34 protein-coding genes (1 of these 34 only partly in view) are annotated in these 45,803 nt (G+C 72.2%); 9 read left to right on the forward strand and 25 right to left on the reverse strand.

From position 1 onward, the window contains the following. The 8 genes from EUA98_RS05920 to EUA98_RS05955 form a co-directional block, all read right to left on the reverse strand. Nucleotides 1-631: the 5' portion of a GH1 family beta-glucosidase gene (locus tag EUA98_RS05920; protein ID WP_130101755.1), read on the reverse strand. 833 nt of this gene lie to the left of the window's left edge; 631 of the gene's 1,464 nt are visible here — the first part of the coding sequence; its start codon is at nucleotides 629-631; its stop codon lies beyond the left edge, outside the window. 49 nt (nucleotides 632-680) lie between these two features. Then, complete coding sequence (locus EUA98_RS19680; RefSeq protein WP_165372730.1) at nucleotides 681-3,227, reverse strand: glycoside hydrolase family 2 protein; 2,547 nt, start codon at nucleotides 3,225-3,227, stop codon at nucleotides 681-683. Nucleotides 3,228-3,269: 42 nt separating this feature from the next. After that, a complete protein-coding gene (locus EUA98_RS05930; RefSeq protein WP_130101756.1) occupies nucleotides 3,270-3,887 on the reverse strand; it encodes a GDSL-type esterase/lipase family protein in 618 nt (205 codons plus the stop codon). Beyond that, entirely contained in the window at nucleotides 3,884-4,720 is an 837-nt protein-coding gene (locus EUA98_RS05935) for an ABC transporter ATP-binding protein (protein WP_130101757.1), read from the reverse strand. Before EUA98_RS05935 ends, EUA98_RS05930 begins: the two co-directional genes overlap by 4 nt. Beyond that, complete coding sequence (locus EUA98_RS05940) at nucleotides 4,717-5,664, reverse strand: ABC transporter ATP-binding protein (protein ID WP_130101758.1); 948 nt, start codon at nucleotides 5,662-5,664, stop codon at nucleotides 4,717-4,719. Before EUA98_RS05940 ends, EUA98_RS05935 begins: the two co-directional genes overlap by 4 nt. Further along, a complete protein-coding gene (locus EUA98_RS05945) occupies nucleotides 5,661-6,620 on the reverse strand; it encodes an ABC transporter permease (protein WP_130101759.1) in 960 nt (319 codons plus the stop codon). Before EUA98_RS05945 ends, EUA98_RS05940 begins: the two co-directional genes overlap by 4 nt. Nucleotides 6,621-6,628: 8 nt before the next feature. Further along, a complete protein-coding gene (locus tag EUA98_RS05950; RefSeq protein ID WP_130101760.1) occupies nucleotides 6,629-7,621 on the reverse strand; it encodes an ABC transporter permease in 993 nt (330 codons plus the stop codon). A 100-nt stretch (nucleotides 7,622-7,721) separates the two neighbouring features. Further along, the gene (locus EUA98_RS05955; protein WP_130101761.1) at nucleotides 7,722-9,431 is read right to left on the reverse strand and encodes an ABC transporter substrate-binding protein; all 1,710 of its coding nucleotides are present in this window, start codon (nucleotides 9,429-9,431) and stop codon (nucleotides 7,722-7,724) included. A 209-nt stretch (nucleotides 9,432-9,640) separates the two neighbouring features. Between EUA98_RS05955 and EUA98_RS05960 the strand changes: the two genes are divergently transcribed. Further along, nucleotides 9,641-10,915 (forward strand): ROK family transcriptional regulator, encoded by a 1,275-nt coding sequence (locus EUA98_RS05960; RefSeq protein WP_165372731.1) that lies wholly within the window; start codon nucleotides 9,641-9,643, stop codon nucleotides 10,913-10,915. Here the strand turns inward: EUA98_RS05960 and EUA98_RS05965 are convergent. After that, entirely contained in the window at nucleotides 10,891-12,078 is a 1,188-nt protein-coding gene (locus EUA98_RS05965; RefSeq protein WP_207218986.1) for an MFS transporter, read from the reverse strand. The two genes, EUA98_RS05960 and EUA98_RS05965, sit on opposite strands and share 25 nt — an antisense overlap. Before the next feature lie 34 nt (nucleotides 12,079-12,112). Further along, nucleotides 12,113-13,015 carry a sensor domain-containing diguanylate cyclase gene (locus tag EUA98_RS05970; RefSeq protein WP_165372732.1) on the reverse strand — a complete coding sequence of 301 codons (903 nt, stop codon included), beginning with the start codon at nucleotides 13,013-13,015 and terminating at the stop codon, nucleotides 12,113-12,115. Nucleotides 13,016-13,207: 192 nt separating this feature from the next. On the opposite strand from EUA98_RS05970, the gene EUA98_RS05975 reads away from it, so the two are divergent. The 4 genes from EUA98_RS05975 (at nucleotide 13,208) to EUA98_RS05990 (ending at nucleotide 21,072) form a co-directional block, all read left to right on the forward strand. Beyond that, nucleotides 13,208-16,504 carry an FtsX-like permease family protein gene (locus EUA98_RS05975; protein WP_130101764.1) on the forward strand — a complete coding sequence of 1,099 codons (3,297 nt, stop codon included), beginning with the start codon at nucleotides 13,208-13,210 and terminating at the stop codon, nucleotides 16,502-16,504. Next, nucleotides 16,501-19,254, forward strand: a complete 2,754-nt coding sequence (locus EUA98_RS05980) for an FtsX-like permease family protein (RefSeq protein ID WP_130101765.1) — start codon at nucleotides 16,501-16,503, stop codon at nucleotides 19,252-19,254. The genes EUA98_RS05975 and EUA98_RS05980 overlap by 4 nt, the downstream gene beginning before the upstream one ends. A 70-nt stretch (nucleotides 19,255-19,324) precedes the next feature. After that, nucleotides 19,325-20,344, forward strand: coding sequence for an ABC transporter ATP-binding protein (locus EUA98_RS05985; protein ID WP_130101766.1), 1,020 nt, complete (start codon nucleotides 19,325-19,327; stop codon nucleotides 20,342-20,344). After that, nucleotides 20,341-21,072 carry an ABC transporter ATP-binding protein gene (locus tag EUA98_RS05990; RefSeq protein ID WP_242511303.1) on the forward strand — a complete coding sequence of 244 codons (732 nt, stop codon included), beginning with the start codon at nucleotides 20,341-20,343 and terminating at the stop codon, nucleotides 21,070-21,072. The genes EUA98_RS05985 and EUA98_RS05990 overlap by 4 nt, the downstream gene beginning before the upstream one ends. Nucleotides 21,073-21,091: 19 nt before the next feature. Here the strand turns inward: EUA98_RS05990 and EUA98_RS05995 are convergent, their stop codons facing one another. The 8 genes from EUA98_RS05995 to EUA98_RS06030 all read right to left on the reverse strand — a co-directional run bounded on the left by EUA98_RS05995 (nucleotide 21,092) and on the right by EUA98_RS06030 (nucleotide 31,189). Next, entirely contained in the window at nucleotides 21,092-22,930 is a 1,839-nt protein-coding gene (locus tag EUA98_RS05995) for a glycoside hydrolase family 3 protein (RefSeq protein ID WP_130101767.1), read from the reverse strand. A gap of 84 nt (nucleotides 22,931-23,014) precedes the next feature. After that, entirely contained in the window at nucleotides 23,015-25,036 is a 2,022-nt protein-coding gene (locus EUA98_RS06000) for a beta-galactosidase (protein WP_130101768.1), read from the reverse strand. 75 nt (nucleotides 25,037-25,111) lie between these two features. Continuing rightward, on the reverse strand, nucleotides 25,112-26,263 hold the full coding sequence (locus tag EUA98_RS06005) for an ROK family transcriptional regulator (protein WP_130101769.1): 1,152 nt from the start codon (nucleotides 26,261-26,263) through the stop codon (nucleotides 25,112-25,114). Nucleotides 26,264-26,318: 55 nt separating this feature from the next. Then, entirely contained in the window at nucleotides 26,319-27,185 is an 867-nt protein-coding gene (locus EUA98_RS06010) for a carbohydrate ABC transporter permease (RefSeq protein ID WP_130101770.1), read from the reverse strand. Then, nucleotides 27,182-28,084: a carbohydrate ABC transporter permease gene (locus tag EUA98_RS06015; RefSeq protein WP_130101771.1), complete on the reverse strand. Its 903-nt coding sequence runs from the start codon at nucleotides 28,082-28,084 to the stop codon at nucleotides 27,182-27,184. The genes EUA98_RS06010 and EUA98_RS06015 overlap by 4 nt, the downstream gene beginning before the upstream one ends. 78 nt (nucleotides 28,085-28,162) lie before the next feature. Continuing rightward, nucleotides 28,163-29,464, reverse strand: a complete 1,302-nt coding sequence (locus tag EUA98_RS06020) for an ABC transporter substrate-binding protein (RefSeq protein ID WP_165372733.1) — start codon at nucleotides 29,462-29,464, stop codon at nucleotides 28,163-28,165. 225 nt (nucleotides 29,465-29,689) lie between these two features. Beyond that, nucleotides 29,690-30,682 (reverse strand): pirin family protein, encoded by a 993-nt coding sequence (locus EUA98_RS06025; protein WP_130101773.1) that lies wholly within the window; start codon nucleotides 30,680-30,682, stop codon nucleotides 29,690-29,692. A 78-nt stretch (nucleotides 30,683-30,760) separates the two neighbouring features. Further along, nucleotides 30,761-31,189, reverse strand: coding sequence for a PLD nuclease N-terminal domain-containing protein (locus EUA98_RS06030; protein ID WP_130101774.1), 429 nt, complete (start codon nucleotides 31,187-31,189; stop codon nucleotides 30,761-30,763). Between the two features lie 311 nt (nucleotides 31,190-31,500). On the opposite strand from EUA98_RS06030, the gene nrdD reads away from it, so the two are divergent. After that, entirely contained in the window at nucleotides 31,501-33,714 is a 2,214-nt protein-coding gene (gene nrdD, locus EUA98_RS06035) for an anaerobic ribonucleoside-triphosphate reductase (RefSeq protein ID WP_242511304.1), read from the forward strand. A 5-nt stretch (nucleotides 33,715-33,719) separates the two neighbouring features. Continuing rightward, nucleotides 33,720-34,322, forward strand: a complete 603-nt coding sequence (gene nrdG / locus EUA98_RS06040) for an anaerobic ribonucleoside-triphosphate reductase activating protein (RefSeq protein WP_130101775.1) — start codon at nucleotides 33,720-33,722, stop codon at nucleotides 34,320-34,322. Nucleotides 34,323-34,447: 125 nt separating this feature from the next. On the opposite strand, the gene EUA98_RS06045 is transcribed toward nrdG, so the two are convergent. The 7 genes from EUA98_RS06045 to EUA98_RS20045 form a co-directional block, all read right to left on the reverse strand. Beyond that, entirely contained in the window at nucleotides 34,448-36,826 is a 2,379-nt protein-coding gene (locus EUA98_RS06045) for an ATP-binding cassette domain-containing protein (RefSeq protein WP_130101776.1), read from the reverse strand. A 127-nt stretch (nucleotides 36,827-36,953) separates the two neighbouring features. Beyond that, entirely contained in the window at nucleotides 36,954-38,573 is a 1,620-nt protein-coding gene (locus tag EUA98_RS06050) for a methyl-accepting chemotaxis protein (protein ID WP_242511305.1), read from the reverse strand. Nucleotides 38,574-38,661: 88 nt separating this feature from the next. Further along, entirely contained in the window at nucleotides 38,662-39,144 is a 483-nt protein-coding gene (locus tag EUA98_RS06055) for a DUF1269 domain-containing protein (protein ID WP_130101777.1), read from the reverse strand. A gap of 747 nt (nucleotides 39,145-39,891) precedes the next feature. Then, nucleotides 39,892-40,464, reverse strand: coding sequence for a DinB family protein (locus tag EUA98_RS06060; RefSeq protein WP_242511306.1), 573 nt, complete (start codon nucleotides 40,462-40,464; stop codon nucleotides 39,892-39,894). A 53-nt stretch (nucleotides 40,465-40,517) separates the two neighbouring features. Then, complete coding sequence (locus EUA98_RS06065) at nucleotides 40,518-40,955, reverse strand: DUF779 domain-containing protein (RefSeq protein ID WP_130101789.1); 438 nt, start codon at nucleotides 40,953-40,955, stop codon at nucleotides 40,518-40,520. 165 nt (nucleotides 40,956-41,120) lie between these two features. Continuing rightward, the gene (gene exaC / locus EUA98_RS06070; protein WP_130101778.1) at nucleotides 41,121-42,644 is read right to left on the reverse strand and encodes an acetaldehyde dehydrogenase ExaC; all 1,524 of its coding nucleotides are present in this window, start codon (nucleotides 42,642-42,644) and stop codon (nucleotides 41,121-41,123) included. Nucleotides 42,645-42,802: 158 nt separating this feature from the next. Continuing rightward, a complete protein-coding gene (locus EUA98_RS20045; RefSeq protein ID WP_242511307.1) occupies nucleotides 42,803-44,392 on the reverse strand; it encodes a GAF domain-containing protein in 1,590 nt (529 codons plus the stop codon). 143 nt (nucleotides 44,393-44,535) lie between these two features. Between EUA98_RS20045 and EUA98_RS06085 the strand changes: the two genes are divergently transcribed. Continuing rightward, on the forward strand, nucleotides 44,536-45,144 hold the full coding sequence (locus EUA98_RS06085) for a TetR/AcrR family transcriptional regulator (RefSeq protein ID WP_130101779.1): 609 nt from the start codon (nucleotides 44,536-44,538) through the stop codon (nucleotides 45,142-45,144). A 100-nt stretch (nucleotides 45,145-45,244) separates the two neighbouring features. Continuing rightward, the coding region (locus EUA98_RS06090; RefSeq protein ID WP_207218987.1) for a hypothetical protein at nucleotides 45,245-45,803 on the forward strand (559 nt) is incomplete at its 3' end.

Raw genomic sequence — 45,803 nt, forward strand, 5'->3', positions numbered from 1 at the left:
GGGCACCCAGCCCGTGTGCCAGGTTGAGGTGGTGCACCGACGCGAGGGCGCGCGCGGGGTCGGGGGTCCCGGGGGCGTGCTCACCGGACCCGTACCCGAGGTGGGCCGAGCACCACGGCTCGTTGAACGTCGTCCACAGGTGCACCCGGTCGCCCAGGGCCGCCGCGACGATGGCGGCATAGTCCGCAAACCGGTGCGCCGTGTCGCGCGCCGCCCAGCCGCCGGCGTCCTGCAGGGTCTGCGGCAGGTCCCAGTGGTACAGCGTGACGATCGGTTTGATGCCTGCGGTGAGCAGCCGGTCGACCAGGTCGGAGTAGAACGCCAGGCCGGCCGGGTTCGCCGGGCCGGAGCCGGTCGCCTGGATGCGCGGCCAGGCGACCGAGAACCGGTAGGCCTGCAGCCCGAGGTCGCCCATGAGAGCGACGTCCTGCGGCACCCGGTGGTAGTGGTCGGCGGCGACGTCGCCCGTGTCGCCGTTCGCGACCTTGCCCGCGGTACGGGAGAACGTGTCCCAGATGGACGGGCCGCGGCCGTCCTCCGCGACGGCGCCCTCGATCTGGTACGCGGCGGTCGCCGCACCCCACAGGAACTCGCGGGGAAAGCGGCGGCCGGGCGGACGGGTGTACGACATGGGGACTCCGGGAGAGGTCGGTACGGGAAGCGGCTCGGCGCGGGCGAGCTCAGATCTGGTCGGCGGACAGGAGCGCCACCGCCCGCAGGTCGTTCGCGGTCCGGAGCACGGGCGCGGCCGTCAGCACCGCCGGGTCGATCGTCGCGGCCGTCGTCACCAGGAACGACACCGACGCCCCCGCCGGCAGGTCGACCAGGGCGTCGTCCACCCGGGCGTCGGCCGCTGCGCGGTCCACCAGCAAGGTGACGTCCCGAGCCAGGGACCGGGCGGTGACCTCGACCCGGTACCCGCCGGGCACGGCGACCGCGGTGGCGTCCACGGGAGCCGGGTCGAGGCGCAGGTCGACGTCCTCGGCGAACAGGTGCACGGCCCGCACCTCGCCGCACGTCGCCACGAGCACCTCGTCGGACGGCTCGCCCGGGGTGACCAACGCGGCGTCCAGCGCCACCACCTGGACCGACCGGGCGGGCACGGCGACGTCGGCCGACGCCTCCGCCAGCCGCACGCCGGCGAGGGTCTCGCGGCGCAGTGCCACGGCGCCCAGCCAGGGCTCGTCGGTGTCGTTGACGGCCGCGAGCGCCGGGGCCCCGTCGCGCTCGACCACCGTGAGCAGCCGCGGGGCGTAGGCGTGCCGCAGGCCGAACCACAGCGGCTTCGGCCGCTCCTGGGAGTCGATCGCCGCCCAGGACGTCACCGGCCAGCAGTCGTTGAGCTGCCAGACGATGGACCCCGCGGTGCGCGGCCACCACGAGCGATAGTGCTCGACGGCGTGCTGCACGGCACGGGCCTGGTTGAGCTGGGCGGCCCAGTGCCAGTGCGCGAAGTCGCTCGGCACACCGAGGTGCGGGGCCATCCCCCGGTTGAGCTTGCCGTTGCCGTCGTCGGCCTTCTGATGGATCCCGAACACCGGGTCGGCCAGGGGCGCGGCGGCGTCGGCCAGCGCGCCGCCGTCGTCGGCGTGCACGAAGTCCGCGAGCGTGCGCCAGGCCGGCGGGCCCTGGAAACCGAACTCCGAGCAGAACCGCGGGATCTCGGTGCGGTACACGGCGTAGTCGACCCGGTTCCACACCTCCCACTGGTGGTGCGAGCCGTGGTCCGGGTCGTTGGGGTGCACGACGGCGGGATCGCGGCGCGGCGAGTACGGGCTGTTGTCGCTGTACGGCCGGGTGGGGTCGAGCTCCGCGACCACCTGCGCGTACAGCTCGGTGGCGTACCGCCCGCCCCAAGTCGCGTCACCGAGCTGCGCTTTCCAGCCCCAGTCCTCGTGCCCCCAGAGGTTCTCGTTGCCGCCGTTCCACAACACGAGCGACGCGTGGGACATCAGCCGGACGACATTCTCGCGCGCCTCGGCCTCGACCTCCTCCCACAGCGGGGACTCCTCGGGGTAGGCCGCGCAGGCCATCAAGAAGTCCTGCCAGACCAGCAGGCCGCGCTCGTCGCACGCGGCGTAGAAGTCCTCGGACTCGAAGATGCCGCCGCCCCAGACCCGCACCAGGTTCAGGTGCGCGTCGAGCGCCTGGTCCAGCCGCCGGTCCAGCCGGTCGCGGGTGATCCGGGTGACGAAGTGGTCGTCCGGGATCCAGTTCGCGCCCTTGACGAAGACCGGCGTGCCGTTCACCGCGAGGGTGAAGCGGGTGCCGTGCTCGTCGTCCGTCGTGTCCAGCTCGACGGTGCGGAAGCCGATCCGGCGCGTCCAGGAGTCCAGAGTCGTCGTGTCCAGCGCCGTCGTGTCCAGCGCCGTCGTGTCCAGCGCCGTCGTCAGCGTCACGGTCAGGTCGGCCAGCGGCTGCGCGCCGTAGCCCACCGGCCACCACAGCGGGGCGTCCGGGACGCTGACGACGACCACCGCGGCGGTCTCGCGTGCGGCCACCGAAGCACGCACGCGGACGCCGCGCACCTCGACCTCCACGACCAGCTCGCCGGCCTCGACCAGCCCGGAGCGCTCGACCTCGAGCTGCACCTCGACCCGTCCTGCGCCATCGGCGCCGACCGTGACCAGCGGGCGCACCTGGGCCAGCCGCGCCACCGCCCACCGCTCCACGCGGACGTCCTTCCACAGCCCTGCCGTGCGCAGGTCCGGCCCCCAGTCCCAGCCGAACGAGCACGCCATCTTGCGGACGAAGTTGTACGGGATCGGGTGGTACGCCGCAGGCCGGTCGCCGAGCAGGTCCCGCTGCTCCTCCGCGTGCTCGGTGGCCGACCTCAGGTCGACGGTCAGGTCCCGGGGCGCGCCGTCGGCGAGCTCGCGCACGTCGAACCGGTAGGACCGGTGCATGTTGGCGGTGCTGCCCAGCGCGGTGCCGCCCAGCCGCACGGTCGAGACCGTGTCGATCCCGTCGAACACCAGGTCGACCCGCTCGCCCACCGCGGCCGGGGCGAGGGTGAGTGCGCGGCCGTAGCGCCAGTCGACGTCGTGCATCCAGCGCAGCGCCGACTCGTTGGCGTCCAGGTACGGGTCCCCGATCGCGCCGACGGCGAGCAGGTCGGTGTGCACGCAGCCCGGTACCTCGGCGGGCGCGGACGACGGCAGGTCGGCCGGCACCGGGCCGGCGGTGGCGGCGACGGTCCAGCCGTCTTGGAGGGTCGTGGTCTGCATGGGGTCTCCTGGGCGGTGCTGTGCTGGTGCGGGAACAGGGGGTCAGGCGGGGGTGGCGACGAACCGTGCGGTGTACGCCGCCCACCAGGCGTCGGCGATCAGCCGGTGGCCCGCGACGGTGGGGTGCACGCCGTCGGCGGCGACGAGCCGGGGCTGCGTCCGGGCGGCGAGCGCCGCCATCGGCGCGGCCAGCGGGACGAGCGCCGCGCCGAGGTCGACGGCGACCCGGCGCACGGCGTCCTGCTTCGGGCCGAGGTCGACGCCCCAGCCCTGCTGGGACGGCTCGACCGGGACCACGAACGGCTCGACGAGCACCAGGCGCGTGCCCCGCGCCACCCAGGGGGCGAGCAGCCGGCGCAGGACGGCCTCGAACTCCGCGGCCGGGGTCACCTCACCGTGGTCGAACCGCCGCCACGTGTCGTTCACGCCGACGTGCAGGCTGAGCACCTCGGCGTCGAGCGGCAGGATGTCCCGCGCCCAGCGGGCCTCGAGGTCATGCACCCGGTCGCCGCCGACGCCGGTGTTGGTCACCGTGGCCGCGGCGAGCGGACCGCGAGCCAGCAGCCCGACATAGCCGTCGCCCCAGCCGCTCGGGTCCTGGTGCCGGCCCCACTCGGTGATGCTGTCGCCGGCGAACAGGACCGAGGCCGGGGCGCTCACGCGGGCACCGCGTCATCGTCCCGCACTCCACCGTTGAGCTCGGCCAGCCGGCGCTCGGGGTCCGGCGCCGCCTCGGCCAGCAGCTTCGTGTACGGGTGCTGCGGGTTGAGGATCACGTCGTCGGCCGGTCCGCGCTCGACCACCGCGCCGCGGTAGAGCACCATGATCTCGTCCGAGAAGTGCCGGGCGGTGGCCAGGTCGTGCGTGATGTAGAGGACCCCGAGATCCTCCTCGCGCTGCAGGGTGGCGAGCAGGTTCAGCACCCCGAGCCGGATGGACACGTCCAGCATCGACACCGGCTCGTCGGCCACGAGGATGCCCGGCCCGGGCGCCAGCGCGCGGGCGATGGCGACCCGCTGGCGCTGGCCGCCGGACAGCTCGTGCGGCCGTCGGTCCACGTACTCCTGCGCCGGGTCGAGCCGCACCCGGGCGAGCAGCTCGAGCACGCGCGCGCGCACCTGGGTCCGGCTGTACTCGGGGTGGTGCAGGGTGATCGGCCGCGCCAGGTGGTGGCCGACGGTGTGGTACGGGTTGAGCGAGGCGAACGGATCCTGGAACACCATCTGCACCGCCTTGCGGTACTGCCGCAGGCCCGCGCCGCGGCGCTGCATCGGTCGGCCGTCCACCAGGATCTCCCCGGAGGTCGGGCGCTCGAGCTGCATGAGCAGCTTGGCGATCGTCGACTTGCCGCTGCCGGACTGTCCGACAAGCGCGACCGTCCGCCCGGGCGCGAGCGTGAAGCTCACGTGGTCGACGGCGCGCAGGGTCGAGGCCTTCAGCCCGTTGCGCAGCGTGTAGTCCTTGACGACGTCCTTGAACTCGAGCGTGGTCATCGCACGCCTTCCTGATCGGCGTCGAGGGTCTGGGGGGTCTCGTCCAGGTAGGCCGACGCATCGATGCCGGTGCGGATGAAGTCGCCGCGGGCGCCGGTCAGGCTGGGGAACGAGGACAGCAGGCGCCGGGTGTAGGGGTGCTGCGGCTGGGTGTAGAGCGTGCGGGCGTCCGCGAGCTCGACGATCTTGCCGGCCCGCATCACCGCGATGCGGTCGCTGATCTCCAGCAGCAGCGGCAGGTCGTGCGTGATGAAGATGACCGCGAAGCCGAGCTCGGCGCGCAGCCGGGTGATCTCGCGCAGGATCTCGCGCTGCACCACCACGTCGAGCGCGGTAGTCGGCTCGTCCATGATGAGGATCTGCGGTTCGAGGGTCAGCGCCATCGCGATCATCACGCGCTGGCGCATCCCGCCGGACAGCTCGTGCGGGTACGCCCGCAGCCGGCCCGGGTCGACCCCGACCCGCTCCAGCAGATCGACGCAGCGGGCCCGCCGCGCCGCCCGACCCATCTCGGGTCGGTGCGTCCGCAGCACGTCATCGAGCTGGGCCTGGATGCGCAGCACCGGGTTCAGCGAGTTCATCGCGCCCTGGAACACCATCGCGATCTTGTCCCACCGGAACGCACGCAGGTCGTCGCCGGCCAGCTTCGACAGATCCACCTCGAAGCCCTCGCGAGAGTGGAAGCTGGCCTTGCCGCTGGTGATCGCCGCCGGAGGCTTCAGCAGCCGGGTCAGCCCGTAGGCCAGCGTCGACTTGCCGCAGCCGGACTCCCCGGCCAGGCCGAGGATCTCGCCGCGGCGCAGCTCCAGGCTGACGTGACTGACCGCGTGCACCGGCGGGTCGACCAGGTAGTCGACGCTGAAGTCGTCGATCGTCAGCACCGGGTGCTGGCTGACCGAGGCGACCCCCGGGGGGGTCTCTGGGAATGTCGTGGTGACGCTCATACGGTGACCTCCGCCGCGTCCTTGAGCTGCGCGCGGGACATCGACCACTTCTTGCGGTCGGACCGCGTCTGGGCGCGCAGCTTCGGGTTGATGATCTCGTCGATCGAGAAGTTGATGAGGGACAGGGCCGCACCGAACAGGGCGAGCAGCAGGCCCGGCGGGATGAACCACCACCACGCGCCCAGCCTGAGCGCGAGCCCGTTCTGGGCGTAGAACAGCATCGTGCCCCAGGTGAACGAGCCGGAGGCGCCCAGCCCGAGGAAGGACAGCCCCGCCTCGCCGAGGATCGCGAAGATGATCGCGAAGACCACCTGCGAGGCCAGCAGCGGGATCAGGTTGGGCAGGATCTCGACCGACAGGATCCGCCAGGACCGCTCACCGCTGACCCGCGCGGCGAGCACGTAGTCGCGGTTGCGCAGGCTGAGGGTGAACCCGCGCAGCACGCGTGCCGACCCCGCCCAGCCGGTCAGGGCCAGCACCGCGGCGATCAGCCAGATGCTCTTCTCCGGGATGTAGCTGGAGATCACGATCACCAACGGCAGCCCCGGGATGACCAGCATGACGTTGCTGATCAGCGAGAACGTCTCGTCCAGCCACCCGCCGGCGAACGCGCCGACGATGCCGAAGAACGCCGACAGCACCAGGGTGAGCGCGCCGACCACCAGCCCGATGGTCAGCGAGCCCCGCGTGGCGTGGGCGAGCTGGGCGAAGACGTCCTGACCCGTCTGGGTCGTCCCGAGGATGAACTCGGACGTGGGGCCGGCAAGGCCGACGTCGCGCACGCTGGACGGGTTTCCCACGAGGTAGGGACCGACGACGCCGAACAGGACGACCGCACTCGCGATCGACACGCCCAGGACGAGCTTCGGGGCGCGGGGCAGCCGAAGCCGCCGCCTGCGAGGGGTGGCCGGCACGTGCGCCACGGCCGGCTGCGGGTCCTGGGTGATGATGGCCATGCGTCCTCCTAGGACCGTGCCCGCGTGCGCGGATCGATGAAGCCGTAGAGCAGGTCGACGAGCAGGTTGGCCCCGAGCACCGCGAGCGTGATGACCAGGAAGATCCCCTGCATCAGCGCGTAGTCGTTGCTGTTGACCGCCATGAGCAGTGCCGAGCCGATGCCCGGGTAGCTGAACACCGCCTCGGTGACGATGGAGCCGGCCACGACGAAGCCGAGCGAGATCGCGAAGCCGGAGATCGACGGCAGCACCGCGTTGCGCGCCGCGTAGGCGAACCGGATCCGCGCGGGCCGCAGGCCCTTGGCCTCCGCGGTGAGGATGTAGTCCTCGGACAGGGTCGAGACCATCATGTTGCGCATCCCCAACATCCAGCCGCCGATCGACGAGATGACGATCGTCAGGGCCGGGAGGGCACCGTGGTAGAGCACCGACTTCGTGAAGCCCCAGCTCGCCTCGACGCCGGGGAACGTGTACACGTCGTAGCCGCCGTTGAGCGGGAAGACCTGCCAGATGCTCCCGAAGCAGAACAGCAGCAGCAGGGCGAGCCAGAAGTAGGGGACCGACTGCAGCATCGTGGTGAACGGGATCAGGTTGTCGACCCAGGACCCCCGCTTCCACCCGGCGAACGTGCCCAGGCCGACGCCGATGAGGAACGAGATCACGGTCGACAGCCCGATGAGGCCGACCGTCCACGGCAGCGTCTGGTCGATGATCTGGCCCACGCTCGCCGGGAAGTACGCCACCGACGTCCCGAGGTTGCCGTGGACGATCGCGCTGACGTAGTCGCCGTACTGCTGCCACAACGACGCCTCGGTGTCCGTGCCGAGCATCGCCGCGATCGCGTCCCGGGTCGCCTCGGTGACCGGGCCCTTCGCCGCGAGCTTCGAGACCATGATGTCGACCGGGTTGCCGGGCATGAGGCGGGGGATGAAGAAGTTCAGGGTGAGCGCTGCCCAGAGGGCAACGGCGTAGAAGCCAAGCTTCTGCACGAAGTACCGCACGGCTGCCTCCGGGATCGTCAGGTGGCCTTCGACGCATGCGAAGGCCGGAGCCCGGGGGCCGGCACCAGCACGGTGCCGGCACCCGGGAGGTGCGGCAGGGTCAGTTGGCCGGCTTGATCGACTTCAGGATGATGCCGTTGTCCCACGCCTTCCACGAGGCGGGGATCGCGTACTTGTCGTCACCGGTCGGCCACCCCGTGACGCGGCTGGTGTTGAACTCGGTGAGCATCGAGTTCAGGTAGATCGGGATGTACGGCATCTGCTCCACGATGACGTCCTCGATCAGGGCGTACTGCTCCGCCTGGACCGCCTCGTCGTCGGTCGAGCGGGCCACGGCGATCGCGGCGTCGACAGCGGCGTCGGAGAACCGGCTCGTGTTGCCCGCGATCGCGTTCTCGCCGACCGGGGCCGTGTTGGCCGAGTTGAACCACTTGTCATAGGTGAAGTACGGGTTCGACGAGGCGCCGAGCCCGATCGAGTCCAGCGAGAGCTGGAACTTGCCGGACTGCTCGGCGTCGTTCCACTCGTTCCAGGACACCTGGCTCGCCTTGAGCTCGATCCCGACCTCGGCCAGCTGCTGGGTCATCGCGTCGTTGAGGGAGATGTAATCGCTCCAGCCGGTGACGGTCTGGATCGTCATGGAGAGCCGCTCGCCGTCCTTGGCGCGGATCCCGTCACTGCCCAGGGTCCAGCCGGCCGCGTCCAGCAGGTCGCCGGCCGCGTCCGTGTCCGGCGCCGACGGGACCTCGAGGTCGGCGTCGTCGGCGATCCACTTCTTGTCCCGCTCGGGGAGCAGGATCGTCGGGGACGCCGCGGCGGCGAACCCGCCGCCGGCGAGCTTGTTGAGCTGGTCGCGGTTCAGGGCGGCGTAGATCGCCTGGCGGACCGCCGGGTCGGTCTGCGGTCCGACGCAGCCCGCGTCCGCGTTGGCGCAGGTGAAGATCGCGGTGGTCATCGACGGGGTGTTGACGTAGCTGAGGTCCGGGTTGCCCGAGATGATGTCGTCCAGGCCCGGCAGGTAGGCGCTCATCCAGTCGACGTCGCCCGCGACGAGCGCCGCGCTGGCCGCGTCGGCCGAGTCGAGCGCGATGTAGCGGACGTCGCCGACCGCCGGCTCGCCGCCCCAGTAGGACGGGTTGGCTTCGAGCATGTAGCTCTGCGCGGAGAAGGACTTCACCGTGAACGCGCCGGTCCCGACCGGGTCCGAGTTGATCTCGGTCACCGGGTCGGCCACGTCCTTCCAGATGTGCTCCGGCACGATCGCCCGGTTGCCGAGCACGTTCGGCTCCTGCATGAACGACGGCTCGGTGAAGGTGAGCACGACCGTGTTGTCGTCGGTCGCCTCGGCCGTGGCCGCGATGCCGGTGGTGTTCAGGGCGGGGGTGCTGGCGACCAGGTTGAACGTGAACGCCACATCGTTCGCGCTGAAGGCCTCACCGTCGCTCCACTTCACGCCCTCACGGGTGTGGATGGTCAGCGCGGTGCCGTCCGCGTTCCACTCGAAGCCCTCGGCGAGCAGGGGCGTCGGTTCGGCCTCGGAGGCCAGGTTGTACCAGTACAGCGATTCGAACAGCACGCCGAGCGTCGGCTGCAGCGCCGTGGTGCTGAACGGGTTGAAGTTCTCGGTGATCGTGCCGGTCGAGCCGTTGAAGATCGTGAGGGTCTCGGCCGACGAGCCACCCTCGGTCGAGGTTTCGGCGCTGCTGCTGGAGCATCCGGTGAGCAGCAGGGCTGAGACAGCGAGGCCGGCCGCTCCGACGATGAGCGACCTCCGACCCGGGGACGACCCCGTGCGTGAACTGAGGAGCATCTTTGGTCCTTCCGACCCCGTCAACCCCGGGCGAGGTGGACGTCGACGATGCCCGACCGCGGGAGCGGTGGAGCGATATGATTCTTACGCTGCTAAATTTAGTACGTCAAGTTACTCCGGGGCACGCGAACGGCGCGATGGACGAGCCCGGAATCTCGCCCGCCCGGCCCGAGCCGGCCACCGCCAGCCTGAAAGGACCCCCCGCACCGATGCTGACCAGCCCTCCTGCGCGTGCGTCGACGGGCGCACTCGTCCTGGACCTCATCCGCACGCACCCGTCGATCAGTCGGGTCGAGCTCGCCGACCGCACCGGACTCACCGCAGCGACGATCACGCACGTGGTGCGCGAGCTGATGACGGACGGACTGGTGCACGAGACCGGGCGGGTTCGCTCGAAAGGCGGATCACCACGCCGGCTGCTCGAGCTGGAGAGCGAGGTGCTGTACGCCGTCGGCGTCCAGATGGAGCGCTGCACGACGACGATCGTGATCACCGACTTCACCGGTCGGCAGATCGCGATGACGGGGCTGCGCGGCGTCGGTCAGGGAACCCCGCAGGAGACGCTGCGGACGCTCGCCGAGCACATCGAGGCGCTGCTCGCACACGCCCGTATCCCGCGGGACCGAGTGCTCGGTGTCGGCCTGGTCACCCACGGGCCGCAGGACCGCGCCCGCGGCATGATCCTCACCCCGCAACCCACCGCACCGTGGCGGGAGTTCCCGCTCACCACGACGCTGTCGGACCTGCTGCACCTGCCCGTCCTGCTGGAGAACGACGCCACCGCGGCCGCGATCGGCGAGCAGTGGGCCGGGTCGCTCGACGTGGACACCTTCGGGGTGATCTACATGGCCAGCGGGGTCGGCGGTGGCGTGATCACCGACTCCGAGGTGTACCGCGGGCGAGCGTCCAACACCGTCGAGATCGGCCACCTGCCCATCGACCCGGCCGGGCCGGAGTGCATCTGCGGGAGCCGGGGCTGCGTCGAGGCCGTGGCCGGCCCGGTCTCGGTCGTGCAGCGCGCGATGAGCTCCGACCTCGGCGATCGGCTCGAGCTGCGCGGCATCGAGGACGAGACCCTGGCCGACTTCGAGCGGATCGCCCGCGCGGCGAACCGCGGCGACGACGCGGCCCGGGCCCTGCTCGACGAGTCCGCCCGCCACCTGGGCACGGCTGCGGTCGCCCTGCTGAACCTGTTCGACCTGGACACGGTGGTGCTCGCGGGACCGGCGTTCGCCACCGCCGGTCCGCTGTACGCCGCCCGGATCGACCAGGCCCTGCAGCGCGGGGCGCTCGCCCGGCTGCTGCGCCCCGTCGGCGCGCGGCTGTCCAGCAACGTACGCGCGGCGGCCGCCGTCGGCGGGGCCCTCATCGTGCTGCGCTCACCGCTGGTGCGCGCACAACCCGGGACCGCGTCGCCGGCGGTGGCGCCGGCGCCGGCGACCACTGCGCGGCCGGTGGCCTATCGCGCGGTCGCGCTCGGCTGAGCCACCGCCGCCTGCCACAGGACCAGCTGCAGCACCCCGAGGACCACGACGAACGGCAGCAGCGTCCAGATCCCCACCCCCTGCGCGATCGCGCCGGCCAGCCAGGGCAGGCCCGCTCCCCCGACGACCGAGACGGCGTTCAGCACGCCGATCGCCGTCGGGACCAGGGGTGCCGGCGCGAGGTCGGGCATCAGGGCCATCGCCGTCGGGAACAGGGGGCCGAGGAAGAACCCGACGAGCGCGAACCCGGCACCGGCCAGCGAGCCGGGCACCGCCCAGGTGAGCGCCGTCGCGCCGACGACGCCCAGCAGGCAGCCCAGCATCATGCGCTGGGGGGTCAGGCCGAGGCGGACCGCCAGCGGGCTGATGACGAACCTGCCCACGGTCAGTCCCAGCCAGTACGCGCTCACGGCGTACCCGGCGGCCAGGGCCGCCCGGCCCTGGCCCTCGACGAGGTACGTGTACGCCCAGTTGCCCACGCTGACCTCGAGCCCCACGTACACCGCGAGGAACCCCGCGGCGAGCATCACGGCCGGGCTGCGCAGGACCTGCGCGAGCAGCCCGTCGCGCGGCGAGCGGCGCACCGCTGGGCGAGCCGCGGGCTCGTGGTTGGGGGGAAGCACGACGGCGAACCCGACCAGCAGCACGGCGGTGAGCGCCGCGAGCACGAGGAAGACGGACGTCCACGGCCAGGAGCGCAGCATCCTCGCGGCCAGCAGGGGGCCGAGGAGCGCACCGACGCCGAAGAAGGCGTGCAGCCGGTTGAGCAGCACGGTCGCCGAGGGCAGGCTCGCCAGGTACACGTTGAGCACCGACTCCAGCACCCCCATGCCGTACCCGACGAGCAGCTGCACGACCACCAGGACGACGAACGACGGGCGGGTCGCCGTGATCAGCGTCGCCACGAGGTAGCCGGCGCCCCCGACGAGCAGCGCCGAGCGCGTGCCGAGGCGGGCGAGGAGCGCCCCCACGCTCGCCCCCGCCAGGAAGAACCCGGCCGAGAAGGTGAAGAACGTGAGGCCGATCGTGACCATGTCGACGTCGTAGTCGCGGATCTGGGCCGGCAGCAGCACGCCGCCGACCCCGGCGCTGACCCCGACGAGGATGAACGCGCCGTAGGACAGGACGACCGGGAGCGACCAGGCACGATGCGACATCCACATGGCGGCGATGCTAGGTCTTCTCACGCCACGCGGGTCACTCGAGGCGAGCGCGGCCGGTGGACGAGCGACGGTGCCGACGCTTCGTCAGGTACATGGCGGCGTCCGCCGCGTCGATGAGCGTGCCGGCGTCGTGCTCCGGCAGGGCGAGGATCGAGCCGATGCTGACGCCGCACTCGAGCGTCGCGCCACCCAGCACGATCGGCGCGGTCATGACGTCGGCGAGCCGTGCGGATGGACGGCTCGTCTGTCCAACGGGGCACTCCTGCACCACCACGAACTCGTCGCCGCCGACGCGGGCGACGACGTCGGCACCCCGCACGGTGGCACGCAGGCGCTGACTCACCTCTTCGAGCAACGCGTCGCCCACGGCGTGGCCGTGGTCGTCGTTGATCGCCTTGAAACCGTCGAGGTCGAGGTAGGACACGAGCAGGTCGGTCCCGGACTGGCGCGTTCGGGCGAGCGCCGCCGTGAGGAGCTCGTCCAGCAGCCGCCGGTTGGCCAGCCCGGTCAGCCCGTCATGCAGGGCCAGCTCCCGGTATCGCTCTTCGCTGGCGCGCAGCCGGAGCTCGGCCCGACGGCGTTCCGACACGTCCCGTCCGACCGCGAGCACGTGCGGGCCGTCCGGGCCCGGCAGGTACCGATCCGTCCACTCGGTCCACCCGTCCGGCCCGACGAGCGTCAGGTGCCCGTGAAGGAGCGGGGTGTCCGGGCCGAGCCGGCTGAGCTGGCGGACCATGCCCTCCTTCTCGGACGGGGTGAGCATGGTGTCGAGCGGGCGGCCGATGAGAAGCTCCGGCTCGGAGCCGTTGGCCAGCGCCCACGCCCGGTTGCAGTACAGCACGACCAGGTCGTTCAACCGGTAGCGCACGATCCGCTCGGAGAGCAGATCGAGCACCTCGCTCAGCGGTGCGGCTCCGGCCCCATCGAAAGCGATCACAGCGTCCTCCGGACCAGGTTCGAGCGCGCGGCCGGCCGCGGACATTTGTCTGCTCATCGACACCTGGGACCGCGCGTTGAGGGATTCCGTGACGACCGGACCTGGGCAGATCGGCCTCAGCGCCGACCGGCCACTGTAGGGTCGAGCGAACCTCACGGTGGGGGACCAAGACGGTGTTGTCGGGGGGGTCTGGTGTCCTGGTCCGTGCGGATCATGTGGCGGCGCGCGGTCGCGCAGCGCACCATCATCGCGACCGTCCTGGCGGTCGCCATCCTCGGCAGCACGCTGCTCGGCACCTTCGCCCTGCTCCTGACGTCGAGCGAGCAGCGCGCCCTGACCGTGACCCTGACCCGCTCCCCGCCGTCGGCCACCGAGCTCGAGACCGGGCTCACGATCGGCCTCAACGAGCCGGACGCCGCGATCGCGACGGCGCACGCGGCCCTGGCAGAGGTCACCGGCGACCTGGCCACCACGAGCAGCCAGTGGGTCGCGTCACCGCCCTACGAGCTGCCCCGCGACGGCGGCGCCAGCGCGCCGCTCGGCTACCTCGCCGCGGTGCCGGACGTCGAGGCGCTCGCGACCCTGCGCTCGGGCACCTGGCCCGTGGCCGCGACCGACGCGGCCGGCCGGGTGCAGGTCACGGTGCCCAGCGCCGCTGCCGAGCACTTCGCCTGGTCCGTCGGGTCCGAGGTGCCGCTCGAGAGCACCGCGACCCAGGTGGCGGCGAGAGCCGTCGTCGTCGGCGTCTACGACGTCACGGGTGACCGGACGCGCTGGGCGCGGGACCTGTTGGACGGCATGGGCGTCGACCCGAGCTTCCCGGTCCCCGGCACGTTCGGCTTCATCCTGACCTCGGCGTACGGGCCGTTCGTCGCCACCCCCGAGGCGCTGCTCGGCGGGGGCGTCGAGGTGGCCAGCGCGACCATCGTCACCCAGCCCCAGATCGCCGACTCCTCCCCCGCCGCGCTCGCCAGCCTGCGAGCGCGCCTCGACACGGCCGGCCGCGAGATCGCCGCCGCCGTCGGACCCCAGGTGACGAGCTCGACGTTCCGGTCCCGGCTCGCCGGGACGATCGACTCCGCCCAGGGGCAGCTCGCCGTCACCCGGGTGAGCGTCGTCGTGGTCGGTCTCATGCTCGCGGTCCTCGCGATCACCGTGCTGCTGCTCGCCGCGCGCCTGCTCGCGGAACGACGGGCCACCGAGCAGTCGCTGATGGCCTCGCGCGGGGCCACCGGTCGTCAGGTCCTGGCGCTCGCCGGGCTCGAGGCGCTGCTGGTCGCCGCCCTGACCACGGCCGTCGCTCCGGTGCTCGCACGACTGCTCTACCGGCTCACGACCGCGCAGGGTGTGTTCCGGCGCGCCGGCCTCGACGTCGACCCGCACCTGCCGGGAGCGCTGTGGCTGACGTGCGCGGCGGCCTCGCTGGTCTTCGCCGCCGTGCTCCTCGGGCCGCTCCTGCGGCGCTCGACGAGCGTCGTGGACGCCGAGCAGCAGCAGGTGCGCCAGGACCGGCGCGGCGCGGTGACCCGGTCCGGACTGGACCTCGCCCTCGTCGCTCTCGCGGCCGTCGCGTACTGGCAGCTGCGCCAGTACCGGTCCCCCGTGCTCGCGGGCGGCGGCATCGACGCGGTGCTCGTGGCCGGGCCAGCGCTCTTCCTGCTCGCCGGTGCCGCCGTGACGCTGCGCCTGCTGCCGCTGGTCGCGGCCGGTGCCGAGCGGCTCGCCGCCCGCAGCCGGCGACTCGTCCTGCCGCTCGCCGCGTGGGAGGTCGGCCGCCGGCCCGGGCGCGCGTCCGGAGCCGTGCTGCTGCTCACCCTCGCGGTCGCCGTCGGCGTGTTCTCCCAGTCGTTCCTGGCGACCTGGCGTTCCTCGCAGATCGACCAGGCGGATGTGCAGGTCGGCACCGACCTCCGGGTCGACCAGCTCGCGACGGCACCGTTCGCACAGTCGAGCGCGATCACCGCGCTGCAGGGGGCCACCGCACTGTCACCGGTCGCGGCGCGCTCCGTCGACCTCGGCGCGGCCCCCGCCCCCGGGATGCTCCCCAGCGTCTCGACCCGGGCCGACATGGTGGCGCTGGATACCCGGCCGGGCGTCGACCTCGTACGTGGGAGCGCTCCCACCGGGCCGAACTGGGCGGCGATGCTCACGACGGTCGCCCCGACCGACGTCTCGGTCGGGGCGGAGCTGCCCGGGACACCGACCGCGCTTCGCCTGACCATGACAGCGACCGCGGAGCCGGCCGCGCCGACCACCCGCCTCCTCGGGAGCGTCGTGGTGCAGGACGCGCGCGGCCTGCGCGTGACGTTCCGGCTCCCCGCCGTCGAGGTGGACGGTGCCGCGCACACCGTGACCGTCCCGCTCACCACGACGGACGCCCCGCTCGTCGGGCCGCTCCGGGTCGTCGGGCTGGGATCCCAGCTCATCGAACAGCTCGACCCCACCGGTGCCACGGCGGGACAGCTGCCCGACCACGTCGACCTGGGCGTCACCGTCTCCGACCTGCGCTCGGTGCAGGACGGCGTCGAGACCCCCGCGCCGTTCGACCCGGCGGCCTGGCGGGCGCAGTCCCTCCCCGACCGCTGGGACCCCGCGGTCGAGGTGGGCGTCACGTCCGACGACGCGCTGGCGCTCACCACCCGCGGCACCATGAGCAGCCTGGACATCTCGACCGGCACCGCGGGGTTCACGATGACGACGCTCGGCCCCGTCACCGTCGTGCCCGTCATCGCGTCCGACGCGCTGCTCGACGAGCTCGGCCTCGAGATCGGCGACCGGATCCTCGTCGACGTCGGCATCTCGGTCACCGCCGAGATCACCGCGAGCGCGCCGTACCTGCCGTCGATGCCGCGCGGGCCGGGGTTCCTCGTCGATCGCGACCTGCTCACCCGCACGCTCGTGGCCGCCGGGGGGACCGACCCGATGCTCGACGAGTGGTGGGTCGCGGCCGACGCCGACGCCGCGCCCACCCTGGCGAGCACCGCCCGCACCGAGCTGCACGCGACCGCGACGAGCCGGTACGAGCTCGGTGAGTCGCTCACCGACGGCCCGCTGCCGATCGGGGTCCAGGCCGCGCTGTGGACCGTCGCCGCCGCGTCGCTGCTGCTCGCCGTGGCGGGGTTCGCCATGAGCGCGACGATCTCCGTGCGGCTGCGCCGCCTCGAGTTCGCGCGGCTCGAGGCGCTCGGCGCGTCCCGACCGGGGCTCGTGCGCGCGGTGCTCGCCGAGCACACGCTGCTCGGCGCGCTCGGGGTGAGCGCCGGCGTGGTGCTCGGGGCCCTGCTCGGCCGGCTCGTCGTCCCGCTCCTGACGGTCGCGGCCGACGGCGCGCGGCCCGTGCCCGCCGTCGTCGTGCACTGGCCGTGGGCCGCCGAGGGCGCGCTCCTGACGCTGATGGTCACGCTGATCTGCGTGGCGGTCACCTCCACCACCGTGGCCCTGTTGCGTCCCACGACCTCCTCCCTCCTTCGCCTCGGAGACGACCGATGAACCCCCGAGCCCTGGTCGCCGGATCGGCGCGTGTCGCGTGGCGCCGATCGGTGACCGACCGCGGGCTCCTGCTCGGCGTCCTGGCGCTGGTCGTGGTCACCGCGTTCCTCGGGCTCACCGGCCCCCGGCTGGTCGCCACCGCGGCCGACGAGGCGGCGCGGGCGGCGGTGCGCGACGCGGGCAGCCGGGCCGACGTCGTGGCGACCCTCGGCTGGAGCGTCGGCGGGGGCGCCGAGATGTCCCGCGACGAGGCGGCGGTCACCAAGATCCAGAACGCCGCGGGCGTCCTGACCGACAGCCTGCCGCGTGAGGTCCGTGCCGTCACCGGTGATCCGTCGGCCGCGCTGGTGAGCGGTCGGGTCACCCTCAGGTCGGCCCAGTCGGCCGAGGGCGGGGCCGTGGCCCGGTTCGTCTGGCTCTGGCGCGCCGGCACCGTCGGGGTGACCTGGGTCGAGGGCGCCGCCCCGCAGGCGTCGCCGGCGCCGGTCGAGGAAGCCCCCGAGACGGCCGACGGCGGTGCGCCGCCGGTGCACCTGGTCGAGGTCGGGCTCACGCGCGCCGGCGCGGACGCCGTGGGCGCGCAGGTCGGCGACCACCTGACGATCATCGGCCCGACCCGCGGGCTCGCCCACGTCGTCGTCAGCGGGATCTACCGCCCGGTCGACGCCGCCGACCCGCTGTGGACGACCGTGCCCGGCCTGCTCGGGCCCACCGCCGTCGGCCAGGCCGGCGCGTCGATCCCGAGCCTGGGCCTGCTGCTCAGCGACGCCTCGCTGCCCGACGTCGACCTGGCCCTGCAGCGCGGGGCCATCACCACCCAGTACCGGTTCCCGGCCGACGCCGACTCACTGGTGTCCGACGACGTCGAACCGGTCCGGGCGCGCGTCAGCGCCCTCGTCGCGAACCCCGCCGTGCTGACGTTGGCCGGTGGCTCGACCCCCACCGTGGCGACCGAGATCGACAGCGTGCTCGGCGACCACCAGGCGCACCTGCGGGGGGCCCGGGCGCAGGCGTCGGTGCTGCTCGTCGGTCTGGTCGCGGTCGGGGCGCTCACCCTGCTGCTCGCCGCCCGCCTCGTCGTCGGGCGCCGGCAGGTGCTGCTCGCCGCGGAGCGGGCCCGGGGCGCGTCCGTGGCCTCCGTCGCGCTGCGACTCGCCCTCGAGTCCGTGCCGCTCGCGGTGGTCGGGGTCGGCCTCGGTGTGCTCGGGTCGTGGTTGGTGGACCGCACCGCCCCCTGGACGTGGTGGCCCGGGATCGCCGTCGCGCTCGTGGCGGTGCTCGCCGTCCCCGTCGGGGGCGCGCGCGTGGCGTCCACCTCCTGGACGGGGCAACGCACGCCCGCCAACCGCAAGGACCGCGACCGGCTCCGCGGCCGTCGCCGGGCCCGGCGGACCGTCGTCGAGCTCTCGGTGGTCATCCTCGCGCTCGCCGCCACGTCGGCGGCCCGCGGCCGCGGGCTGCAGCAGACCCAGACCCAGGACGTGGACCTCCTGCTCGCGGCGACGCCCGTCCTGCTCGCGGGCGCCGGATGCGTCGTCGTGCTGCGCGCGTTCCCGGCCGTGCTGCGGCTCCTGGCGCGCGCCGCCGCGAGCCGGCGCGGGCTCGTGCCGCTCGTGGCGACCGCGCGCGCCACGCGCACGGGCAGCCTCGGGCTGCCGCTGCTGACGCTGACCGTCGCGCTCGGCCTCCTGGTGTTCTCCGGGGTGACCGCCGCGAGCACGCAGCGCGGCGAGGAGCGCGCCGCCATCGAGGTGGTCGGCGCGGACGTCCGGCTCGACGGCGTCGTGGCCCCGGACATCCTCGCGACCCTGCGGGCGGCCGACGGCGTGACCGCGCTCGCCTCGGGAACCCAGGTCACCGGTCGCACGTTCAACGGCGATCCGGCCTTCAAGGCCACGCTGCTCGCCGTCGACGCGGCGGCCTACGGCACCATCGCCGCCGCCCACGACCCGCGGTACGCGGGTGAGCTCGCCCACCTCGACGACCCGGCGGGTTCGGACACCCGACCCCGCGCGGTGGTCAGCGAGGCGCTCGCGGACGAGGTCGCGGCGCGCGGCGCGACGGTGTTCGTCGGCGGTGCGACCATCGAGCTCGACGTCGTCGGCACCACCGACCTGGGCCGCCCTGGCGAGGCGTTCGTGATCGTGGACCTCGCGGCGCTCGCGCCGTTCACCGTCGATCCGGTGGAGCCGGACCGGACCTGGGTCGACGGCCGCGGCGCGGCGGTTGCCGTCGCGGCGGCGGGCGACGACCTCGCGCTGACCGGCGTCACCGTGACGGACCGGGCCGTCTGGCTCGCGCACCTGCGCGACTCGCCCCTCGTCCGGTCCGTGGTCGCCCTGCTCACCGTCGCCGCCCTCGTCCTCGCGCTGTACGCCGCGGTCGCGCTCCTGCTCACGGTCGTGGCGACCTCGACCGAACGCGGCCGCACGCTGTCGTCGCTGCGCACGCTCGGCCTCGACCGGGGCGCCACCTGGCGCATCACGCTCGGCGAGCTGGCGCCGCTGACGACCGCCGGCATCCTCACGGGCGCCGCGATCGGCCTCGGCGTCCCCCTGATCCTCACCGGGGCGCTCGGCCTCAACCAGCTCACGGGCGAGGCCGGTGACACGGCCGTGGCGATCACGGCCGGCCCGTTCCTGCTCGCCGTGGGTGCCAGCCTGCTCGCCCTGGTCATCAGCGTCGTCGTCGAGGCCGCCGTGCGACGGAGCGAGAACCTCGGCGAGGTCCTCCGGGTGGGCGACCGATGACGCGGCCCGACACCCCGGCACCCACGCCCGCACTGCCCCCGCAACCCGCACGACCGGAAGGAGCCCGACCATGACGAGCACCCTGACCGACGACCGTGCGGCCCTCGACTCGCTCGAGCGCCGCGCTCGCCAACGCCCGGGCGAGTACGGCGCGCACGCCCTGATCGCGTGCGAGAGCCTGGTGCGGATCTACCAGTCCGAGGGCATCGAGGTGCAGGCACTGCAGGGCCTCGACCTGCTCATCGACGCCGGCGAGCTGGTCGCGATCGTCGGCGCCTCCGGCTCCGGGAAGTCGACGCTGCTCTCCGTGCTGTCCGGGCTGGACGTGCCCACGGCCGGCCGGGTCCGGGTCGGCGAGTGGGACCTGATGGCGATGACCGCGCGAGAACGCGTCACCTACCGCCGCAGCATGGTCGGCTTCGTCTGGCAGCAGACGGCCCGCAACCTCGTGCCGTACCTCACCGCCGCGGAGAACATCGCGTTCCCGCAGGCCCTCGCCGGCGTCCGCCGAGCGGCCCGGCGACACCGCTCGACCGAGCTGCTCGAAGCGCTCGGCATCGGCTACTGCGCCGACCGGCGGCCCGTGCAGATGTCCGGCGGCGAGCAGCAGCGGGTCGCGATCGGCGTCGCCCTGGCCAACTCGCCGCAGATCGTGTTCGCCGACGAACCGACCGGCGAGCTCGACACCGCCTCGTCGGACGAGGTGCTCGACGCCCTGCGCGCGGCCAACCGCGACCTGGGCGCGACCGTGGTCATCGTCACCCACGACTCCGGGGTGAGCGAGCACGTCGAGCGCACCGTGGCGATCCGGGACGGCCGCACCAGCTCGGAGGTCGTGCGCCGCACGCACACCGACGAGCACGGCGCCGAGCAGGTCGTGGCGCAGGAGTACGCGATGCTCGACCGCGCCGGCCGGGTCCAGCTGCCCCAGGAGTACCGCGAGGTCCTGGAGCTGTCCGGGCGCGTCCGGCTCGCCCTCGAGCAGAGCCACATCACCGTGTGGCCGGATCGCACGCCGACGGCCGCACCCGACGAGGCTGCCGATCCCGACGTCGCCGAACACGTTCCCACCTCCGAGGAGCCGTCGTGAGCACCGCAAGGCACCTGGCCGACCCGCAAGCCGCCCTCCTCGAGGTGACCGCGCCGCCGATCGTCGTCGTCGACCACGTCGGCAAGACCTACGGCACCGGCCCGGCGGCGGTGCACGCCGTCCAGGACGTCTCGTTCACGATCCAGCCCGGCGAGCTCATCGCCCTCGTCGGTCGCTCCGGGTCGGGCAAGACCACGCTGCTGAACATGATCGGCGGCCTCGACCGACCGGACGCCGGCACCGTGACCGTGGACGGTCGCGAGGTCTCCACGCTCACCGAGAAGGGTCTGGTCGCGCTCCGGCGGGACGTCGTCTCGTTCGTGTTCCAGACCTTCGGGCTCGTGCCGGTGCTCTCCGCCACCGAGAACGTCGGCATCCCGCTGCGGCTGCGCGCCCTGCCCACCGACGTCCGCGAGGCACGCGTGGCGCTGCTGCTCGAGCTCGTCGGGCTGACCGCCCACGCCCGCCAGCGGCCCGGGGAGATGTCCGGCGGGCAGCAGCAGCGCGTCGCGATCGCCCGCGCCCTGGCCAACTCCCCCCGGCTTCTCATCGCCGACGAGCCGACCGGCCAGCTCGACACCGAGACCGGACTGGCGATCATGGCGCTGCTGCGGGCCGTCGTGCAGGCCGAGGGCATGACCGCGCTCATCTCGACCCACGACCCGCTCATGATCCAGCTGGCCGACCGGGTCGTCCGGCTGGCCGACGGCAAGCTGGTCGAGGACTGACCGCGCCGAGCCGCACGGCTCAGGCGGTCCGCACCGCCTCGGCCGGCTCGGCCCCCGCGTAGCGCAGCCCGTGACCGAAGGGAAACTGCGGGTCCTCGGTGTCGAACGGCACGTCCGACCTGCTCTCGATCACGGCCCTCATCGAGCGGGGCAGGTCGAAGGGCAGGGATCCCTGCGGCTCCGCGTCCGCGAAGAGGACGGACAGGAGGGCCTCGTCGCTCGAGCCGAAGTCGGCCAGGACCGCCGTCGCGGCCTGCGTGAGCGCCCCGAGGACCGCCGGTCGGTCGAGGAAGACGACCACCACCGTGGGCACGGCGGCGGCGATCGCGGCGACCCGGGCGTGCAGCTCGGCCGGGAACTCCAGGGATCCGGTGTGGAACCCCGCGGCAAGGCCGGGCCGCGGCTCATGGGGGGCGCGCAGCCGCAGGACGGCGACGTCGGCGGTCTGCGGGGTCGCGGCCACCTCGGCGTGCGCGGCAAGCAGCCCGGGCTTGATCCCCTCGGCGTAGACCCGCAGCGGCCGGCGCAGCGGGAGGAGCGGGGCGCCCGCGACCTCCCGGTTCGTCAGCAGGGTCAGCGACCTGCGCTGTGCGTCGAGGCCAGCCTCGACGAAGTCCGCGCGGCCGACCGTGCGAGCGGCGAGGTCCGCGTCGACGAACGGGTCGTCGAACAGGCCGAGGACGAACTTCTCCCGCAGGAGTCGGCGCACGGAGCGGTCGATGCGCTCGATCGACACCCGGCCCTCTCGCACGAGCTCGAGCACGAGGTCGGTGCGGTACTCGCCGCCGAACTGGTCGACGCCGGCGTCCAGCGACTTCAGGACCCGCTCTTTCGGTGTGAGGTGCTCGGCCCCCCACGCGCGGGCCGCGATCGGGTCGCCCAGGGCCACGCCGTCGGACACGAGGCTCCAGTCGGTGCACACGATGCCGTCGAAGCCCAGTCGCTCGCGGAGCACACCGGTGATGACCGACCGGTTGAACCCGAACCCGACCTCCTCGTACTCGGTCCCCATCGGCATCCCGTAGTAGGGCATCATCTGGGACGCCCCGGCCTCGAGCGCCGCCACGAACGGCCGCAGGTGCAGCTCGAACATCCCGCCCGGGTAGACCTGCTCCCGCCCGAAGGGGAAGTGCGGGTCTTCGCCGTCCTGCTGGGGGCCGCCTCCGGGGAAGTGCTTCACCATGGTCGCGACCGAGTCGGGGCCGAGCTCGGCCCCCTGGAGCCCGCGGACGAGGGCCCGAGCCATGCGGCACGTCAGCTCGACGTCCTCACCGAGCGTCGCGAAGATCCTCGGCCACCGGGGCTCGGTCGCCAGGTCCACCTGGGGGTGCAGCGCGACCCGCAGGCCGAGCGCCCGGTACTCCTGGCGGACCACGTCGGCGAACCCCTCCGCGACCGCGTCGGAGCCGATCGCGGCGATGCCGAGCGTCTCCGGCCACTGGGAGAAGAACCCGGGCGGCGACTCGCTCTCGGGGTTGCCGGTGAGCGCGTTGCGCGGATCGGCCGACAGGGCGTGCCGCGTGTCGGTCGAGAACGTCACCGGGATCCCGAGGGGCCGGGCCAGGGCGATCCGCTGCACGGCGTTGTACCACTCGGCGAACTCGCGGGGGGTCGCCTTCGAGCCCAGCAGCCCGTAGTGGCTGATCCGCTTCTCGACGATGGTCTCGCGGAGCGTCGGCAGGCCGAACTCGACGTTCGGGGTGTCCACGTCCTCCAGCGTCGCCATCGGGTGGAACATCTGGCCCACCTTGTCCTCCAGGTCGAGCCGCGACAGCAGGTCATCGACCCGCTGGTCGACCGGCAGGGACGGGTTCTCGTAGGGCAGGGCGTCGTTCGATCGCATCGCGGTGGGACTCATTTCGTGTGAACGTGCTCGGGGGGGTCCCGCAAGGGACGACGAGGCCGGCCGTGCGCCGGTCGCCCGTGGACTACGTGCCGTGCGTCAGCCCAGTTCGTCGATCACCACGACGCCGCCGGCCGGCACCGGGCACCGGGACGCCCACCTCGTGCCGGTCAGCAGGTCCACGCCGGTCGCCTCGACCGCGCCGGGCCGGTCGCCATGGTTGACGGCGACGAGGTAGCTGGCGCCCTCACCAGTGCGGCGTACGACGTCGATGCCGGCGTCGACGACCGCGGTCGGGGCGATATCGAGCCCCGCGGTGACCTCGTCGAGCAGCTCACCCAGCGCGGCGTCATCCAGGGACGCCGAGACGTACCACGCCTGCCCGGCGCCGACCGTCCGACGGGTCACCGCCGGCTGGCCGCTGAGGCGACCGGTGGCGTAGCGGGCGACGACGCGGGCGTCGTCGACGCTCAACGACTCGGTCCAGTCGTGCGCGGCCCAGCCCCGATCCAGCTCGACGATCTCGCCGGCGAGCACGGGGACGAACTCCTCGACGTGCACACCGAGCAGCGTCTTGAGGACGCCGGGGTAGCCGCCGGGGACCACCTGGTTGTCCGGGCCGACGATCCCGGACAGGTAGGTCACCAGCACGGCGCCACCGCGCTCAGCGACGCGCGCGAGTGCGGTCGCCGTCTGCCCGTCCGCGAGATAGAGGCCGGCCACGATGACGAGGTCGTACTGCGCGAGCTCGTCGAGCCGCGCCGTCGGCACGAGGTCCACCCGCCGCCCCCGGGCCCACAGGGCGCGATGGACCCGGCGAGGCAGCCCGGTCGGAGCGTCGTCGGCGATCGGCTTCGGCCCGGCCGCCCACGCCCAGTCCGACTCGTCGTCGACCAGGATCGCGATCCGGGCCCGCTCGACGAGCGTGCCTGCCAGCGGCCCAGCGGCGGCGAGGTCGGCCCCGAGCGCGACGACCTCGCGCCACGTGCGCGAGCGCCGTCCGGCGTGCGGCACCATCCCGGAGTGGAACTGCTCCGCACCGGCCACCGACGCACGCCACTGGAACATCAGGACGCCGTCGGCGCCCCTGCCGACGTGGGTGAACGCGATTCGCCGCAGCTGTCCCGGGTCCAGCGGCAGGTTGCGCCCCTGCCAGCTGACCGCGCTCGGCGCCGTCTCCATCAGCAGCCACGGCGCGTCGGGGCTCAGGCCACGGACCCGATCGGCCGCGAAGGCGACGTCTTGCGCCTGGTGCTGGTCGGCGCCGCGCACGTAGTGGTCGTTCGACAGGACGTCGAGGTCAGGGGCCCAGCGGGCGTGGTCGACGACGTGCGGCCCGGCACCCACCATGAAGTTCGTCGTGACCGGGACCTGCGGGGTGACGCGTCGCAGGACCGCCCGCTCGGCGCGCAGGTGCTCGAGCAGCGCGTCCGAGGAGAACCGGTCGAAGTCGAGGACCAGGGACGGGTTGCGCGACTCGGCCGCTGCCGGTGCCCGTGGGGGCAGGACGTGGTCGAAGTCGGGGTACCGGTGGCCCCAGAACGCCGTGCCCCAGGCGGCGTTGAGCGCGTCGACGGTGCCGTACCGAGCGGCGAGCCACCGACGGAAGTGCTCAGCGGATACCTCGCAGTAGCAGTGCCGGTTCCCGCCACCGAGCTCGTTGCTGATGTGCCACAGGCGCAGCGCCGGGTGCGTGCCGTACCTCTCGGCGAGCACCGTCACGATCCGCAGCGCGTGCTCGCGCCAGACCGGGTGGGAGGGGCACCAACCCAGCCGCCCGCCGGGCGTCGACCGGGTCGCGGCACGGTCGACCCGCAGGATCTCGGGGTGATCGTGCAGGAGCCACATGGGCGGCGCGGCCGTCGGGGTCGCGAGGTCGACGCCGATGCCGGCCCGATGCAGGCGGTCGAGCGTCTCGTCGAGCCAGTCGAACTCGTACTGTCCCGCGCGCGGCTCGTACAGCCCCCACGAGAACACGCCGACGGTCACCAGCGTCACGCCGGCTTCGCCCATGAGCGTGACGTCTTGCGCACGCACCTCGGCCGACCATTGCTCAGGGTTGTAGTCGCCGCCGTACGCCAGACCGTCGTTGGTCCACTGGGCCACGAGACCTCGCCTCATCGTTGGGACGTTCACTTTTGTAACGTTCCGCAACAATATCAGAGGCATGCGGGAGCCGCAATGCCGCGCGAGGGGCTACAGGCAGCTGCGCAGGGCCGTGATGCCAGCCCCTTCGGCGTACTGCCCGAAGTGGAACGGGTCGACGCTGAGGGCGAGCTCGTGCGATGCCCGACGGTCCAGCCGGTCGCGGAGGGCGGCGTCGAACGTCGGCCTGGCCAGCTCGAGCAGGTCGGTGCCCTCCCCGGTCACGATGACCTTCTCCGGGTCGAGGACGTTGACGAACTGCGCGACGATCGCACCCAGGGCGCTCGCCGCATCGCGGAAGGCGCTCAGAGCCCGGGGCTCTCCCTCGCGGGCCCGGGCGAGCACCTCGGGGTAGTCCTGCGGAGCCATCCCCGCGTTCTCCGCGATCCCCGGCATCGTCACCAGCGTCTCGGCGCACCCACGGTGGCCGCTCGGGCAGCGCAGCTCCCCCTGGGCCTCGACGAGGAGGTGACCGATCTTGCCCTGACGGGCGTGCGCCCCGATCACCACGCGATCGTCGAGCACCAGGCCGACACCGGCGCCGTCGCCGATGACGATCACGACGAGGGACTTGGGCCCCGTCCCGCCGCCGAACCAGTGGTGCGCCGTCGCCAGTGCGGTCACGTCGTTGGTCACGGTGGCCGGGAGCCCCGTGCGCTCGCTGACCATGCGCGCCATCGGCACGCGCGCCGCCCAACCGGGAAAGGTCGAGCCCACGATCTCGGAGTCGGCGCCGACACCGTCGACGTCGCCCGCGAGGCAGACCCCGATCGCACTGGGTCGCTCCCGTCCCCGCAGCAGGTCGTCCGCGGTCGACGCGATGAGGTCGACGACTCCGTCGACGCTCCTGTCGGTGAGGGTCACGTGGGTGTTCGCGATGACCCACGAGTCGAGGCCGGTGACCACGGCGTACAGGTCGTCGCCGGTGAGCTTGACGCCGACGACGTGCGCGGCGTCCACCCGAAGGTCGATGATCTCGGGCGGCCGGCCGCGCGCGGCGCGCTGCTGCCGGTCGCTCTCGGTGACGAGCTTGAGGTCGATGAGCTCGCGCGTGATGCGCGTCAGGCTGGTGCGCGACAGGCCGAGCTTGCGCGCCAGCTGGACACGCGGTTGCGAGCCCCCGCCGATCAGCTCGGCGACCACGGCGCGTTCCCCCTCGTTCAGACCGAGCCACGGCTGGTCGGCTCCGGACGCAATCGTCATGTGGCGCTCCTGGTTGGGTCTGGTGCTCCGCCGGAGGCGGGCCAGGCTGCGCACCCTAGCCCTTGAGGCTCCCGCTGATGAGGTCAAGACGCCAGTAGCGCTGGAGGAACAGCATGAGCGCGACGAGCGGAACGATCGCGAGCAGGGCGCCCATGATCGCGAGGCTGTACAGCGCGGGTGTCCCTGTCCCGCGGTTGAGCATGAGGTACAGGCCTGTGGTCAGGGGGAACTTCGACTCGTCGCTGAGCATGATGAACGGGAGCAGGAAGTTGTTCCAGATCCCGACGAACTGCAGCATGAAGACGGTGACGAGCCCGGGCACCATCATCGGCAGGGCCACGGAGCGGAACGTGCGCAGCTCGCTCGCCCCGTCGATCCGCGCCGCCTCGACCGTCTCCTCCGGCACCGAGCTGCGCACGTAGATGCACGCGAGGTAGATCCCGAAGGGGTTGATGATGCTCGGGAGGAGCACGGACCAGTACGTGTTGGCCAGGCCGAGCTCGGAGGCGAGGAAGTACTGCGGCACGGCCAGCGCGATCTGCGGGATCATCACGCCGGCGAGCAGCAGCATGAAGACGGCGTCGCGGCCCCGGAACTGGTAGCGCGCGAGGGCGTAGCCGGCCGAGGCCGACACGGCCGTCGAGAGCAACGCACCACCGCCGGCGAAGACCAGGCTGTTCAGGGCCCAGGTCCAATACTGTCCGCCGTCGTACGTCGACAGGTCGACGAGGTTCTGCACGAATCCGGTGCCCAGGGCGAACGGCGCGGTGCTGAAGAGCTCGCCGCGGGACTTGGTGGCGGCGGTCAGCACCCAGACGATGGGCACGAGGGCGTACAGGGCACCGAGGAGGAGGACGGCCGTGGGTCCGACCCGTGAGGGACGCGCCGTCCGGCGAACTCCCGCCGCACGCACGGCGCTCATCGCTCGTCCTCGAACGTGCGTCGCTGGAGCAGTCGCAGCAGGACGAGCGAGATGAGGAGGGTGCCCAGGGCCATGACCACGGACGCCGCGGCCGCGCCGGAGACGTCGTCGGTGCCGAACGCGTCCCGGTAGATCTTCATCAAGGGGAAGAAGGAGTACGAGATCGAGCTCGAGATCGACCGCAGGGTGGTCGGCTCGGAGTACGCCTGCAGCGTCGCGATGAGGGAGAACAGGAGCGTGAGCACGAGCGCCGGCGTGAGCAGCGGGATCTTGATCCGCCAGGCGACCTGCCACTCCGTGGCCCCGTCGATGTGCGCCGCGTCGTAGATCTCGGCGGGGATCGACCTGAGCGCGGTGTAGATGACGATCATGTTGAACCCCACTCCGCCCCAGATGGCGATGTTGGCCAGGGAGCCGTAGATCGAGCCCGGGCCGAGGAAGTCCACGGCCGGGAGCCCGACCGTGCGGAGAGCGAAGTTCACGGGGCTCGTCGAGGGCAGGTACATGAACCCCCACAGGAGGGCGCCGACGACACCCGGAACCGCGTACGGCAGGAAGATGGCGGTCCGGGAGAGCCGGCCGAACCGGATGCCGGGGAGGTCCAGCAGCAGGGCGAAGACGAGGGCGAGCCCGAGCGTCAAGGGCACGGACACCAGACCGAACTTCGCCAGCCTGCCCAGCGACGCGAGGAGCTCGGGGTTCGTCAGCGTGGCGACGTAGTTGTCCAGACCGACGAAGACCTTGCGGCGGATGCCGAACGCACCGCCGTCGACCTTGAGCTGCACGACGCTCAGGTAGATCGCGTAGCCGATGGGGATGAGGAGAAAGGTCACGAAGAGCGCCAGCGCGGGCGCCAGGAACCCCCACGGCGCGATTCTCGGGCGCAGTTGTCTGCTCATTCGATGTACTCCGGGGGTGGTGTGCGGGGGTTGGGGGCGCGGCCACGCCCCTCCCCGCAGGGGGAGGGGCGCGCCGTCCTAGTCGACGGAGAAGCCGGACTTCTCGAGGTCCGCGACCACCGCGTCCTGGGTCGCTGTGAGGACGTCGAGATAGGAGGTCCTGGCGGCGGAGGCCTGCTTGATGGCGTCCCCCCACGTGTCGAAGGCGACCTGGACGTTCGGTCCCCAGGTCACCGGCGCGGTGTCCTTCGCCGCCGTCAGCGCGACCTCCCAGAAGTCGTCCTGGCCCGAGACGATCTCGGGCACCGGCTGCTCGGCGAGCGCCTCCTGACCGAGCGTCGACGCCGGGAAGAGCCCGCCCTTCTCGATCATCCCGGCGGTGCCCGCGCTCGACGTGTTGAGCCAGGTGAGGAACTCGACTGCCTCCTGCGGGTGGTCCGAGTTCTTGGTCACCATGACCGAGCTGCCGCCCATGAGTCCGACCTGGCTCTCGCCGTCCCAGCTCGGCATGGGTGCGATCGCCCAGGCGCCAGCGGTGTCCGGCGCGACGGAGATGGCGGCGCCGGGACCCCAGGTGCCCACGGTCCAGCTGAGCAGGGTGCCGTCGTTCATCTTCGTCCCCCACTCAGGGGTGAAGAAGTGTGTCGTGTCGACAAGTCCGTCCTCGACCAGGGGCTGCCAGAACTTCGCGACGCGCTGTGACTCGGGACCGTCGATCCCGACGTTCCACGACTCCCCGCCGGTCGACCACCACGTGGCGCCGAGCGGCTGCGTGTAGGCGGCAAACGTCGAGGCGTCGTCGGGGTACCCGCCGAGGAACGCGGTCGGGGCGACCTCCTTGACCTGCTTGGCCAGAGCGGCGTACTCGTCCCAGGTCGTCGGCACCTGCAGGCCGTACTGCTCGAAGAGATCCCTGCGATACATGAAGACCATCGGTGCGACGTCCTGGGGCACGGCGAAGACGCCGTCCCCGACCGTGACGAGGCTCATCGTGCCCTTCGAGTACTCACCGGAGAACTGGTCGGCGTACGTGCTGAGGTCCAGGGCGACGTCGCTGACGACGAGGCTCGGGAGCTTCTGGAACTCCGCCTGAGCCATGTCGGGGCCCTCACCCGCGCGGACGGAGGCGAGGAGCTTGGCCACCATGTCGTCCGCTCCGGCCGCCTCGACGACCTTCACCTGGATGTCCGGGTGCTCCTGGTTCCACCCCTCGACCACCTGGTCGACGTTCGTCGCCCAGCTCCAGTACTCGAGCGTCACCGGACCGGCGGACGTGCCTTCGTCGGCGCTCTCGCTCGAGCCGGCACATCCGGAGAGCCCGAGGGTGGCGACTGCAGCTGCCGCGACGGCGGCGACACGGAAGCGCTGGGCATTCTTCATGACAGCTCTACTCCTTCGTAGGGGGATGAAGACGGCAGCCCGCCGTGCGCAGCGTCGTGCTCCCGCGAGGCCGTTCGACATCAAGCATCCGCACCGCTCGCTATTTTGTCAACCTCCGCAACAAAACACGAGGTGCGGGCCCTGGCCGGTCGTCGGGCGCGCGGAAGCCGAGACGCTCGACACCCCGAAGCCGCGCGTCAGCGACGCATGCCGCCCGCTCCGCCGTCAGCGCCTGCGCGGCACGAGGCGCACGTTCGGCAGCTCCGGGGCGGGGAGCGGGGCGCCGTCGTAGCCGACGACCGCGCCGAAGCGGCGCCGTCCCTCGTCGGCGCCGGCGATCGCGGCCTGCCACTGGGCGCGCGCCTCGACAACCTCCTCGTGGGTGCGGCCGACGAAGTTCCACCACATCAGCACCTGCTCGTCGAAGGGCTCGCCCCCGATGAGGACGGCCCGCGCCGGGCGGTCACCGGCCTCGAGCACCAGCTCCTCGACGCCGGGCGCCAGGTAGGCCAGTGAACCGAGCGGGACCGGTCGTCCCGCGACGGTCAGCTCGCCCAGGTCCAGCAGGACGGCGTGCTCGAAGGCCGCCCGGACGGGCACCCGCACGACGGCGCCGGCCGGGAGGTCCAGCTGGGCCGCCACCAGCGGCGAGTAGGCGTGCGCCGGGGAGCTGACCCCGCCCAGCTCGCCGAGAAGCACCCGCACCAGCGCGCCGTCGAGCACCACGCTCGGCACCTGCGCGACGTGCTCGAACGTCGGTGCCAGGTGGCGGTGCGCGTCGGGCAGCGCCGTCCAGAGCTGAATGCCACTGAGCTGGCGCTGCCCGGGGAACCGCGCGAGCGTGCCCTCCTCGGAATGGCTGATTCCTCGCCCCGCGGTCATGAGGTTCAGCTGACCGGGCGCGATCGTCTGCACCGAGCCGATCGAGTCCCGGTGGAGCACCTGCCCGTCGAAGAGCCAGGTCACCGTCTGCAGGCCTGCGTGCGGATGCGGGGGTACGTCCATGCCGCCCGAGACCGCGATGTCGTTCGGTCCGTAGTGGTCCAGGAAGCAGAACGGCCCCACCAGCGAGCGCTGCTTCGAGGGCAACGTGCGGCGCACGGTCATGGCCCGCGGACCGCCGAGCGGCACGTCCCGCGGTTCGATGAGCTCCACGTCGCCACCCCGCGGACCCGCCCGGCACACGTTCTCCTGCGGCCTGGCCTCCAGGTTCGTCATCGCCCGAGCGTAGCCAGCCGGCCCGGGCCCGAACAGAAGCTCGGCGCAGCGCGAGGGATCGGCAGGCTCCCGGGCGGGCTACGGAGTGCCGGGCGGCCGAAGACCGTCCGAGCCATCGCCCGGCTGCTGCTCGGCGTCCCGGGCCCTGCTCTCGCGTGCGCGAAGGTCGGCCTCCCACTGCGCGAGCAGCCGGCGGTCGTCCGAGTCCGACTCGGCGGCAGCGAGCCGCGCGATGAACGCGGGGTCGTCGTCGGGCGCGGGGCGCTCGTACTCGGGGAACCCGGCCGTCCTGGTGGCCGGCCAGGGCACGGACCGTCCCGCCGACGCCGCCGTCGGCCGCCCGGCGACCAGCCAGGCGATCGGGCCGACGTAGGGGATGAACAGGATCAGCAAGATCCACGCCCAGGTGGGCAGGTTGCGCACGCGGCCGGGTGGGGCCTGGATGCACTCGATCAGGCAGAAGACGATGAGCCCGATCTCCAGCAGAACGCCCAGATACCGGGGCATGCCCGTCTCCCTCGTGGTCACGCGGCCGACGGCGTCGAGCGTCGGTCGAAACCGTACGGCAGGCACCCATTCCCGCGTGGGGAATTGCAACAGCTCGCCACCACCTGTTGGCGCGAGCCGTCGGGTGAGGCGAACGGCACATCGCGACGTCGGCCGCGGACGCGGCGGCCACGATCCCAGGCAGGACCAAGTACCCAGATCGTCGTCGCCACTACATCTAGCGTGATTCCGGTGTCGTTCACACAACATCTTGTGTGAGATTTGTCAGCCTGGATCCTGGAGTCGTCGTGACCGCTGTAGAGCTTGACCGTGTGGAGTCTGGCGACGGGACGGTCGGTGGCCCGCGCGGGATGACCGTCCTCAAGCGCGACGGTCGCACGCTGGCGTTCGACCACGCGCGGATCCGGGCCGCCCTGGCGAAGGCCTTCGTCGAGGTGCACGGCGAGCTCACGCCGATCGCCGAGCACACGCTCGCCGACCTGGTCGCACGCATCGAGGCGGAGATCGGCGAGCGGTTCGCCGGCGCGGTCAAGATCTACGAGATCCAGAACGTCGTCGAGCACATCCTGCTGGAGAGCCGGGAGTACGACGTCGCCCAGGCGTACATCAACTACCGCGTCCAGCGGGACTTCTCCCGCAGCAAGACCACGGACATCAACCACTCGATCATCAAGCTGATCGACAAGGACTCCGCGGTCGTGCACGAGAACGCGAACAAGGACAGCGACGTCTTCAACACCCAGCGCGACCTGACGGCCGGGGCGGTCGGCAAGGCCATCGGCCTGCGGATGCTGCCCCCGCACGTGGCGAACGCGCACCAGAAGGGCGACATCCACTACCACGACCTCGACTACCACCCGTACTCGCCGATGACGAACTGCTGCCTGATCGACTTCGCCACGATGCTGGCCGAGGGGTTCCGGATCGGCAACGCCCAGGTCGACCCGCCGCGCTCGATCCAGACCGCGACCGCGCAGATCTCGCAGATCATCGCGAACGTCTCCTCCAGCCAGTACGGCGGCTGCTCGGCCAACCGCATCGACGAGCTGCTCGCGCCCTACGCCGCGCTGAATCTCGCCAAGCACCTCGCCGACGCCGAGCAGTGGATCACGCAGGAGTCCCGGTGGCGGCCCTATGCGGAGGAGAAGACCCGCAAGGACATCTACGACGCGATGCAGAGCCTCGAGTACGAGATCAACACGCTGTTCACCTCCAACGGGCAGACGCCGTTCACCACCCTCGGCTTCGGTCTGGGCTCGGGATGGCTCGAGCGCGAGATCCAGCGGGCGATCCTCGAGATCCGGATCGGCGGCCTCGGCGGCGAGCGCCGCACGGCGATCTTCCCGAAGCTGGTCTTCACCATCCGCCGCGGTCTCAACCTCGAGCCGGGCGACCCCAACTACGACCTCAAGCAGCTCGCGGTGGAGTGCGCCACCAAGCGCATGTACCCCGACATCCTCAACTACGACAAGATCGTCGAGCTCACCGGCAGCTTCAAGGTGCCGATGGGGTGCCGCTCGTTCCTGCAGGGCTGGACCGACGAGAACGGTGACGACGTCGCCGAGGGTCGGATGAACCTGGGCGTGGTCACCCTCAACCTGCCCCGCATCGCCCTCGAGGCCCACGGCAGCCAGGAGGCGTTCTGGGCCCTGCTCACCGAGCGGCTGGCCACGGTGCACGACGCGCTGGTCTACCGGATCGAGCGGTGCAAGCAGGCGGCGCCGGCCAACGCGCCGATCCTGTACGTGCACGGCGCCTTCGGCAAGCGGCTGGACCCGACCGACGACGTCGACAGCCTGTTCAAGGGCGGGCGCGCCACGGTCTCGCTCGGCTACCTCGGGCTCTACGAGGTGGCGGCGGCGTTCTACGGCGGCGACTGGGAGGCCAACCCCGAGGCCAAGGACTTCACCCTGCGGATCCTTCAGTCGCTGCACTCGCACGCGGGTGGGTGGACGGCCGAGCACGGCTACCAGTTCAGCGTGTACGCGACCCCGAGCGAGAGCCTGACCGACCGGTTCTGCCGGCTCGACAAGGCGAAGTACGGCTCCGTGGCGGACATCACGGACAAGGACTACTACACGAACAGCTTCCACTACGACGTGCGCAAGAGCCCGACGCCGTTCGAGAAGCTCGACTTCGAGAAGGACTACCCGGTGTTCACCTCGGGCGGGTTCATCCACTACTGCGAGTACCCCGTGCTGCAGCAGAACCCGAAGGCGCTCGAGGCCGTGTGGGACTACTCCTACGACCGGGTCGGCTACCTGGGCACCAACACGCCCATCGACCACTGCTACGCGTGCGGCTTCTCCGGCGACTTCGAGCCGACCGCGCGCGGGTTCGCCTGCCCCGGCTGCGGCAACTTCGACCCGCGCACGTGCGACGTCGTCAAGCGCACCTGCGGCTACCTCGGCAACCCGCAGGCCCGACCGATGGTGCACGGGCGGCACTCCGAGATCACCTCGCGCGTGAAGCACATGGCCGATCGCACGGGACCGGTGGCCGGGTCGGCGCCCGACGCCGGCTGACCCGCGTGCGCACCCCCGAGCCTGGGCAGTGGCTGGCCGAGAAGGTCAGCCAGGGGTTCGTCGCGGACTACAAGCCGTTCGCCTTCGTCGACGGCGAGGGCGTGCGCTGCAGCCTGTACGTCAGCGGTTGCCTGTTCGCGTGCGAGGGCTGCTTCAACGAACGCACGTGGAACTTCCGCTACGGGCAGCCCTACACCGACGAGCTCGAGGAGCAGATCCTCGCGGACCTGGCGCACGAGTCCGTGCAGGGGCTGACGCTGCTCGGCGGTGAGCCGTTCCTCAACACGCAGGTCTGCCTGCGCCTGGTGCGGCGGGTGCGCGAGCGGTTCGGTGCGAGCAAGGACATCTGGTGCTGGAGCGGGTACACGTTCGAGCAGCTCGCGGTCGAGAGCGCGGACAAGATCGCCCTGCTCAGCCACCTCGACGTCCTGGTGGACGGACCGTTCGACCTCGCCGAGCGCGACCTGAGCCTGCAGTTCCGCGGCAGCCGCAACCAGCGGGTGCTCGACGTGCCCGCCTCGCTGGCCGCGGGCGCGCCCATCACCTGGGCGCGCCGCACGGATGCCACCGCGACCTACGAGCAGCTCGAGCGCCGGCCCCTCATCTAGCCGCCCCCGACCCCGCCGCCCGACCCTCCCGACCCTCGTATCCCACCGCGAGTGCGGGCTTTCGGCTGCTCAACCGGCCCGAACGGCAGCCGAACGCCCGCACTCGCGAGGGATACCGGGGGCGGTCAGGGGGCGACGTACGCCGCGAGGTGCTCGCCGGTGAGGGTGGAGCGGGCGGCGACGAGGTCTGCCGGGGAGCCCTCGAAGACGATCCGGCCGCCGTCGTGGCCGGCGCCGGGGCCGAGGTCGATGATCCAGTCGGCGTGCGCCATGACCGCCTGGTGGTGCTCGATGACGATCACCGACTTGCCGGAGTCGACGAGCCGGTCGAGCAGGCCGAGCAACCGCTCGACGTCGGCGAGGTGCAGGCCGGCGGTCGGCTCGTCGAGCACGTAGACGCCGCCCTTCTCGCCCATGTGCGTAGCCAGCTTGAGCCGCTGCCGCTCGCCGCCGGACAGCGTCGGGAGCGGCTGGCCGAGGCTGACGTAGCCGAGGCCGACGTCGACCAACCGGTCGAGGATGGCGTGCGCGGCCGGCGTGCGCGCGTCGCCGGCGCCGAAGAAGCCCTCGGCCTCGGTCACCGACATCGCGAGCACCTCGCTGATGTCGCGTCCGCCGAGGTGGTAGTCCAGCACCGACGCCTCGAACCGTCTGCCCTCGCACACCTCGCAGACGGTGGCTACCCCGGCCATCATCGCCAGGTCGGTGAAGATGACCCCGGCGCCGTTGCAGTTGGGGCAGGCACCCTCCGAGTTGGCGCTGAACAGGGCCGGCTTCACGCCGTTGACCTTGGCGAACGCCTTGCGGATCGGGTCGAGCAGGCCGGTGTACGTCGCCGGGTTGCTGCGTCGCGAGCCCTTGATCGCGCCCTGGTCGACCGTCACCACCCCGTCCCGGCCGGACACCGAGCCCTGGATCAGCGAGCTCTTGCCCGACCCGGCCACGCCGGTCAGCACCACCAGCACCCCGAGCGGGATGTCGACGTCGACGCCTTGGAGGTTGTGGGTGCTGGCGCCGCGGACCTTCAACGCCCCCGCCGGCGTCCGCACGGTGGGCTTCAGGGTGGCCCGGTCGTCCAGGTGCCGCCCGGTGAGCGTGCCGCTGGCCCGCAGCCCGTCGACGGTCCCCTCGAACACCACCTCGCCGCCCGCGGCGCCGGCCCCCGGGCCGAGGTCGACGACGTGGTCGGCGATCTCGATCGCCTCCGGCTTGTGCTCGACGACGAGCACCGTGTTGCCCTTGTCCCGCAGCTGCAGCAGCAGGCCGTTCATCCGCTGGATGTCGTGCGGGTGCAGCCCGATCGTCGGCTCGTCGAAGACGTAGGTGACGTCGGTGAGCGAGGAGCCGAGGTGCCGGATCATCTTGACGCGCTGGGCCTCGCCGCCGGACAACGTGCCCGACGGCCGGTCGAGCGAGAGGTAGCCCAGCCCGATCTCCACGAACGAGTCGAGGGTGTGCCGCAGGCCCTCGAGCAGCGGTGCCACCGACGCCTCCTCGCGGCCGGCGACCCAGACCGCCAGGTCGCTGATCTGCATCGCGCAGGCGTCGGCGATGCTGATCCCCGCGATCTTCGACGACCGCGCGGCCTCGGTCAGCCGGGTGCCACCGCAGTCGGGGCACGTCATGAAGGTCACGGCCCGCTCGACGAACGCCCGGACGTGCGGCTGCAGGGTGTCCACGTCCTTGGACAGCATCGACTTCTGGATCTTCGGGATCAGCCCCTCGTACGTGAGGTTGATGCTGTCGACCTTGATCTTCCGGGGCGCACCGTAGAGGAACTCCTGCCGCTGCTTGGCGGTGAACGCGGCGATCGGCACGTCGCCCGGCACCACCGCGGAGAAGATCCGTCCGAACCAGCCGTCGGCGCTGTAGCCCGGGACGGTGATCGCCCCTTCGGTGAGCGACTTGCTGTCGTCGTACAGCTGCGACAGGTCGATGTCCGTGACGGAGCCCCGACCCTCGCACCGGGGACACATCCCCCCGGTGATGCTGAAGGTCCGACGCTCCTTGACCGTCTGGCCGCCGCGCTCGATGGAGACCGCCCCCGCACCGCTGATCGAGGCGACGTTGAACGAGAACGCCTGCGGTGAGCCGATGTGCGGCTGACCGAGCCGGCTGAACAGGATGCGCAGCATCGCGTTGGCGTCGGTGGCGGTGCCGACCGTGGAGCGGGCGTTGGCCCCCATCCGCTCCTGGTCCACGATGATCGCCGTCGTCAGCCCCCGGAGCAGGTCGACGTCCGGCCGGGCCAGGGTCGGCATGAACCCCTGCACGAAGGCGCTGTAGGTCTCGTTGATCAGCCGCTGCGACTCCGCGGCGATCGTGCCGAACACCAGCGAGCTCTTGCCCGAGCCGGACACCCCGGTGAACACCGTCAGCCGGCGCTTCGGGATCTCGATGCTGACGTCCCTGAGGTTGTTCACGCGCGCGCCCTGGACGCGGATCAGGTCGTGGCTGTCGGCCCGGGGGCTCGCCGCCGACTGCGGGTCCTTCGTCGTATCCATGCGCATCGTGTCTCCATCCGTCGCGTGGGGCCGCCGTGACGGTCCCCTCGGAGTCTCCAGGCTCGATTCAACCAGCGTCGAGCACCGGCGTCCGGTCGCGGTCCGGTCGCGACGACCGATGAAGCGCTCAGTAGGTGAAGGTCGAGACCCGCTGACGCAGATCGGCCGACAGCTGGGCGAGCTCGGCGATCGACGTGCCGACCTGACCCAGGACGTCCGACGTCATCGCGGCCGACGTCGCGACACCGACGATGTTCGTGGCGATCTCGACCGAGCCCGTCGCCGCCTCCTGGACCGACCGGGACATCTCGTTGGTCGTCGCCGTCTGCTCCTCGACCGCGCTCGCGATCGTCAGCTGATAGTCGTTGATGGACGCGATGATCGACGCGATCTCCTCGATCGCCGTCACGGCACCCGCCGTGTCCGCCTGGATCGCCTCCACCCGGCGCGAGATGTCATCGGTCGCACGGGCGGTCTCCCGCGCCAGCTCCTTCACCTCGCCGGCCACCACGGCAAAGCCCTTCCCTGCCTCACCGGCGCGGGCAGCCTCGATCGTCGCGTTGAGCGCCAACAGGTTCGTCTGCTCCGCGATCGACGTGATCGCCTTGACGACGTTGCCGATCTCGGCCGAGGAGACTCCCAGCTTCGCGATCGTGTCATTCGTCGCCTGCGCCACACCCGTGGCCTGCCCGGCCACCCGTGCGGCCTCGTTCGCGTTCTGCGCGATCTCCCGGATCGACGCACCCATCTCTTCCGCGCCGGCCGAGACCGTCTGCACGTTGCGCGAGACCTGCTCCGCCGCGGCCGCGACGACCCCGGCCTGCGCACTGGTCTCGTCCGAGCCCGCGGCCACCTCAGAGTTGGCCACCGAGAGCTCCTCTGCGGCGGCAGCGACCGTGCCCGCCGTCTCCACGACCCCCGACACCAGCTCGCGGAGCTTGCCCTGGGCGAGCCCCATCGATGACGCGAGCCGCCCGAGCTCGTCCCGCGAGTCCACGACGAGCTCGGAGGTGAGGTTCCCGTCGCCGAGGGCGGCCAGGCTCACCTCGACGCGCCCGAGCCGACGCGAGATGGAACGTGCCACCACCAGCGCGAGGGTCATGGCGAGGACGATCCCGATGATGACCACGGCGAGAATCTGGCGGGTCGCCGACGACGCCTGGTCTGCGGCCTCGGTCTGCAACGTGGCGGCGGCGGTGCCCTGCGCCTCGGTCTCGGCCTGGATCGCGTCCATGACGGCCGTCGTCAGCGGCCGGATCGTCGTCTGGAAGTAGGCACCGAACTCGGCCGTGTCGCCCAGGTCGGCGAGCGGGAACAGCTCGTCCGACGCGGCCGCGTAGTACGCCGTCAGGGCCGTCTCGATCGCCTCGACACCCTGCGGGTCGACCGCGGACGGGCGGTAGCCGTCGAGCAGGGTCGCCAGGTCGCTCTGGCGCTCGACGAGCTCGGTCGCGAGCTCCGCGCGGGTCGCCTCGTCGGCGATGCCGTACTGGATGACCCGCGCACGGTCTCCCTGGTAGCTGCGTTGGATCTCGGTGAGCTGTTGCAGCGAGACCACCCGACCGTCGTACATCTCCTGCCCGGTCGCCTTGAGCGTGCTGACCGCGCCCACCGCGACCACCCCGACGCCGACCGCCGCCGCAGCCATCACGGCAACGGTGACGAGGATCTTGGTCCGGACCGGGCGGTCCGCCCAGACTCGTCGCGGCAGGGCTGCAGGGACAGTCGAGTACGACTGGGCGCTCACGTGGGACTCCGATTCAATGGGAAGGAATTGCTCCGTCCCGTCGAATCGGCCCCGGCCCGTCGCGGATGAGCGTTTCGCGCGAGCGCCCTCAGCCGAACGCCTCGTGCAGCGTCTGCTCCTCGGTGGCGCTGAGGTTCGAGGTGACGAGGGTGCTGTGCAGTCCGTGGAACCGCTCCGCGATGCGGTCGAGCTCACCCTCGGTCGTCACGACGAACAGGGCTGAGGTCCCGGGGACCACCTCGCCCTTGAGGGTCTCGAACTGCTTCTTGTCGATCCCGATCGCCTCCATGGCCTTGCTCGAGGCGCCCAGTGCGGCCCCCGCGGCGGCGCCGAGCAGCGGCACGAAGAACAGGCTCCCGAGCAGCAGTCCCCAGAGCGCTCCCCAGCCCGCGCCGCGTCGCTCGTCGTCGTGCGGCTGCTTCACGACGGGCTTGCTCGCCCCGAGCGGCCAGCTCACGACGGCGTGGTCGACGATCTTGACGAGACCTTCGGACGCTGCGGAGCGCAGGATGTCGGCGGCCTCCTGCGCGCCATCGGGGCTCTCGTACTTCCAGACGGTGAACGTGGTCATGACGACTCCTTGGCTGCCGGTGACCGCGGTGGCCGATCTCCGCGGCCCTCTCGCCGATCCTGCGCACCACGAGGCCGAGTCAGCCTCACCCGCCGGGCATGAACCGAAAGGACCCGGCCGGCTCACCTGGGTGCGATCGCCTCCCGGTGAGCTGACGCGAATCTTCACCAGGCGCGCGCGCGTCGTCCACGGAGCATGCACCGGTGGCCCCTAGCCTTGAACCAGCGAAGGCCCCTCGGAATAGGAGTCCGAGGGGCCTTGCTGTGACCGCTAGTCCCACAACCGGTTGCCCGGTGCTGTCCGACGTCGCTCAGACGCTGCGACTCGGTCTCGTCACCCGGGTGACCCGAGCGTTCGACCTCTCACGATCAACCTTCCGGTACGTGCGGGCACCTGCGTCGTCTTCGCAGTTCGACGGGTTTCCCCGCCAGGTCGCCCCCGCCGTTCGCCGGTAGGGCCGGTCCCCCGGTCCCCGTTGCGTCCTGCGGGTTGCCCCGCCCTCTGCCCGGTCCGTCGAGTCCGATACGACTTGTCTAGCCCCGTCCGGGAGGGCCCGCAAGCGTTTGGTGAACGGACTTTTCGGACACCCGTCATCCACAGGCTCGTCCACACCTGTGTGCGCTGATCCGGTGCTGAATCCACAGGGTTGTGGACCGAGTTTGTGGACAGTTCACATCCCGTCCACCTGCCCGACGGCGCCTCGTGGTGGTCAGGGCGGCGTCCCGGCGGTACAACCGTCGCCCGCGGTCAGGCGCCGATGTCGCGGAGGTGGTGGACGACGTCGTGCAGGTAGTACTGGCCGAGGGTGCGGACCGTGAACCGCGATCCGTTGGAGCGGCGCCCCGTCCGGTCGAGCTGGTCCGGCCGGACCGCGTCGAAGTCGTCCGCCATCGCCGCCGCGGCGACCGCCAGCTCGGCCGCGACCGCCGCCGGCTCCTGCAGGTCGTAGCGGTCCGCTCGTGCGGTCGCGTCCTGGTCCCAGTTCGCAAAGACCGGGTCGGCCGTCGCGAGCATCGCGTGCAGGCGGGTCGCGAAGATGCGGTTGACGTCGCGGACGTGCGCGGCGTACTCGACCACGGACCAGGTCGCCGGCTCCGGTCGCACCCGCGCGTCCGGGCGCTCGAGTGCGGCGCGCCAGCGTGGGGCCAGGCTGCGCACGGTCGAACCGATCGCGGCGGGGTCGACGTCGGCCGCCACGAAGCCGCACTCGGGGCACGGCCGCTCGAGCACCCAGGTCCAGTCCTTGGTGTCGGCCACGATCGGTGCGGGATCGGGATCGGTCAGGCGCGGGTCGTCGTCGGGCATGGCGTCGTCGGGCATGGCCCCGAGGCTACCCAGCGCGACGCCCCCCGGGGGCACTCACCGCACCGGGGTCACAGCGCGTCGGCCGCGTCGAGCGCCCGCCACTCGTCGTCCGAGAAGAGTCGGGACCGGATGAGGAACCGCACCCCCTCGGGGGCTTCGAGCGAGAACCCCGCACCCCGGCCCGGGACGACGTCGATCGTGAGGTGGGTGTGCTTCCAGTACCCGTACTGGTTGCGGCTCATCCACACCGGCACCGTGAACCCCTCGGCGTCGACGGGACCGACGGCATCGGGTTCAGCCGGTTCGACGGGGATGACCAGGTCGCCGAGGTGGACGTCGCTGTCCCCGGTGAGGAACTCCCCGGCCGGGTAGCACATCGGTGACGAGCCGTCGCAGCAGCCTCCGGACTGATGGAACATCAGCTCCCCGTGCTGGGTGCGCAGCTGCCGGAGCATCGACGCCGCCGCCGCGGTCACCGCCACCCGGTCCGGGAGCGGTTCGGCCATCGACACGGAGATCACCTGTCCGTCGTTGATCGGGTCGCGGGGGTGGGTTCCACCGCGAGGTGGTGCGGTCGATGGTGCGCGGCAGGAGCCGCCGGGCGCCTCCCGGGCGACTCCTGCCGCACCCCGGTGCGGCCTCGGGGGATCCCCCCGAGGCCGCCTCGAGGTCTAGAAGAAGCCGTCGGGCTTCTCGGTGTACGACACCAGCAGGTTCTTGGTCTGCTGGTAGTGGTCGAGCATCATCTTGTGGTTCTCCCGGCCGATGCCCGAGCCCTTGTACCCGCCGAACGCCGCCGCGGCCGGGTACGCGTGGTAGCAGTTGGTCCACACCCGCCCGGCCTGGATCTCGCGTCCGGCCCGGTAGGCCAGGTTCGCCTCGCGGGTCCACACCCCGGCCCCGAGGCCGTACAGGGTGTCGTTCGCGATCGAGAGCGCGTCGTCGTAGTCGGAGAAGCTCGTCACCGCGAGGACGGGTCCGAAGATCTCCTCCTGGAAGATCCGCATCGAGTTCTTGCCCTCGAAGATCGTCGGTGTCATGTAGTAGCCCTCGGCCAGGTCGCCGTCCAGGTGGTTGCGCTCGCCGCCGGTGACCAGGCGTGCGCCCTCGGCCTTGCCGATGTCGACGTAGCTGAGGATCTTCTCGAGCTGGTCGTTGGACGCCTGCGCGCCCATCATCGTGGTGGTGTCGAGCGGGTTGCCCTGCTTGATCGCCTGCGTTCGCGCGACGGCGTCGCCGAGGAACTGGTCGTAGATCGACTCCTGGATCAGCGCCCGGGACGGGGCCGTGCAGACCTCGCCCTGGTTGAAGGCGAACATCGTGAACCCCTCGAGCGACTTGCTGTAGTAGTCGTCCTGCTCGCGCGCGACGTCGGCGAAGAAGATGTTCGGGCTCTTGCCGCCGAGCTCGAGCGTGACCGGGATGAGGTTCTGGCTCGCGTACTGCATGATCAGCCGGCCGGTGGTGGTCTCGCCCGTGAACGCGATCTTCCGGATCCGCGGCGAGGACGCGAGCGGCTTGCCCGCCTCGACCCCGAACCCGTTGACCACGTTGAGCACGCCCGGGGGCAGCAGGTCCCCGATGAGCTCCATCAGCACCATGATCGAGACCGGGGTCTGCTCGGCGGGTTTGAGGACGATGGCGTTGCCGGCCGCGAGCGCCGGGGCGAGCTTCCAGACCGCCATGAGCAGCGGGAAGTTCCAGGGGATGATCTGGCCGACCACGCCGAGCGGCTCGTGGAAGTGGTACGCGACGGTGTCCTCGTCGATCTGGGAGATCGACCCCTCCTCGGCCCGGAGCGCTCCGGCGAAGTAGCGGAAGTGGTCGATGGCGAGCGGGAGGTCGGCGCCGAGGGTCTCGCGCACCGCCTTGCCGTTGTCCCAGGTCTCGGCGACGGCGAGCATCTCGAGGTTCGCCTCGATCCGGTCGGCGATCTTGTTGAGGATGACCGAGCGCGCGGCGGCGGTCGTCTTCCCCCAGCTGCGGGCGGCGCCGTGCGCCGCGTCGAGGGCGCGGTCGATGTCCGCCGCGTCGCCGCGGGCGACCTCGGTGAAGGTGCGACCCGTCACGGGCGACGGGTTCTCGAAGTAGCGGCCGGCGATCGGCGGGACGTACTCGCCGCCGATCCAGTGGTCGTACCTCTCACGGAAGGTGACAATGCTGAGGGGCGTGCCGGGCGCTGCGTAGATCGTCATGAATCTCCTCCATGCACGGGGCTGGGTCGCCGCAGGGTGCACGGCCGGCCCAGAGACGACGCACCGTTGCGTCGTCCTACGAAGGGCACGCTAAGTCGGCGCACGTTGCGTCGCCGTTGCACGGTCCGACGCCGGCCGCCGCGGCCGCCCGGGCACGCTCAGGTGGTGACCGGTCGACGGGTTCGTCCCGGGTCGCCGACGGGTGAGAGCCGGCCGGTGGGAGCGCCCAGCTCGCGGTCCAGGACGTCGATGCGGGCCGAGGCCCGGATCCACCCGGGCGTCCCGAGCGGGTGCAGCGCGAGCAGCCGTTGCCATGCGTCCCAGTCGTCGGCCCCGGCCGGCCCGTGCGTCCAGGCCTCCAGCGCACCGACGTCGGGGGTCCGGGCGAGGGCCGCCCGGAGCTCGGCCTCGAGCTCGTCCCGCAGGGCGACGACCCCGGGAGCTTCCGACCGCGGCAGCACCGGCCCCCGATAGACCTCGACCGCGCCCGCGACGTCGCCCCGGGCGAGCCGCTCGCGCACGTCGTCGACGTCGGTGCGGATCCGGTCCCCCGGGCGGTCCGTCAGGCGGTACGGCCGCGAGCCGCCGATCAGGTCGCCGACCGCGCGGCGCAGGCGTGACATCTCGACCCGGACCGTGACGCCCGACAGCGTCCCCGGGTGCAGCAGCGCGGCGAGCTCGTCCCCCGTCAGTCCGCCCGGGTGGCGGCCGAGCAGCAGCAGCAGCTCGGCGTGGCGCAGCGTGAGCACCTGCCGGTCGTCGCCGCGCAGCAGCCTGCCCGACGACGTCCCGAGCACCTCGAGCCGTCCCGTCGCCTCGACCCGAGCGGTCTCCCCGGTCACCGCGGAGACCGGACCAACCGGGGAGGCCGGGTCCACGGGCGCAGCCAGGTCCACCGGGGCGACGGGGTCCGCCGGGGCGAGCGCGCCGACCGCGCGGAGCTCGCGGGCGACGGCGAGCACCCCGCCCGGGCCGGACGACCGTGCCCGGCGGCGCCGGACCTGCGCGTCGGCGTCGGCGTCCGACAGCTGGGCCCGCAGCGCGCGCACCGCGAGCTCGGACTCCATCGCAGCGACCGTGGCGCGCACCAGCGCGGCCATCTGCGGTGAGGCGGCCGGGTCGCGCCCGGTGACGTCGAGGACGCCGAGCGTGCGACCGGTGACGGGGTCGTGCACCGGCGCGGCCGAGCAGCTCCACGGCTGCACCGCGCGGGTGAAGTGCTCCGCGGCGAAGATCTGCACCTCGTGATCGGTCGCCAGGGCCATGCCTGGCGCGTTGGTGCCGGCATCCTGCTCGCGCCAGCGCGCACCCTCGACGAAGCCGACCTCCTCGACGGCGCGCCGCACCGCATGGTCGCCCTCGACCCACAGGAGGCGGCCGGCGTCGTCCGCCAGGGCGACGAGCAGCCCCTCCGAGCCGGCGCCGTCGACGAGCAGGCGGCGCACGATCGGCATGAGCGGCGCGAGCGCGTGCCCGCGCCGGTACGCGGCGAGGTCCACGCCGGCGAGGTCCACCGGCGGGTTCAGGTGTTCGGGGTCGACCCCGCTGCTCCGGCTGCGCAGCCAGGACTCCATCACCACCCGGCGGACCCACGAGCCTCGGTCACGCCCGCCGTCGGCGCCCCAGTCCGCACCCGGGCCGGTGCCCGGGCCGGCGACGAACAGCTCGTGCGCCGCGCGCAGGCGTGCCGACAGCTCGGCGGGGTCGGCTCCGCTGGGCCAGGCGATCCATGGGCTCGTGGTCGTCACGCGGCGTGGTCCCCTCGACGACGGTGTCGGGCGGTGCAGCCAGTTCGGCCGTTGTGCGACAAATCGCGCACACCACCTGACCGTAACCCGAGCACGGTCGCCGGCGCGGGGTTCCATGCTGACAGATCGTGAGAAGGTGTCAGATGCCCAAGATCATCGGTGGCTCGCTGGCCGAGCACCGTAAGCAGACCCGCGAGCGCCTCTTCCGGGCGTTGGCCGCGCTCATGGCCGAACGCGGGTTCGAGGCCATCACGTTCGCGGACATCGCCGCGAAGGCCGGCATCGGCCGCACCGCCGTCTACAACCACTTCACCGACAAGGAAACGCTCCTGCTCGGGTACATCACGCACGAGACGGAGCAGTACCTCGCCGGCCTCGAGTGCGCGCTCGAGGGTGTCGACGACCCCGTCGAGCAGCTGCGCGCCTACGTCCGGCAGCAGGCGCAGCTCAAGCGGGTGTTCCACCTCGCCCACGGCCCGGACCTGCGTGAGGTGCTCTCGCCCGGCACCCAGCAGCGGCTGCGCGAGCACGTCGTCGGCGTCGAGGCCATCCTCCGGCGCATCCTCACCGCGGGGCTCGAGTCCGGCGCCCTGCCCCCGCAGGACCTCGACACGACCATGCCCCTGGTCCACGCCTGCCTGTCCGGTCGGGTCGTTCCGACCGCCGCCGGTCCGGCCCGGGAGCAGGCGATCGACGCGACGGAGACGTTCGTCCTGCGCGCCGTCGGCGCCCGCCTCCCCGCCCTCGTCTAGCTCCCCCGAACCCCCCGAGCCCGGAGCTCCGGCCACAGCACCGGGAGAGTCAGCGGGACTTAGACCTCAGGTCCGGGGCCGCGCTGTCGATATGACACATATGAGCCTTGCGATTCGACCCGACGGGCGACCTGCGACCAGGCGACGCGCCGGGTTGGTCGCCCTCACCGTCGCGATCACGCTCGTCGGCGTCGGCGTCGGCCCCCTCAGCTTCGCCGCCGCCTCCGCGAGCCCGACGGGCACGACCGCCACCGGGCCACAACGACTGCACCCCGCGTTCGCCGCGTGGACCGCGACCGCGTCGCCGATGACGGCCGCGCCGGCGGTCCCGCTGACTCTCCCCCCGGAGCTGCACCTCGACACCGCGGCCGAGGCCGCCGCCCACGTGGCCATGCTGGACGAGCGTCTGACCGTGCTCGACGCCGCCTTGACCGCGGCCGACGCCGCCCTGGTGGCCTCGGACGGGAAGGTCGGCGCACCGGTCCGGCTCACCCTCGCCGACGCCGCGACCATCCTGCGGTCGCTGCGCGGGCAGCGCACCCACCCCGGCATCCCCGCCGCGACCGCCGCGGTCGTGCGTCTGACCGCTCCGGTCGTCGCGGCGACGACCGCGTTCGACCTCGAGGCGGCGCGCGCGGCCGAGCTCGCCGCGGCCGCGG

The organism is Pengzhenrongella frigida, assembly GCF_004168625.1.
GTDB classification, from domain to species: Bacteria; Actinomycetota; Actinomycetes; order Actinomycetales; family Cellulomonadaceae; genus Pengzhenrongella; species Pengzhenrongella frigida.

What these genes read in the sequence shown, in the direction of transcription:
- EUA98_RS06065 (WP_130101789.1), bottom strand. Translation starts at nt 40,955, where the DNA reads ATGGCCGAACCGCTCCCGGACCGGGTGGCGGTGACCGCGGCGGCGGCG.
- EUA98_RS05955 (WP_130101761.1), bottom strand. Translation starts at nt 9,431, where the DNA reads ATGCTCCTCAGTTCACGCACGGGGTCGTCCCCGGGTCGGAGGTCGCTC.
- EUA98_RS06060 (WP_242511306.1), bottom strand. Translation starts at nt 40,464, where the DNA reads ATGCCCGACGACGCCATGCCCGACGACGACCCGCGCCTGACCGATCCC.
- EUA98_RS05980 (WP_130101765.1), top strand. Translation starts at nt 16,501, where the DNA reads ATGAACCCCCGAGCCCTGGTCGCCGGATCGGCGCGTGTCGCGTGGCGC.
- EUA98_RS06000 (WP_130101768.1), bottom strand. Translation starts at nt 25,036, where the DNA reads ATGAGGCGAGGTCTCGTGGCCCAGTGGACCAACGACGGTCTGGCGTAC.
- EUA98_RS05965 (WP_207218986.1), bottom strand. Translation starts at nt 12,078, where the DNA reads ATGTGGATGTCGCATCGTGCCTGGTCGCTCCCGGTCGTCCTGTCCTAC.
- EUA98_RS06045 (WP_130101776.1), bottom strand. Translation starts at nt 36,826, where the DNA reads ATGGATACGACGAAGGACCCGCAGTCGGCGGCGAGCCCCCGGGCCGAC.
- exaC (WP_130101778.1), bottom strand. Translation starts at nt 42,644, where the DNA reads ATGACGATCTACGCAGCGCCCGGCACGCCCCTCAGCATTGTCACCTTC.
- EUA98_RS05995 (WP_130101767.1), bottom strand. Translation starts at nt 22,930, where the DNA reads ATGAGTCCCACCGCGATGCGATCGAACGACGCCCTGCCCTACGAGAAC.
- EUA98_RS06005 (WP_130101769.1), bottom strand. Translation starts at nt 26,263, where the DNA reads ATGACGATTGCGTCCGGAGCCGACCAGCCGTGGCTCGGTCTGAACGAG.
- EUA98_RS06030 (WP_130101774.1), bottom strand. Translation starts at nt 31,189, where the DNA reads ATGCCCCGGTATCTGGGCGTTCTGCTGGAGATCGGGCTCATCGTCTTC.
- EUA98_RS05945 (WP_130101759.1), bottom strand. Translation starts at nt 6,620, where the DNA reads ATGGCCATCATCACCCAGGACCCGCAGCCGGCCGTGGCGCACGTGCCG.
- EUA98_RS05935 (WP_130101757.1), bottom strand. Translation starts at nt 4,720, where the DNA reads ATGACCACGCTCGAGTTCAAGGACGTCGTCAAGGACTACACGCTGCGC.
- EUA98_RS05960 (WP_165372731.1), top strand. Translation starts at nt 9,641, where the DNA reads ATGCTGACCAGCCCTCCTGCGCGTGCGTCGACGGGCGCACTCGTCCTG.
- EUA98_RS06015 (WP_130101771.1), bottom strand. Translation starts at nt 28,084, where the DNA reads ATGAGCAGACAACTGCGCCCGAGAATCGCGCCGTGGGGGTTCCTGGCG.
- EUA98_RS06025 (WP_130101773.1), bottom strand. Translation starts at nt 30,682, where the DNA reads ATGACGAACCTGGAGGCCAGGCCGCAGGAGAACGTGTGCCGGGCGGGT.
- EUA98_RS06020 (WP_165372733.1), bottom strand. Translation starts at nt 29,464, where the DNA reads ATGAAGAATGCCCAGCGCTTCCGTGTCGCCGCCGTCGCGGCAGCTGCA.
- EUA98_RS06010 (WP_130101770.1), bottom strand. Translation starts at nt 27,185, where the DNA reads ATGAGCGCCGTGCGTGCGGCGGGAGTTCGCCGGACGGCGCGTCCCTCA.
- EUA98_RS06085 (WP_130101779.1), top strand. Translation starts at nt 44,536, where the DNA reads ATGCCCAAGATCATCGGTGGCTCGCTGGCCGAGCACCGTAAGCAGACC.
- EUA98_RS05985 (WP_130101766.1), top strand. Translation starts at nt 19,325, where the DNA reads ATGACGAGCACCCTGACCGACGACCGTGCGGCCCTCGACTCGCTCGAG.
- EUA98_RS05940 (WP_130101758.1), bottom strand. Translation starts at nt 5,664, where the DNA reads ATGAGCGTCACCACGACATTCCCAGAGACCCCCCCGGGGGTCGCCTCG.
- EUA98_RS19680 (WP_165372730.1), bottom strand. Translation starts at nt 3,227, where the DNA reads ATGCAGACCACGACCCTCCAAGACGGCTGGACCGTCGCCGCCACCGCC.
- EUA98_RS06055 (WP_130101777.1), bottom strand. Translation starts at nt 39,144, where the DNA reads ATGACCACGTTCACCGTCTGGAAGTACGAGAGCCCCGATGGCGCGCAG.